Raw genomic sequence first — 57,671 nt, 5'->3', positions numbered from 1 at the left:
AAACATGATGTACAACAATCCTACCGTACCGAACAACACAATACTGCTATCCCGATCCATGACATGCAAACCGTAAGGACCTATCACGGCTCCGGCTATAATCAACCCGACAATATCCGGAATCCGGAAACGATGCAGCAAAAGGGGTGCGAACAGAATGATAAAAAGGATTACAGAGAAAATCAACACGGGATTGGTCAACGGCAGTGTAATACTCAATATATTCTGATAGATCATAAGATTGAATTTTAATTCTTAGCATTACAAATTTATTCTTTTTTAATGAAGAGAGAATTAAAAAAAGATAAATTTGTAGGCAAAATCATCAAAACTTATAAAAATAAAACGATTCATGAGAACTCTCGTTAGCCTATTCCTGTTAATATCACTACTTTACTCGTGCCAAGAGGAAAATAGAAAAAAACAACCCGTGGACTGGGTTGACACTCAAATCGGCTCCGTGCATTGCCGATGGTTTTTCTACACGCCTGCCGCCCTCCCCATGGGAATGGCAAAACTAGCCCCGACAACGAACGCTTACGGGAGTTACGGAAGTTGGTTGCCTTGCGGCTATGACGACCGTCATTCCTCGATTGAGGGGTTCGCTCACTTCCATGAATTTCAAATTGGAGGAGTCGTGACTATCCCGACCACGGGTACGCTGAAGACGCTCCCCGGTTCCCTCGAGAATCCGGACGAGGGGTATCGTTCCCGTATTGACAAAAAAACAGAATACGCAACGCCGGGATATTATTCTGTAAACCTCACGGATTACAATATTAAAGCGGAACTCACGGCAACAACCCGCACGGGGTTCCACCGCTACACATTCCCGGCATCCGCCGAAGCCCGCATTTTGTTCGACATCGGTCACAAACAAGGCGAAAGTGCCACAGTAACAGATGCCGAAATAACCTATCACCCGGAAAACAACGAAGTAACCGGATGGGTCGAGAATTACCCGATTTACGCTACCTTTTGCCAGCCCGACGGGAAAGTTAAAATTTACTTTGCGGCGAAAATAGACAAGAAGCCGGAATCTGTCGGTACATTTATCAACGACAAGATCAGTGAGAACACAAACACGACGCACGGTGTAGGATGCGGATTATTCTTGAACTTCTACACAAAAGAGCGGGAACAAATCCAAATGCAAATGGGGTTATCCTACACGAGTATCGAAAACGCCCGTAATAACCGGGAAACGGAAGCTGCAAACAAAACATTCGACGACGTGAAAAATAGCGCCCGCAACACATGGAACGAAATGCTGGGACGCATACAAGTCGAGGGAGGCACAAATGAAGACAAAACTAAATTTTACACCGGATTGTATCACGCTTTGCTCGGCAGAGGCATTTCCAATGATATCAACGGACAATTTATCCAACACGATAGAACCATCGGACAAATTCCATTGGACGAAAAGGGGCAACCTCTTTACTCGCACCACAACACAGACGGAATGTGGGGAGGTTTCTGGAATCTCACCCAAGTATGGACGCTTGCCTACCCCGAAATCTATTCCGGTTACGTGAAATCCAATCTCGACTTTTATAAAAATTCCGGTTGGTTACACGACGGAGAAGCCGCAGGAGTTTACACGAACGGGGTACAAACCAATTTTCAAGGATTAGTCATTTGCGCGGCGTATCAAGCCGGAATCCGGGATTTCGACATCCCGAACGCTTGGGATGCCGTGCGTAAAAACGAACTGGGATACATCGGCAGGGACATGGGCAAGGGGAAATACGATAACGAGTACTTTATCAAAGGTGGTTACGTGCCTTTAAAAGATTATCACTACCCCAACGGCTGGACATGCAATTTCGGGGCATCCCACACGTTGGAATACGCTTTCAGTTGCTATGCCGCGGCTCAACTAGCAAAAGCCCTGGGCAAAACAGCAGAACACGACACGTTAATGCATTACTCGTACGCATACAAAAAACTTTTTGACCCGGAAACGAAATATATGCGCCCACGAGAAGAAGATGGCACATTCATGCAAGATTTCGACCCGATGAAAGGCTGGAAAGGCTTCCAAGAGGGGAATGCCGCTCAATACACGTGGTATGTTCCCCACGACATAAAGGGGCTGATCGACCTCATGGGTTTGGAACTATTTAATGAAAGACTTGAAAATACTTTTACAGAATCCCGCCATACACTTTTCGGCGGAGGGAAAGAAATTGACAGTTTCTCGGGAGTCGAAAAATTGTATAACCAAGGGAATCAACCTTGCTTGCATGACGCATGGTTATTTAATTACTCCGGGAAACCGTGGTTAACTCAATTATACACACGTTTGCTTTGTGATGAATTTTACGGGGTAACACCTGAACACGGTTACGGATACGGGCAGGATGAAGACCAGGGACAATTGGGAGCCTGGTACGTGCTGGCAGCCATGGGCTTGTTCGACGTGCAAGGCGGAACAAACATCACGCCCTCCTACCAAATCGGTAGCCCGAAATTCAGCAAGATCACGATTAAACTAAACCCTAAATATTATTCCGGCAAAGAATTCGTGATCGAAACGGAAAATAGTGCCCCGGAAAACTATTACGTTCAATCCGCCACACTAAATGGGAAACCGCTAGAAAATTGCTGGTTTTATCGCAAAGAAATCATGAAAGGCGGGCATTTGAAACTGAAAATGGATTCCGTTCCCAACACCCGTTGGGGGATCGCATCCATGCCATATTCCAAGTAATAAATAGAGGCATTCCGATGGAACGCCTCTATTTTTAATATTATCAACTGATACTTTATTTCACTTCCCAAACGTCACCGCTGTTCAATAAATCTTCAACACAATGAATCGGTGATTTTACTTTCACGTCTTCAATTTGTCCTTCCAAAGCATCATTGTAAGTTACACCTTCCACATCGCGGATCACACCTAATGCCACGGGATATTCCGGCGCTTTCATGTGTACCAGCATCCAATGTATAGAGGGATTTACGCTATGTGCATCATGTACCATAATGTCGTCAAGAGTGATTCCGTCTTTGCCGATCTCCACAACTTTCAACTTTCCGGCTTTCATATCGAACATGATACCTTTATCTTTATTCTTTCCGAAAACCATCGGTTCGCCGTGCTTCAAAATCAACTGACGATCCTCTTTCATCTCTTTATCAGTAATAGCAGAGTGAGCCCCGTCGGCAAAAATAACGCAGTTCTGAAGAATCTCCACAACAGCGGTTCCTTTATGACGCACACCCGCCTCGATCACTTCTGCCGTCAAATTGATATTCATATCCAACGAGCGGGCAAAGAATTTCCCTTGTGCACCGATTACCAATTCCCCCGGGTTAAACGGAGTTTCGATCGTTCCATAAGGAGAAGTTTTCGTCTTAGTTCCCAATTTCGTGGTCGGAGAATACTGACCTTTCGTCAAACCGTAGATCTCATTATTGAACACTAAAGTGGTAATATCAATGTTCCGGCGGATAGCGTGAATAAAGTGATTACCCCCGATAGCTAACGCATCACCGTCACCGGAAACTTGAAGAATATTCAATTTCGGGTTAGCACTCTTTGCCCCGGACGCAATAGCGGCAGCACGCCCATGAATCGTATGGAATCCATACGTGTTCATGTAGTAAGGGAAACGGGAAGAACACCCGATTCCGGAAATAACTGCCCACGATTCTTTCGGGTACCCCAATTCAGCCATGGCTTTCTGCACGGAGTTAATGATACCATGGTCACCGCAACCCGGACACCAACGAATCTCTTGGTTGCTCTTAAAATCTTTCGGTGTATATTGTTCTGCCATGATTATTTTCCTAATAATTCGGTTATTTTTTCTTTCAACTCAACTACCGTGAAAGGTAATCCAGCTACTTTGTTATACTGATAATAATTGTAATGCGGGAATTTAGCTCTCAAATATTGAGCAAATTGTCCCAAGTTCAACTCGCAAACGATGATTTTCTTGAATTTGCCAAGCACTTCGTCCGTATTTTTCGGAAGCGGGTTGATAAAGTTGAAGTGAGCCAAACTTACGTCTTGACCTTCTTCTCTCAATTCACGCACAACCGAATACAAGTGACCGTAAGTACCACCCCATCCAACAACAAGCACATCACCACCATCTTGGTTTCCGAAGATTTCTTGTTGCGGAATATAGTCAGCTATTTTAGCCACCTTAGCATCACGCAAATCCGTCATCACCTGATGATTCTCCGGCACATAGCTAATCTCTCCAGTAATATTTACTTTCTCCAAACCGCCGATACGATGTTCCAATCCTTTCGTTCCCGGCAAAGCCCACATTCTGGCTAAAGTTTCCGGATCACGTGCATAAGGTTTGTAATCATCACCTTCTTTGGCTACTCTCGGCGTAATAGCCGGGAAATCTTTCAGAGAAGGAATTTTCCAAGGTTGAGCGCCGTTTCCAAGATAACCATCCGTCAACAAAACAACCGGAGTCATATGTTCAATAGCTATTTTAGAAGCCCAAAAAGCATAATCAAAACAATTTCCCGGGGTACTTGCAGCAACTACCGGCATAGGGCTTTCACCATTACGTCCGTAAAGAGCTTGCAATAAGTCAGATTGTTCTGTTTTCGTGGGAAGACCGGTAGAAGGACCTCCACGTTGAACATCAACGATAACCAAAGGCAATTCAGCCATAACTGCCAAACCGGCAGCCTCGCTCTTCAAGGCAAGACCGGGTCCCGAGGTTGTTGTAATAGCCAAATTCCCAACGTAACTTGCACCGATTGAAGTACAAATTCCGGCAATCTCGTCCTCTGCCTGATAAGTCTTAACCCCCAAGTCGCGTCTTAACGCCAACTCTTGCAAAATATCCGTTGCCGGAGTAATAGGGTAAGAACCGCAGAACAAAGGCAAATTAGCCTTTTCAGCAGCAGCCAAGAATCCCCATGCCGTAGCTTTATTTCCGGTGATCGTACGATAGCGCCCTTTCTCGATTTGAGCGGGAGCCACATTGAAATGCACTGCCAGCGCATGAACATTAGAAGCGTAATTAAATCCGCTTTCCAACACTTTCACGTTAGCTTTAGCGATTTCCGGCTTTTTAGCAAACTTCTGATTGATAAAATCTCTCGTGTGATCTACCGTACGATCGAACATCCAGTAAATCATACCAAGAGCAAACATATTCTTACATTTAACGATAGACTTTTGATCCAGGCCACTGTCTTTCAAAGCTTCTTCCGTCAAAGTTGTGATCTTTACAGGAATCACGTTATAATCTTGCAAGCCAACATCTTCCAGCGGGTTTTCTTTATACCCGGCTTTCTCGATATTCTTGTCATTAAATGCATCTAAATTCACGATAATCGTCGCACCCTTTTTAGCCCAACGCAAGTTGGCTTTCAGCGCGGCAGGATTCATCGCCACAAGCACGTCAGCAAAATCACCCGGCGTCTTTACCGGATTATTTCCAATATGTACCTGGAAACCAGAAACACCACCTACTGTACCTTGCGGGGCACGAATCTCAGCAGGATAATCCGGAAACGTTGATACACCGTTTCCAAATAAGGCTGCAGCATCCGAGAACTGCGAACCCGTTAATTGCATTCCGTCTCCCGAATCTCCCGAAAAACGAATTACAATGTTCTTTTTGTCGATAACTTTTGTCTTTTCACTCATGACTTAGTTACTTGTTCTTTAATATTAGATTATAAATAATATACTATAATATCACACTGATTTTATGTTGTAAAACATGCGTAAAGGTAGCCAATACAAATATCTAAACAAGTTTGTATCAAGATTTTTTTCTTTCCAGATATTGCCTTGACAATCAAGACCAAACATGTTAAAAAACATATTTTTCAACCCATATAAAATAAAACCGTTCTAAAGAAGAACCGGTTTCCCGTCGTTTTTTTGTTACTTTCCCGTTACAGTTGAAAATTTAAATGAAGAATTTTCCTTTCAAAATGGAACAAATGCTAGGCAAAAATTGTATAAATAATAAGTTTTGTATAATTTTATCGAACAAAAGGTACATAATAACCTATTTAAAATAAGACATATTACCATGAAATATTACTTGATTCTTCTTTGCTTGGTAATAGGGATCGCAAGTTGCGGAAAGAAATCAAAACTCTCTGATTTTATTGAAAATCCCGACGATCAGAATCCTTACACGATCAGTTCCACTCACGTGGGCATCATTCAAAGAGGTACGAACATCAACCAATTGTACTCGCTATACCCCAAAAAACAAATCAAACTAATAAAAAACAAAGGCGGATTCTTCAATCAAGAATTTGACGATTACAACGTGTATGACCGGGACGGAATATTGCTATTCACAGCGACTCCGGAAGTTTCAGGGGATACCAGTTCATATATAAACCGGATCATTATCCGGGATACGATTTTCAAAACAGCCGAGGGCATCGGACTGAACTCCACACTGGGAGAACTCCGGGACGCTTACCACAATATTCACTTTCTCCCTTCCTCGGGTGAGATCGTTGTTTCCGTTCCAAAAGTCAGCACCAACTTCTTAATCAATAAAGCAAATCTGGATGATTCATGGTGGGATAATACGACCAATGACATCATAGAAAAAAACATCCCGGACAGTACACAAATAGACGGTGTCGTGGTATTCTGGAATACCAAAGAAGCCGCATCCAAAGTTCCTGCCGTGTTTACCGCAAACTTTTGGAACGAAATGTTAACTAAATTAATTACCTGGTGCGTGATACAACTACCCTCTATCGCTATTTTAATAGTACTCTTTGTTTCCTTGCTGCGAGCTTTGCGCTTCACGGTCAAAAAGATGAAAAAAATAGCCACCACCAAAGCCCACAAAGCAGCAGACATTGATGACGGAGAAGCAGAAAAACGTATCAACACACTCACGGGTATTATATATGGTATCGGAAGAATCTTCTTATGGGTCATCTTCCTACTGATACTCCTCGGTAAATTCAATATCAATATAGCTCCCATCCTCGCCAGTGCCGGTATTGTCGGCTTGGCAGTCGGTTTCGGGGCACAAGAACTTGTCCGGGATTTCATTTCCGGATTCTTTATCTTATTGGAAGACCAGTTACGAACCGGCGATTGGGCTGTTATCAACGGCACGGAAGGACTGGTTGAAAAAATCGAGTTACGAACCGTAACCCTGCGGGATAGCTCGGGAGTCGTACACATTTTCCAAAACGGAAAAATTGACACGCTTTCCAACATGACCAAAGAATGGTCTGCAATCGTGCTAAACATAGGCATTGCCTATAAAGAAGACACGGATAATGCCGTGGCACTCATGCAACAAGTCGGGGATGAAATGCTCAATGATCCTCAATACAAAGACATCATGCTGGAACCTGTATCCATCAGTGGAGTAAATGATTTCGCGGACAGCGCCGTGATGATTCGTCTTGTACTCAAAACCAAACCTATGCAGCAATGGACTGTCGGACGAGAATATCGCCGAAGATTAAAGAAATTATTCGACGAAAAAAATGTCGAGTTCCCATTCCCATACCGTAGTATCACGTGGGGAGATAGTTCCAACCCCATCAGGCTAAAAATAGAAAAATCAGATTCGGATATTTCCGATATTCCAAAATAACTTCTATCTTTTAGTTTTTAACTTTAAACTTATATCGTATTATGGCCAGATTTCTAAAAGATCGGACAAAATCACAAGGAGCAGCACCCGGTTCACTCATTTTTATCGGGAAGCAAAAAATGACCAAAAACTCCATCCATGTCATACAATATACACAGGAAGGGGTCAAGGAATTTTTCCCCGAAACCATGAACGGCATCCACGATATGGTTTCCAATGATCATATGACATGGATCAATATCTCCGGTCTTCAGAATACAAGCCTTATTGCCGAAATGGGGAAGGCTTTCGATATCTCTTCCCTATTTTTGGAAGATATCCTAAACACAGACCAACGTCCCCGTTTCAGCGAGGAATCCGATCACCTGTATATCATTGCCAAAACATTCTACCTCGGAAATGAAGATAACGTGGTTCATATGGAACAACTCTCCTTTATTGCAGGTTCCCACTACCTTATCACCATACAGGAAACGGATGCCGATTATTTCAAAGATGTAAAGAAACGCCTTTATGACGGAAAAACCCGTATCCGCACCTTTGGAATAGACTATCTATGCTATGCCTTGCTGGACACACTCGTGGATAGCTATATTATCAATCTGGAAATACTGGGAGCCGCTATTGAAGAGAGAGGAAGGAATATTCTTGACTCTGACGCAAAAACAATAGAAGATCTTTATCATTTTAAAACAGAGTTATCTTATATACGAAAAAATGTTCGTCCTTTTAAAGAAGTAACAACCCGCTTCACGAATTGCGACTCCCCTTTAATCAACGAACGCACATTCACTTACTTGCATGACTTGGACGATCTGGTTCTACAAGCTCAAGAAGCCATAGAAATTTACTATTCCATGGTATCAGATCAAATAAACCTCTACCAAACTAATACCAGCAACCGCATCAATGATGTCATGAAAGTATTGACCATCTTCTCCGCCATCTTCATCCCCCTCACCTTCATCGCTGGCATTTACGGGATGAACTTTAAATATATGCCGGAACTCGATAACCCTCATGCCTACTTCGTTCTGTGGGGGATCATGATTGTTATCACGATCATCATGCTCCTTTATTTCAAACGAAAGAAATGGCTCTGACAATTACTAAGCCTGTCCTTGTGGTCCCATATCCAGCGGGAACATTGGTGCGCCGGGAGCACCACCTTCCGGCAGATTAATCTTCCCGTTATTCATTTCAAATTTACGGATATTATCCTGTAAAGCCAACATCAAACGTTTTGCGTGTTCCGGGGTCAAAATAATACGACTTTTCACGTCCGCTTTGGGTACTCCGGGCATGATACGAATAAAATCAACAATAAACTCGGACGTAGAATGAGAAATGATAGCCAGATTAGCATAAGTACCTTGCGCGACCTCGTGACTAAGCTCGATATCAAGTTGTTGTTTCTTTTCTTCCATAATATTAGATTATAGTTATAAAACAATAGAGGCACCTTTCGGCGCCTCTATCTTATTTTTATTTTTCAAGTCTCTCGAGGTCAGACTTAGAACCTACGATCATACTTCTAAATTCTTTCATACCCGTACCAACCGGAATCAAGTGACCGCAAATCACGTTCTCCTTCAATCCTTCCAACGGATCGACTTTACCATAAATTGCTGCTTCATTCAATACCTTCGTGGTTTCCTGGAATGATGCTGCAGAAATAAAGCTTGACGTCTGCAATGCCGCACGGGTAATACCTTGTAATACCTGAGCAGAAGTTGCAGGTACCGCATCTCTGGCTTCAATCACCTTCAAGTCACGACGTTTCAATTGTGAATTGATATCCCGCAACATACGTACAGAGATAATCTGTCCCGGTTTCACCCGATCCGAATCTCCGGCTTCAAGTACAACTTTCTTACCGTAGATAGAATCGTTCTCTTCCATAAATTCACTCTTGTCAACAACTTGATTCTCCAAGAATCTCGTGTCGCCGGCATCCTGAATCAATACCTTACGCATCATCTGGTGTACGATAATCTCGAAATGCTTATCATTGATCTTCACACCCTGCATACGATATACATCCTGTACCTCGTTCACGATATATTCTTGTACTTTAATCGGACCTTCGATATTCAAGATATCAATCGGGGTAATCGCACCGTCAGACAGCGGGGTTCCGGCACGCACGTAGTCATTCTCCTGAACCAATATCTGTTTTGACAGAGATACCAAGTACTTCTTCACCTCTCCGGCTTTAGAAGTCACGATAATCTCGCGGTTACCGCGTTTGATCTTACCGTAAGTAACCTCTCCATCAATTTCAGATACGACTGCAGGATTCGACGGGTTACGAGCCTCGAACAACTCGGTAACTCGAGGAAGACCTCCCGTGATATCGCCTGCTTTACCAACAGCCCTCGGAATCTTAGCGATTGTACTACCTGCCGTTACTTCAGCACCTTCTTTTACAACGATATGAGCGCCTACCGGTAAGTTGTAGCTCTTGATCGTGTTGCCTTCCTTATCATTGATACGAAGGGCAGGAGCTTTCATCTTATCACGGAACTCAATGATAATCATTTCTCTAAATCCGGTCGTTTCGTCAGATTCTTCCTTGTAGGTTTCACCTTCAATCAAGTTCTCCAACCCGATCGTTCCGGCAAATTCGGTAATGATCAAAGCATTGAACGGGTCCCATTCGCAAAGCAATTCCCCTTTATCGATTTCCTGTCCATCCTTCACGAACAATTTTGCTCCATAAGGAATAGCATGGGAAATCAATATAATATTTGTATTTTTATCCAGAATACGCAATTCCGTCAAACGTCCTACAACAACATCACACGTAGTGCCGTTATCCAGAACGTGTTCAACAGAACGCAACTCTTCAAATTCAACGTAACCATCGTACTTCGCTTTCAAAGAGTTCTCGCTGGAAATATTTCCAGCGGTACCTCCCACGTGGAAGGTTCTCAATGTCAACTGTGTACCCGGCTCTCCGATAGACTGTGCGGCAATAACCCCGACAGCTTCTCCCTTCTCAACCATACGGCTCGTTGCCAAGTTACGCCCATAACATTTAGCACATACACCTTTCTTCGCCTCACAAGTCAACACGGAACGAACTTCCACCCGCTCGATCGGAGATTTCTCGATAATATCTGCAATAACTTCCGTAATTTCATCACCTGAAGCCACGATCAACTCGCCGGTATTCGGATGATAAATATCATGTACGGAAACACGTCCCAATATTCTTTCAGACAAAGAAGATACAATTTCTTCGTTATTCTTGATAGCCGAAATTGTGATACCCCTCAATGTACCGCAATCTTCCTCGGTAATCGTGATATCATTCGCCACGTCAACCAAACGACGAGTCAAGTATCCCGCGTCTGCTGTCTTCAATGCCGTATCCGCCAAACCTTTACGAGCACCGTGGGTTGAAATAAAGTACTCCAACACCGAAAGTCCCTCTTTAAAGTTTGCCAAAATCGGGTTCTCGATAATCTGAGCACCGGCAGCTCCTGATTTCTGCGGTTTTGCCATCAATCCACGCATACCGCCTAACTGACGAATTTGCTCACGAGATCCACGGGCTCCGGAATCCAACATCATGTAAATGGAATTGAATCCTTGGTCGTCTGCCGCCAACTGCTTCATCAAAGTAGAAGTCAAATTAGCGTTAACGTGCGTCCAGATATCAATAATCTGGTTATATCTTTCATTATTGGTGATGAATCCCATGTTATAGTTAGCCATCACCTCTTCTACTTGGTCATATCCCTCCTGCAACAAGTCTTGCTTGTTCTCGGGAACGATAACGTCACCCAAGTTGAATGACAATCCACCTTCGAACGCTTTACGATACCCCAAGTCTTTGATATCATCCAAGAACTTAGCAGTCACGTCCACACCGCAACGTTTGAACACGTCACCGATAATGTCACGCAAAGCTTTCTTCGTGATTAAAGTATTAATATACGGATAATTCTTCGGGGTAAACTGATTCAAAATCACACGACCGACAGTAGTCTTAATCATGTGTTTTATCGCATTACCATCCTTATCGACATCATCAATTTTTACTTCAATCTCGGCATGTAAATCCACAGCCCGTTCATTGAAAGCAATAATAACTTCCTCCGGGGCATAGAACTTCAAGCCTTCACCCTTCACGCCTTTCCTTGGTTTCGTGATATAGTACAAACCGAGTACCATATCTTGAGAAGGCACCGTAATAGGCGCACCGTTAGCAGGGTTCAAAATATTATGAGAACACAACATCAAAATCTGTGCTTCCAACACAGCCTCATTACCCAACGGCAAATGCACTGCCATCTGGTCACCATCGAAGTCGGCGTTGAATCCGGTACAAGCCAAAGGATGCAAACGAATAGCCTTACCCTCAATCAATTTCGGTTGGAATGCTTGAATACCCAAGCGGTGCAGGGTCGGTGCACGGTTCAATAAAACCGGATGACCTTTCAACACGTTTTCCAAAATATCCCAAACGATCGGGTCACGACGATCCACGATCTTCTTTGCACTCTTCACCGTCTTCACGATACCACGCTCGATCAACTTACGGATGATGAACGGCATATACAACTCGGCAGCCATATCCTTCGGAAGACCACATTCGTGCATCTTCAAATCTGGACCAACGACAATTACCGAACGCGCGGAATAGTCAACACGCTTACCCAACAAGTTCTGACGGAAACGTCCTTGTTTACCTTTCAAACTGTCGGACAAAGATTTCAACGGTCTGTTGTTTTCAATCTTAACTGCATTGGACTTACGAGAGTTATCGAACAATGAATCCACGGCTTCCTGCAACATACGTTTTTCATTACGTAAGATCACATCCGGAGCCTTGATCTCGATCAATCTCTTCAAACGATTGTTACGGATAATTACCCTTCTATACAAATCGTTCAAATCGGAAGTTGCGAAACGACCACCATCCAACGGAACCAACGGACGCAATTCAGGTGGTATCACAGACAACACCTTCACGATCATCCATTCCGGTTTATTAATTTCTTTGCTCTCACGGAAAGCCTCCACTACCTGCAAACGCTTCAATGCTTCATTCTTTCTCTGTTGAGAAGTCTCCGTGTTCGCCTTATTTCTCAAGTCATAGGACAAATCATCCAGGTCCAGACGCTCCAATAGCATAGAGATCGCCTCGGCACCCATCTTAGCGATGAATTTATTTGGATCATCATCATCCAAGTATTGATTATCCGTCGGAAGTTTATCCAAAATATCCAGATACTCTTCCTCCGTCAAGAAGTCCATTGTCTTAATACCAGTATCACCCATGATACCCGGGTTAACCACCACGTATCTCTCGTAGTAGATCACGGTATCCAATTTCTTGGAAGGCAAACCCAACAAGTAACCGATCTTATTCGGCAATGATTTGAAATACCAGATATGAGCTACCGGAACAACCAACTGGATATGCCCCATACGCTCACGTCTTACCTTCTTCTCCGTCACCTCGACACCACAACGGTCGCAAACGATCCCTTTATAACGGATACGCTTGTACTTACCGCAATGACATTCGTAATCCTTCACCGGTCCGAAAATACGCTCGCAGAACAAACCGTCACGTTCAGGTTTGTAAGTACGATAGTTTATCGTTTCCGGTTTTAGTACAGCGCCACTAGACCGTTCCAGAATCTCTTCCGGAGAAGCTAGTCCAATCGCTATTTTAGTAAAAGTCTTTACTTTATTGTCTTTTCTGAAGGCCATATTTATGATTTTAGATTTCAGATTTTAGATTTACGATTGCATAGAATCATAAATCTAAAATCATAAATCAACAATTATATTAAATTTACGCTCAATCCTAACCCGCGAAGTTCATGCAACAACACGTTGAAAGACTCCGGAATTCCGGGATTCGGCAGAGGTTCACCTTTCACGATATGTTCGTAAGTCTTCGTTCTTCCCATTACGTCATCCGACTTCACGGTCAAGATTTCCTGAAGGATATGCGAAGCACCGAAAGCCTCAAGTGCCCAAACCTCCATCTCTCCGAAACGCTGACCTCCGAATTGAGCTTTACCTCCAAGAGGTTGCTGGGTAATCAACGAGTACGGACCGATAGAACGAGCATGCATCTTATCGTCAACCATGTGTCCCAACTTCAACATATAAATCACACCCACGGTTGCCGGCTGGTCGAAACGATCTCCCGTTCCTCCGTCGTACAAGTACGTGGTACCGAATCTAGGCACACCTGCTTCATCCGTATATTTATTGATATCATCAAGTGTAGCACCATCGAAAATCGGGGTGGCGAATTTCACTCCCAAGTTCTTGCCTGCCCAACCTAACACAGTTTCAAACACCTGTCCCAAGTTCATACGAGAAGGCACACCTAGCGGATTCAAACAAATGTCGACCGGAGTTCCGTCAGACAAGAATGGCATATCTTCCACCCTTACCACGCGAGAAACAATACCCTTGTTACCATGACGTCCTGCCATCTTATCACCGATTTGCAATTTACGTTTCTTAGCCACGTAAACTTTTGCCATCTTGATGATACCCGTGGGAAGTTCATCCCCAACAGTAGCGTTATATTTCTTACGTTTAATCTGTCCCTCGATCTCTTTGTACTTGATGATATAGTTATGCAACAAGTCACGGATCATATCATTCTTCTGCTTGTCAGTCGTCCACTTGTTCGGGTTGATCTGCAAGAAATCCATATTCTGAAGCATCTTGTAAGAGAATTTCACTCCCTTCGGAACAATATCCTCGTTCAAGTAATTCTTCACTCCCTGTGAAGTCTTACCATTCACAAGCTCGAATAACTTATCGATCAACAAAGAAGTAAGATCACCGACTTTACGTTGGAACTGCTCGTCTAACTCAGCTAACAGATTCTTTCCGGCAGCCTTCGTCTTACGGTCACTGATCGTGCGTTGGAATAACTTCTTGTCAATAATCACACCCTTCAAAGACGGAGAAGCCTTCAAAGAGGCATCCTTCACGTCACCCGCTTTGTCACCGAAAATAGCTCTTAGCAACTTTTCTTCCGGACTCGGGTCTGACTCTCCTTTCGGGGTAATCTTACCAATCAAAATATCGCCCGGCTGGACACGAGCCCCGACACGAATGATTCCGTTTTCATCCAGATCTTTCGTGGCTTCCTCGCTCACGTTCGGGATATCAGCCGTCAACTCCTCAAGACCACGTTTGGTTTCACGAACCTCCAAAGAGTATTCGTCCACGTGAACAGAAGTGAACACATCATTCCGAACAATATTCTCGGAGATCACGATAGCATCCTCATAGTTATATCCTTTCCAGGGCATGAATGCCACCTTCAAGTTACGACCAAGTGCCAGCTCCCCTTTCTGAGAAGAATAACCTTCCGTTAATATCTGTCCTTCCTCCACCCGCTGACCTTTTCTCACGATCGGTTTCAGCGTGATCGTCGTACTTTGGTTGGTACGCTGATATTTTGGCAAATAATATTCTTTCGTGTCAGGCTCAAAACTTACAAAAGCCTCTTCTTCCGTACGGTCATATTTAATCACGATCTTACGTCCGTCCACGAAAGCAACACTACCGGGACCTTCTGCCACTATCTGTGTTCTGGAATCCTTAATCAGGTTACCTTCCAATCCGGTACCCACAATCGGAGATTCCGGAGAAATGATCGGAACTGCCTGACGCATCATGTTAGATCCCATCAACGCACGGTTTGCGTCATCATGCTCCAAGAACGGAATCAAAGAAGCCGCAATAGAAGCGATCTGGTTCGGCGCAACGTCGATCAAATCAACTTCCTCACCTGATGCCATCGGGAAATCGGCATCCTTTCTGGCCTTTACCCACTTGTTGGAGAATTTCCCATCTTCATCAATCGGCGAACTTGCCTGAGCAATCACCAACTCCTCCTCCTCCTCTGCAGAATAATATTTCACTCCTTCTTCGGACAAATCAACCACCCCATTGTTCACTTTGCGGTAAGGGGTCTCGATAAACCCGAGATCATTGATCTTCGCATACACGCAAAGAGACGAGATCAAACCGATATTAGGTCCTTCCGGAGTCTCTATCGGACACAAACGACCATAGTGAGTGTAGTGTACGTCACGGACCTCGAAACCTGCACGATCTCTAGAAAGACCACCGGGTCCAAGAGCGGACATACGTCTTTTGTGAGTTATCTCGGCTAACGGATTGGTTTGATCCATGAACTGGGATAACGCGTTCGTTCCAAAAAACGAATTGATTACTGAAGACAAAATCTTCGAATTAATCAAGTCAACCGGGGTGAACACCTCGTTATCGCGCACGTTCATTCTTTCACGAATCGTACGAGCCATACGAGCCAATCCAACTCCGAATTGATTATATAATTGTTCGCCAACAGTACGAACACGACGATTACTCAAGTGGTCAATATCGTCCACATCCGTCTTGGCATTTAACAAACGAATTAAATACTTGATGATCTCGATGATATCCTCTTTCGTCAAAATCCGGATATCCGGGTCTGTTGTAAGATTCAATTTCTTGTTCAACTTGTAACGTCCCACGTCACCCAAATCGTAACGTTTGTCCGAGAAGAACAGTTTATCGATTACATCACGTGCGGTTGCCTCATCTGGCGGCTCCGAACTACGCAATTGCCTGTAGATATGCAATACGGCTTCTTTCTCTGAGTTACAGGGATCTTTTTGCAGCGTGTTGTATATAATAGCATAATCTGCCAGGTTTTGCATTTCCTTGTGAAGAAGAATCGTCTTCGCTCCGGATTCGACAATCGCATCAATATGCTCAGGCTCCAGTACCGTTTCACGATCAACGATAATCTCGTTACGCTCGATAGAAACGACTTCACCGGTATCTTCATCAACGAAATCTTCAATCCAAGATTTCAAAACACGAGCAGCCAAACGTCTGCCAACGACTTTCTTCAACCCTGTACGGGAAACATTCACTTCATCTGCAAGACCGAATATTTCAAGAATATCCTTATCCGTTTCAAAACCAATCGCTCTCAAAAGAGTCGTCACGGGTAATTTTTTCTTCCGGTCGATATACGCGTACATCACGTTATTGATGTCCGTGGCGAACTCGATCCAGGAACCCTTGAACGGAATAATTCTCGCGGAATAAAGCTTCGTACCATTCGCGTGGATACTTTGCCCGAAGAAAACGCCGGGAGATCTATGTAACTGAGAAACTACCACTCGCTCTGCCCCATTGATCACGAAAGTACCTTTCGGGGTCATGTAAGGAACATTTCCTAAATATACATCCTCAATAACGGTATCAAAATCTTCATGTTCCGGATCCGTACAATACAACTTCAACTTTGCTTTCAAGGGAGCCCCGAAGGTCAAACCTTGACCCAAGCACTCCTCAATCGTGTAACGAGGGGGATCTATAAAATAGTCCAAAAATTCTAAAACAAAGTTGTTTCGTGTATCAGTTATAGGAAAATTTTCCTTGAAAACCGTGTAAAGGCCTTCATTCTTTCTGTTCTCAGGCGTGGTACCTAATTGAAAAAAGTCCTTGAAAGACTTCAACTGCACCTCAAGAAAATCAGGGTATTCCAACTGATTTTTTATCGATGCAAAGCTTATTCTATTGTTTGAATTATATGAAGACATCTATTATTTTTTTTGAACCTAAACAATCATAACAACAAAATGGTTTAGAGTCCACATGAGACTCTAAACCTGAAAACCATCCGGTTTTATACTTTATTTAAGTTCAACTTCAGCTCCTGCTTCTTCTAATTGAGTTTTCAATGAGTTAGCTTCTTCTTTAGAAACTTTTTCTTTCAATGGAGCCGGAGCCTTGTCAACTACTTCTTTAGCTTCTTTCAAACCAAGACCGGTCAATTCTTTAACCAACTTAACAACGGCTAATTTAGCTGCACCTGCTGATTTCAAAATAACATCGAATTCAGTTTGTTCAGCCTCAGCGGCAGCAGCACCACCAGCTGCAGGAGCAGCTACAGCTACAGCAGCAGCTGCAGGTTCAATTCCGTACTCTTCTTTTAAAATGTCAGCTAATTCTTTTACGTCTTTTACGGTAAGGTTTACTAGCTCTTCTGCAAGTTTTTTCAAATCTGCCATTTCTATTCTATTTAAAATTGTTTGTTTACTAAACTATAAAAATTATTCTTTTTCAGAAAGTGTTTTAACAACACCAGCGATCGTATTTTGTCCGGATTGCAATGCGGAAATAACATTCTGCATCGGTGATTGCAACATAGCAATGATGTCTGCAATCAACTCCTCCTTAGACTTGATACTGATCAACGACTCGAGTTGGTCTTCGCCAACGTAAGCGCATTCCTCAACGAAAGCAGCCTTGAAGACAGGTTTATCTTTCTTTTGACGAAATTCTTTAATCAGTTTCGCAGGAATATTTCCGGTATCACATAACATGATCGCGCTATCGCCTTTCAACACGGAGAAAATCTCCTCATAATTGTTGTCAGCGTTTTCCAAAGCCTTTCTCAACAAAGTGTTCTTTACCTGCACTAATTTGATGTTGGCATCAAAACAAGCCCGACGCAAAGCTTGTGTGTCCACAGCGTCAAGACCAGCGATGTCACTAACATACAAGTGCTTGTAAGAATTCACTTGCTTTGTCAAGTTTTCTATTACGACTTTTTTATCTTCTTTTTTCATACTACTGAGGTCCTTTTTAGATTACTACATTAATCAAGTAAAGTCTTTGTTTCTACTTGAATACCGGGACTCATCGTACTTGACAGGTACACGCTCTTGATGTAAGTACCTTTTGCAGCCGTCGGTTTCAGTTTATTGATCACGTTCAAGAATTCTCTTGCGTTCTCCATAATCTTCTCCGGCTCAAATGTTACTTTACCAATAGAAGCGTGAATAATACCGAATTTGTCAACCTTAAAGTCGATTTTACCAGCTTTAACCTCAGTTACAGCTTTCCCGATTTCCGGGGTTACCGTACCACTCTTCGGGTTAGGCATCAATCCACGAGGACCCAAAATTCTACCAAGAGCTCCTACTTTACCCATTACAGAAGGCATCGTGATGATAATATCGATGTCGGTCCAACCGCCTTTCAATTTCTCGATATAATCGTCCAAACCCACGTAATCGGCTCCGGCTGCTTTAGCTTCTTCTTCCTTGTCAGGAGTACACAAAACCAAAACTCTTACTTGTTTTCCGGTACCGTGAGGTAAAGTACATACACCACGCACCATTTGATTGGCTTTACGCGGGTCTACCCCTAGTCGAACGTCCATGTCAACTGACGCATCAAACTTCGTGAAAGTAATTTCTTTCACAAGCTGTGCAGCCTCGTCGATAGAATATACTTTTCCACCTTCGATCTTCGCTAAAGCTAACTTCTTATTTTTTGTCAGTTTACTCATTACGTTTGAAGTGTTACAAGTTCATTAAAAAGGTCTGTCACCGGTTACGGTAATACCCATACTTCTGGCGGTACCAGCTACCATACTCATTGCTTTTTCAATCTCGAAAGCGTTCAAATCTTTCATCTTGTCCGTAGCAATTGCTTTCACTTGATCCCAAGTGAGGGAAGCCACTTTCTTACGATTAGGCTCCGCGGATCCGGATTTGATTTTAGCGACTTCCAAAAGTTGAATAGCAACAGGAGGTTGTTTTGTAATAAAATCAAACGACTTATCACCATACACCTGTATAATTACCGGGATGATTTTTCCAGCCTGTTCCTGAGTTCTAGCGTTAAATTGCTTGCAGAAGTCCATGATGTTGACTCCCTTAGAACCTAACGCCGGTCCTACTGGAGGAGACGGGTTTGCAGCTCCGGCTTTGATTTGTAGCTTGATAATAGCTTCAACTTGTTTTGCCATGATTGTTTTTAAATCAAATAATTGTTATTCTTTTTCTACCTGCATGAAACTCAATTCAAGTGGCGTTTTCCGTCCGAAGATCTTGACAATTACTTTCAAGCGCTTCTTGTCAGAATTCACCTCCTCTATCACACCGGTAAAACCATTAAACGGTCCGTCAGTCACTTTAACCGACTCGCCCACGAAATAAGGTATACTTATTTCTTCTGGTTGTTCCGCAAGTTCATCCACCGTACCGAGTATTCGGTTCACCTCTGCTTGACGCATCGGAACAGGATCTCCTCCTTTGGTTTCTCCCAGGAAGCCTATCACATTCGTGATGTCACGAAGAATGTGTGGGATTTCACCAACGAGTGCAACCTCTATCAGTACATATCCCGGGTAAAGATTTCGCTCACTGCTATACTTTTTCCCGTTGCGTACTTGATACACCTTCTCGGCAGGCACCAAAACTTGTGAAACGTATTCCTGAAGCCCTAAACTGGCGATTTCATTCTCGATGTACTCCTTTACCTTCTTCTCTTTACCTCCAATGGTTCGAAGTACATACCATCTTTTTTGTAGTTCAGCCATGTTAGACCTCCAAGATTATTAGTAAAACAAATTATATATACCGGTCACGATATGTCTGAACGAGAAATCCATCGCAAATATGCAAAGCGCTATGATGACGGAAGCTATCATCACGATCGTCGCACTACTTTGGAGCTCAGACCACGTAGGCCAAGTTACTTTATTCACCAGCTCATTATAAACATCTGATATATAAGTCTTAACTTTCATTTGTTATTCAATTTAGTTGCACGGGAGGAGAGGTTCGAACTCCCGACCCTCGGTTTTGGAGACCGATGCTCTACCAACTGAGCCACTCCCGTGTATGGGTCGACCGAAGTCGACCCTATTCTATACTATTCTTTGAATCATTCAAGAATTTCGGTAATCTGACCAGCACCTACGGTTCTACCACCTTCACGGATAGCAAAACGCAAACCTACGTTACAAGCTACCGGAGTAATCAAATTAACCTCGATAGTCAAGTTATCACCGGGCATTACCATCTCACGTCCTTCCGGAAGTGTGATTTCACCGGTAACGTCCAAAGTACGGATATAGAACTGAGGTCTGTATCTGTTATGGAACGGAGTATGACGACCACCTTCTTCTTTCTTCAAGATATAAACCTCTGCTTTGAAGTGAGCATGCGGTTTAACTGAACCCGGTTTTGCCAATACCATACCACGTTTGATCTCGTCTTTGTCAATACCGCGGAGCAACAAACCTACGTTATCACCGGCTTGACCTTCGTCAAGAATCTTACGGAACATCTCAACTCCGGTACATACGGTTTTCTTACCATCAGCACCCAAACCGATAATTTCCAATTCATCACCCGTGTGAACGATACCAGTTTCAATACGACCGGTAGCAACAGTTCCACGACCAGTGATAGAGAACACGTCTTCAACAGGCATCAAGAATGGTTTATCAACTGCACGTTGCGGCAACTCGATCCAAGTGTCAACAGCGTCCATCAATTCCATTACTTTCTCTTCCCATTTAGCCTCTCCGTTCAATGCTCCAAGAGCTGAACCTAAGATCACCGGAGTATTGTCGCCATCATATTGATAGAAAGACAACAATTCGCGAACTTCCATCTCAACCAACTCCAACATTTCAGGGTCGTCCACCATATCCACTTTGTTCAAGAATACCACGATTCTCGGAACGTTTACCTGACGAGCCAAAAGAATGTGCTCACGAGTCTGAGGCATCGGACCATCGGTAGCGGCACAAACTAAGATTGCACCATCCATCTGGGCGGCACCAGTTACCATGTTCTTTACATAGTCGGCGTGCCCCGGACAGTCAACGTGTGCATAGTGACGATTTGCAGTCTGATATTCTACGTGAGAAGTATTAATGGTGATACCTCTTTCTTTTTCTTCCGGAGCGTTATCGATAGAATCGAATGAACGTAATTCAGAAAGACCTTTTTTTGCCAATACCGTAGTGATAGCAGCCGTCAAAGTAGTTTTACCGTGGTCAACGTGACCGATAGTACCAATATTTACGTGTGGTTTGGACCTGTCAAAATGTTCTTTAGCCATAACTCTAAAACAATTTTATTATTAAACAATTTATCACAATAACTCTATATTCATGCAAGTAACTCGCTGTTTATCTAACATTTAGTCAAACAAGTGCGAGAAAACCCATTTAATTTGGCTTGCAAATGTACAAATTAAAAATCATATCTCACAATAAATGAGATCATTTTTCTTAATCTTCTCTTTTTTCTTTCGCTTTAACCAACTGCCTTTTGAGCACATCATATAACTCATCAACGGTTTCCTCGAAAGTTTTCGCATTCTTCTTGGCAAAAACATCTTGCCCTTTTATATCTACATGTACCTCGGTCAGTTTATTTTCCAAGTGGTCGTCCTTTTCCAATTTTAAGGTAACATCCACCCCCATAATACCGTCGTGATACTTTTCCAGTTTAGAAAACTTCTTGTTTATAAAATCCTCCAATACCGGATTTACTGAAAAACCTACAGGATTAATTCTAATTTCCATATCGTTTCCTCCTATAATTTATGCTCGCGGATGAGCTTGTTTAAAAATCTTCAACATTTTCTCCACGGAATTATGAGTGTAAACCTGTGTGGCAGCCAAACTCGAGTGCCCCAGTAATTCTTTAATTCCCTGGATGGACGCCCCGCTATCCAACAGATGTGTGGCAAACGAATGCCTTAACACGTGCGGACTTCGTTTCGACAAAGAAGTATGTTTACTCAATGCATTTACCACCAAACGGTAAACGAATTGCGGGTAAACCGGCCTCCCTTTGTCCGTCACGAAAAAATACCCGTGCTCCCGTTCTACCACGTCCTCCCGTCCCTTGAGATAATAAACAATATCTTGTTCCAACTCTTTTAGGATCGGGATCTCCCGTTGTTTTCCGCCTTTACCGCGGACACGTATACAGCGCCGCAACATATCGACATCCTCCAGCCGTAATCCAACAATTTCAGAACGCCTCATGCCCGTGTCGTAAGCCATCAACAAGATCAAGAAATCTCTCAATCCATGAAATCCTTCCTCCTTCTCGGCATCATATAACGTGTTTTCCATGTCCTGCTCATTCACGAAAACAGGCAATTTTTTCGGCAACTTCGGACCTGAAATATCTTCCGCCGGATTTACCTCTATCACGCCTTCTTTTACCAAGAATCGGAAAAATGCCTTAACGCTGCTTAACTTACGCTTGCCCGAAGCGGGATGTAACTTTTGTTTTCCACCCCGGTTCCTCAAAGCACCTCTCATTTCCGCCACGACCCACTCCCTCACGAGCTTGGTCGTCATTTGGGAAAAATCTTCGTCATCTTCCTCCATTCCACAAAACGCATAGAACTGACGTAAATCCGTCTTGTAAGCGGTTATCGTGTGAGCGGAATAACGCTTCACATCTTCCAAGTACTTCAAGAATAATCCAATTCGTGTCATCTCTATAAATAATAAGGCGTAAGCAAGTTACGTCTTTTGTTTTGAAAAACAAAGGAAGAACCCGTTTTTTATTCTTCTGCCTGTTGCAAAGATTGACGATAAGCAGCTTTCATTCGAGCTACTCTGTTTCTAACAGATGGCTTCGTGAAAGCCTGACGATCTCTCAGTTCTTTAATAACACCGGTTTTCTCGAATTTTCTCTTGAATTTTTTCAACGCTCTCTCAATGTTTTCGCCTTCTTTTAATGGTACAATTATCATGATTTCTATTTTTTTAAAATGAATATTTTATATAATACAAAAAATGGCAACACGCTATCGTGCTGTACTAGAACTAAATATATGTATTCTTTTTAATCTCTCAAAAATAATTGACCACCCCCTTTCAAGCGGATTGAAGTTTATATTTAAAATTCAAAAAACTGGCTGCAAAGATATATCAATTAATTGAGATATAAAATCTTTACCTTCTATTTTTTTCAGAACAAAGCAACCAACGACACGCCATCCCTGCCAAATTCCGGGGAAAAGAAACGGTATTCCCGGGGATATACTCCCCCTTTACCAAAGCCTCTCCAATCCTCAACCATAGCACAGATATACGATAATATCGTTGCTATAGCGAAACAATGAAGAGGCTCCGAAAGAGAGAGTATATTACCCCGGAAATAGGGTAGCAATACGGTTATTCAACCCATCATTCATCCTCCCGCAATTCCAAAGTAATCCCAGAGCAATACTACCTCTACCTACTTACAACACTAATATAGCACAATTACACCACCGTTGGCGACTGGCGATGAAAGAGCACTACAACTATGTTGTAACCGAGTAGAGGTAGTATTACTTTGGGATTACCACGGGATCACGAGGGAAATCCCCTCGGATAATATAATTTCCTCAAGGATTCAACAAATCCTTACAATAATAATTCAATATTCCATTAATTATATCCAGGTAGTTTTTTGCCTTCGTATTCCCCGGATTTATTCGCATCACCTCGTTAAGATGATTCAAAGCTTGCGTCGTGTCCCCCTTCGCGTAATACACGGCACCCAATTCCAACAATACTTCCTCCCTCTCGCCCTCGTTACGCTCCAACATTTGCTGCAACATCTCAATTGCCTCATCCCGACGTCCTTCTTTCGCTATTTTTTTTATATCTTCTATTTCCATATTATTCCTTTTTCTGTTATTTAATATAGTATATACTACTTTTTATATACGTCCGTTTCAAAGGTAGCTAAATTTTTCACACCATCCTCCACTTTTACCACCAGGTGATTCTTTCCCTTCACGAAAACCGGTTCGTTCAAACTTCCCTCGAGCCGTCGATTTTTTGCGTCATAACTAAACAAACACCACTTACCATTCACCTCCACCCGGTAAGAAGCGATCCCTGACAAATCATCAAAAATACGGAACTGCACTTTCCTCCCGCTCACTCCCGTGTACAATATTATTGGGGCGACAGTATCCTGCCGAATCGTGTATTCACCCAACACCCGGGGCAATGCTTCCAGCCCCCCAGCACTCCAAGTCGTGCTCAAGGGAGAAAAACGTCCTTTTACTTCCAACAAGCAAAGCACCGATTTATCCGGAAAATTTCCTTGCACGGACAATTTCCCATTCTTCAACAAAGGCTGAATCCGCTCCGTCAAGGAAAAGACCTCGATCGTCTCCGTACTATCCTTTTCTTTCCGGTAAACACGAGGCTTACAAACGACAGGATAAGGCAAAGCCCCGGCTTCCAGCGCCAAAGAATACTTTCCTTCTTGCAAAACACCCCCTCGCTCGCTCGTCAGCACCTTAGCACCTTCAGGCATCTTTAGTCCTGCTCCTGTTTGCTTTCCAACAAGCTGGAGCGATACACGGGAACGATTTCCATTTGCATCCCGCAACTCGACGGAAACATCCACCACACTATCCTTATGCACCTCAACAAAGCCCCCCTGGCGATTATTCACGCCAAGCAATTGCGTTTGGCAATCCCCGAAAGCCAAGTAAACATACCTTCCCTCCCTGTACTGGTGAAAATCTTTTATGGTATTTACCCAGGACGCTTGACCAAAAGACAAGCGATCCATCTTCATTTCAAAAACATTCTCCCCGCTAGCAACCACCTTCATTTCATACACACCAAGCTTATTCCACGAGTCTTTCATGTAATCATCCGCTTGTATGCCAATACCAACTATTCCCGCGGGCACACTTATTTTTCCACCTTGATACATCCGTTTCCCGAGATTCTTCACTTCAACCCGACGGGGAGCATTCCCCACGCCTTCCGGCGAAAACGTGTAGATATAGACTCCTCGCACGTTAGGTCCCGTTTCATCCGTCACGGAAAGAAAATTTAAAGGATTCAACGCTTGCTCGCTCTCGGTTCCGCGTACCTCGAAATGCAAATGTGGTCCTCCCGAGGAACCGGTATTACCGCTATACGCGATAGTATCTCCCGCCCGGAAGAATATTTGCCGCCCCAACAGATTCTCATCGATCTCGAACGATTCCTTGCCATATTGTATTTCTCGCACCACCTTAGCGATCCGAGGCACGAATCGATTCAGGTGCCCATACACAGTAGTGAGTCCGCCCTCGTGTTCGATATACAAAGCGTTCCCGTATCCCACGGGAGAAACTTTTACTCGGGCTACGACCCCATCTTTCGCACAAATGACAGGCATTCCTTCCCTACCCCCGGTTTTAAAATCAAGCCCGGTATGCAGGTGCGTCGCCCTCAATTCGCCGAAATTCCCACTCAGCAGTAAAGTTCCATGCAATGGATGCAACAATCGCTCGGATTGCGCGCAAATATTTGATGATAAAACAGGTAGCATGATCCCCGCTAACCATATCGCTCTCCACAATTTTTTCCTTGTCATAAAAAAACAATTAATTTCACCGCAAAATTAATAACACTCTTGATATTTAAAAGAAATTATTCTATCTTTGTCGTGTAAAGAAGATGTTATGACAGCAAAAGAAGATGCCGTTATTAACGAGCTAAACGAAAAAATTGAACGACTGATAAAACTATATATATCCTCGCTGGACAAGAGCAGAGAGATGGAAGCGGAGATGAAAGAACTCCAAAGCCGGATCGAACGAATGAAAAGCGAGAACATAAAATTACATGAAGAAATCAAAACATTGAAGGTGGCAACCGCTATTTCAACTGGAGAAGGAAGTTCCGAGGCAAAAAATAGAATAAGCCAACTTGTGCGGGAGATTGATAAATGTATTGCTCTTTTGAATAATTAAATATGAATGATAAACTTACTATCACGTTAAATATAGCCGGTAGGCCTTGCGTTCTGACCATTGAGAGAGAGGAAGAAGAGGCGATCAGAAAAGCCGCCCAGCTAATAAATAGTAAGATTGCAAAATATAGGGAAAAGTATGCAAATGCCGATCCCGTCGACTTTCTGGCAGTTACCGCACTACAATTTACGGTAAAAATGTTGGAAGCCGAGAAACAAAATAATATCGAGCCCGTATTAGATAGAGTGAGAGAGATTAGTAGTAGGCTGGATGGATTTGTGAAAGAGTAGAATAAGATAGAGTTCTTTGAAAAGGAAATAGATATACCCGCATTATTTCGTATTTAACTGGAAAACTCAACACTTAACCAATTAGAGTGAAGCTTTGTTAGCCAAAGACAGGCCTCGACCCTTCGGGGTTCCGTCAGGACAGTGGAAGTCTGAATCTAACGGCAGCTCTACCCGTGTCTAACAGGGGTTTTTTAAAGAGAAATAGTGCGGGTTTTTTGTTTGAACAAAAAACACCAAAATATAATATAACAACTATAAATTCAAGTTACGAATATGATAACAACTATAATTACCGGTGTTATTGCTTTAGTTGTAGGATTGCTTATAGGCTATATGCTGATAAACATGACCTTAAAATATAGAAGCAAAAACATCATCAAAGAAGCGGAAGCCGAGGCGGAAGTGATCAAGAAGGACAAGATTCTGCAAGCAAAGGAGAAGTTCTTGCAAATCAAGGCAGAACACGAGAAGCAGGTAAATGCCCGAAATAGCAAAATTCTTCTCGCTGAAAATAAGCTGAAACAAAAAGACGCCGAGTTGGCTCGCAAAATGGAAGAATGCCAACGCAAGATAAAAGAGGCGGAAGTACAACAAGAAACGCTGGAAGCGCAAAAGGAATTGTGGGAGAAGAAACACGCGGAACTGGATAAATACAAAAAGCAACAAATCGAACAACTGGAGGCCATCTCCGGGATGTCGGCGGAACAGGCGAAAGAGAAATTGATCAGTTCGCTGAAAGACGAGGCGGAAACCGAGGCCATGTCTTACGTGAACGAGATCATGGAAGAAGCAAAGATGACGGCTAACATGGAAGCAAAAAAGATCGTGGTTAAAACCATTCAACGGGTTGCCACGGAAACTGCCACGGAGAACGCCGTATCTATATTCCACATCGACTCGGACGAGATCAAGGGACGCATCATCGGGCGCGAAGGACGTAACATTCGGGCACTTGAAGCCGCCACCGGAGTAGAGATTATCGTGGACGATACCCCGGAAGCCATTGTACTTTCCGGATTTGACCCGGTAAGACGTGAAATCGCCCGTTTGTCTTTACATCAACTGGTAACAGACGGACGTATCCACCCGGCACGTATCGAGGAAGTCGTGAATAAAGTGAAAAAACAAATAGAGGAAGAAATCGTGGAGACAGGTAAACGTACCACAATCGACCTCGGCATCCACGGCTTGCATCCGGAATTGATCCGTCTCGTAGGTAAAATGAAATACCGTTCTTCCTATGGACAGAACCTATTGCAACACGCCCGTGAAACCGCGAATCTTTGCGCCATCATGGCTGCCGAACTAGGACTGAACGTGAAGAAAGCAAAACGTGCCGGATTATTGCATGACATCGGCAAGGTGCCCGACGACGAGCCGGAATTGCCGCACGCAATCCTCGGTATGCGCTTAGCTGAAAAATACAAAGAGAAACCGGATATTTGCAATGCTATTGGGGCTCACCACGAGGAGGTTGAAATGACTACGATGATCGCTCCTATCGTGCAAGCTTGTGATGCTATTTCGGGGGCACGCCCGGGAGCAAGACGGGAAGTCGTGGAATCTTATATCAAACGCCTGAAAGAAATGGAAGACATGGCTCTGTCATACAATGGAGTGGTTAAAACATACGCCATTCAGGCAGGTCGCGAGCTTCGTGTCGTGGTAGGAAGTGAAAAAGTTTCCGATGCCGAAGCAGAAAAGATTTCATACGAGATAGCCAAGAAAATACAGGATGAAATGACTTACCCCGGACAGGTAAAAGTTACGGTAATCCGCGAAACCAGAGCGATTAATTACGCAAAATAATTCATTTAGCCCATTCATTCGGGTTAATTTCATGAAACCAAATAATACCGGGCAAACATTTGTCCGGTATTATTTGTTTTACTAAATTTGGTTGCTCAAAAAGTAAACAGATTATGGAGCCGATAAAATCATCCGAATTAATCACGAATGAAGACGGTAGCGTCTTTCATCTTCATCTGCATCCCGAGGATTTGGCAGACCAGATTATCCTCGTGGGCGATCCGTCGAGAGTAGAAATGATCGCCTCTTATTTCGACACGATCGAGATCAGAAAAAGCGACCGGGAATTTCACACCGTCACCGGACACTACCGGGGGAAACGGATATCCGTCATCTCCACGGGTATCGGTCCCGACAACATTGACATCGTGATGAACGAACTTGATGCCCTCGTGAATATCGACTTGCAAACCAAAGAAATCAAGACCGAGAAAAAACACTTGAATATAGTGCGCATTGGCACATCCGGTTCCGTGCAGGCTGATGTTCCGGTACACTCGTTCGTGATATCCGAGATGAGCCTGGGAATCGACGGCGTATTGCGTTTCTACCGGGACAACGAAAGGGTATGTGACACGGCTTTTGAAGATACGTTTATCAAAGAATGCCATTGGACCTCGCTTGCTGCCCGACCATATGCCGTAAAGGCTTCTCCGGAATTGGTGAACAAACTGCACACGGAGGGCGTAACGGTAAAAGGCGTGACGCTCACGGCAAACGGATTTTACGGTCCCCAGGGACGGGTGCTTCGGTTACCCATAGAAATGCCTGCCGTGAATGACGAAATAGCCCGTTTCCACTTTAACGGTCACAAAATCGTGAACTATGAAATGGAAAGTGCAGCCATCGCGGGACTATCGGCACTCATGGGACACCATGCTACCACGATCTGCCTGATTATCGCCAACCGGACAACCGGGGATGCTTCCTCCAATTATAAACCTTACATGAAAAAGCTTGTTGAATATACCTTAGATTCACTCGTACGTTAATTTTTTTATTTTTAATATGATACAAAGAATACAAACCCTCTACCTGCTCATCGTTGCCCTTATCATGACAATGCCTTTATTTGTCCCCATTGCCCAAGTAGTTGTTCCCAACGATGCAAGTTACAATTTTTTCACTTACGGAGTCGTGCTGATCGGCGAGCGATCTGCCCTTCAAGCACATTATTGGGCTTTACTTATCCTGAATATTTTCACGATCGGTCTGCCCCTAGTGACAATTTTCCTTTACAAGAAACGCTTTTTACAGCTTCGCCTGTGCATTGTTGAAATTATCCTTCTGGTGGGCTCCACGATATTGATGTGGTATCATATTAACCAATTCCAGAATAAAATAGATGCCGATATCCTGTATAAGCTTAGTTTTATATTCCCCTTAATTTGCGTGGTATTCACGTACCTGGGGATGAGAGGGATTTTCAAGGACATCAAGTTACTGAAATCGCTCGACCGGATTCGATAATAATTAAATCAATTATATAAACCAATAACTGAAGATGAGAAAAGTAAACACCTTAATTACATTGGCATTGGTTTGTTGCACTTCCTACACGATGGCGTGCACGAACTTTTTGTTCACGAAAGGATCCACGAAAGACGGATCTACTATGGTTACCTACTCCGCAGACTCTCACGTGTTGTACGGAGAATTATATCACTGGCCTGCAAAAGATTGGCCTGCCGGGAGTATGCTCGACGTTTACGAGTGGGATACCGGCAAATACATGGGTAAGATTCCCCAGGTTGCACATACATATAATGTAGTCGGTAACATGAACGAACACCAGCTGGCTATCTCTGAAACGACATACGGCGGAAGAAAAGAGCTGGAAACCCAAGCCGGGGCTATCATCGATTACGGTAGCGCAATCTACATCACGCTGCAACGCGCAAAGACCGCCCGCGAGGCAATTGTTGTCATGACTGACCTCGTGGAGAAATTCGGTTGGGCAAGTAGTGGCGAGTCTATCTCGATCATCGACCCGAATGAAGTATGGATTCTTGAAATCATCGGCAAGGGTGAAGGAGAAAAAGGAGCCGTTTGGGTAGCCCGTATGGTACCGGACGGATACGTGTCCGCTCATGCGAATCAAGCTCGTATCACCACTTTCCCGTTAGCAGGCAAAACTTCTATCTCTTCTGACAAGATGAACAAAATTTACGACCCGAACATCACGACCGTGTATGCTAAAGACGTGATTTCTTTCGCGAAGGAAAAAGGATTCTATCCACAAGACGCTAAAAATAAAGATTTTAGTTTCTCTGACACCTACGCTCCAGTTGATTTTAGCGGGGCTCGGGCTTGCGAGATTCGCGTATGGGCATTCTTCAATGCCGTGAACCCGGACATGGGACAATACTTTGATTACGCAAACGGAAGAAATATCCAACGGGATGCCAAAGGATACGCCACGAACCGTATGCCTTTGTGGATTAAGCCGAGTGAAAAAATTGACGTACTTCAAGTGATGGACTTCATGCGCGATCACTTGGAAGGGACAGAATTGGATATGAGCAAAGATATGGGAGCCGGACCTTACGAATGTCCTTACAGATGGCGTCCGATGAGCTTTAAAGTAGACGGTAAAGAATATGTTCACGAGAGAGCAACTGCCACACAACAAACCGGGTTTACCTTTGTCGCTCAATGTAGAGGCTGGTTACCCAACGAAATCGGAGGTATCCTTTGGTTCGGCGTAGACGACGCAGCCAGCACGGTATATTTCCCGATGTACACCGTTTCAACGGAAGTACCGTTCGCATTCGCCGAGGGCAATGGCAGTATGATGGAATTCACGAACAAGGCTGCTTTCTGGGTATTCAACCAAGTGACGAACTTTGCTTACACCCGTTATAACCTGATTCACCCGGAAATTCGGGAGAAACAAGTAGCCCTGGAAAAACAATACGTGAATTTCGTGCAAATGATTGATGCCGGAGCAAAAGAAATGTTGGCAAAAGACAAGAATGCCGCAATAGAATTCTTAACAGACTTCTCTTGTAACACGGGTAATCAATTAGTTGACACGTGGAGAGATTTCTATGGCTATTTGTTCTGCAAATACATGGACGGAAACGTGAAAACAGCTATTCCCGGACAAAAGAACCCGAAAGTAGAGCAACCGGCACTACCGGAGTGGTATTTGCGCATGATTATCGAGCAAACCGGTAAAAAATTAGAAGTAGTAGAATAGCTACTACTTCTAATTTCGGTTGCAGGTTACAAGTTGAGCCTACGGTTCTGCAAGTCACAAGTTCGAGAACCTGCAACCTGTAACTTGTGAACTTGTAACAAAATAAATATTCCGATGCTTGCACCGGAATATTTATTTTTATACCTTTGCCACTCAATTTTGAAACGTACGCAGTCTCTTACATTGAAGACTGAAAGTCGTAATACTGCGTTCGATAAATGAACCTTTTAAAATAAAGACAATGGATTTAATTAAAATTGCGGAACAAGCTTTTGCAAGAGAAAATGCTACAGAACTTCCCGTATTTTCTACAGGTGATACCATCAGTGTACATTACAAGATTATCGAGGGGAGCAAAGAACGTGTTCAGATTTTCAAAGGTGTAGTTATCCAAATCAAGGGTACAGGTACCACCAAAACCTTTACGGTTAGAAAAATGTCTGGTAACGTTGGAGTAGAACGTATCATTCCTTTCAATTCTCCTTATATTCAATCAATTGAGGTGAACAAAAAAGGTGTTGTTCGTAGAGCTAGAATTTATTATTTCCGTGATCTTACCGGAAAGAAAGCAAAAATTAAAGAGAAGAAATTTTAATTTAAGCTTTAGCTATATAAAAAAGCCTCGTTTGACACGAGGCTTTTTTATTTTTCTTCTCTAAAACGTAACAATTTAACCTAAAAATCCATATCATTCATTCAGGAAAATCCTAACTTTGCAAGAAGGTAAATAAAATGACCGCTTATGGAAAACAATGACATTATTAAAATAGCCAGAGCAAAAGCCGAAAAATGGTTAGACAAGGCTTATGACGAAAAAACACGTGCAGAGGCACAACGTATGTTGAATGACCCGGACTCGACAGAATTAGTAGAGTCATTCTACAATGACCTCGAATTTGGCACGGGAGGGTTACGAGGAATCATGGGAGTCGGTACCAACCGGATGAACATTTACACGGTAGGGGCAGCCACGCAAGGTTTCTCCAATTACATCAACCAAATGTTTCCTAACGAGAAAAAAGCCGTGTGCATCGGACACGATTGCCGGCATAATTCCCGCTTATTCTCGGAAACTGCCGCCAATATTTTCTCGGCTAACGGGATTCACGTTTACCTGTTTGAAGACCTGCGTCCCACACCGGAAATGTCATTCGCCATCCGGGAATTAGGCTGTAAAGGCGGAGTTATTCTCACGGCATCCCACAACCCGAAAGAATACAACGGATACAAAGCATACTGGGACGACGGTTCACAACTCGTGCCCCCGCATGATAAAAACGTGATAAACGAGGTCAAGAAAGTACAAATCAATGATATAAAATTCCAAGGAGATCCCCAGATGATCACCATTCTGGGAGAAGATTTTGACAAAAAATACCTTGATAAGGTGAAGACACTAAGTCTTTCTCCCGAAGCTATCCGGAAAGAACACGATTTGAAGATCGTCTTTACCCCGCTACACGGAACGACTTATGAACTCGTCCCTGCATCCTTGCGAAACTGGGGATTCACAAACATCCATACCGTACCCGAGCAAAGCATTCCGGACGGGGACTTCCCTACCGTGGCTTCCGCTAACCCGGAAGAACCTGCCGCATTCAAAATGGCTTTGGATCTGGCTCGCGAAATAGATGCAGACCTCGCTATGGCATGTGACCCCGACGGCGACCGTATCGGTATCGCGGTCAAGGATGACAAAGAAGAATGGACTTTATTGAACGGCAATCAAACCAATATTATTTTCACGGAATACATCATCCGCAAAAAAAAGGAATTAGGTTTGCTGAAAGGTAGCGAATATACCGTAAAAACCATTGTCACCACAGAATTGATCAAGGATATCGCAGAAAAGAACAACATTATTTGTTATGACGTGTACACCGGCTTCAAATGGATTGCCGACGTGATCCGAAAAGAGGGCGGCGAGAAATTCATCGGTGGCGGCGAAGAGTCATTCGGCTTCATGCCGGGAGCCTTCACCCGTGACAAAGACGGAATTTCAGCCACTTCACTCATGGCAGAAATCGCCGCATGGGTGAAAACGCAAAACAAGACGCTATACACGTTCCTGAAAGAGATTTACGCTAAATACGGATTCTCGCAGGAGAGAATGATTTACATCGTGCGCAAAGGCATCACCGGGGCACAGGAGATCAAATCCATGATGGAGGACTTCCGTCACAACACGCCCAAGAGCATCAACCATAGCGATGTGGTGCTCAAAAAAGATTACCTGACACGGGAAGCGACCGACCTTCGCACGGGCGAAAAGAAGCATCTCGATTTTGAAACGACCAGCGACGTGTTGCAGTTCTTCCTCGCAGACGGAAGTAAAATATCTGTACGTCCTTCCGGAACCGAGCCCAAGATCAAATTCTATTTCGAGGCACGTACACTGATGAAAGACGTGAATGATTACGAACGAGCGCAAAAAGAAGCAAACGATCGTATCGATGCAATCATCAAAGATTTAAAGATTGAATGATTCTGTGATTGGGTGATTTCCGATTAAGAGTATAAGTATTAGCCGATTAATTTATCATGAATTAATCGGCTTTTGTATTGTAGATTTTTTCTCGCAAAAGAAAACAATAGAATCTTCAATTCGATAGTTCCATTTCTAATCAAATATTTAAACTCACTTGAAATATCAAAAAAAGTTATTCTATAAAATACAATTCTTCTTAAAATATCACGACAAATATTTGCAAAGGCATGAGTATTTACGTATATTTATAACGATATACTAAAATTCAAAATCTTAAAAACCAAAATTATGAAAAAAAACTTTTTGAAGCCATTTGCACTTATCTGTCTAAGTTTAGTCATTATGACAATTGTCGTTGCTAATGTAGTTCTTGAGCGTCCTAGTCCTCCGAGAGAGCCTAATGTAAATTACATAACGGCTACTTCATGCGAAATATCATATAAAGCACCCTTGAATGACGGCGGATCACCAATACTAGCTTACATTATAGAATGCCAATACAAAAATTCTCCAGGATGGATTCAAAAAGGAGTATCTAAAGAACTTAAATATACTGTTATTAATATGAAAGAAAATAGTACGACTAGATTTCGTATTAAAGCCATTAATCGTGTAGGAGAAAGTGATCCTGTAGAAACCGGAATTATTGAATTTAAGTATTAAAGGATAAACAATTTCCACATGATCTAACAATCACACCGAATTTTTAAAGAGAGGATCATATACATCTCTTTATTCTAATCTTCAAAAAATCTTCTTGTTTCACAATATATTATACGATATTTTATATATTTAACCTGTACTAAAAATAAACCTGCAAACATGAAAACTACAAATCTAAAAACAGCTATAACTTACGAAAGTAAGTTGATAAGAAGGAATTGGTTATTCTACCTTTTCATTTTTGGGGTAGCGTGTATATTAGGTACTCTTATCCCAGGTGTGTTTTTTATCCCAGGTATTGGGAGAATTTCGTGGGATGATGTTGTATTTGCATCTTCTATGCCTTTGCGTGGAATCTATTTTCTAAACCTATTTCAATCTCTCATTGTTGCATTCCTTGTTTGTGACATTCAAAGAAAACGGAAAAAAGCTGAAACCGGGGAAGTTCTCTCAGCACGACCAATCAGCAATGGTCAAACCCTTCTCGGAGAGGCTATAGGCATTCTTATCCCATTCCTCACGATAGATATTATTTTCATGACCATATCCATGATTATCAACATATTCATCCCGAATTCTCCAGTCAGTTTATGGATAAACCTTTTCTATTTTTTCACCTATACGATTCCCTCGCTAGTTTTCATCACCAGCCTATCTATGTTTGTCAACAAACTGGTTAAACACCCCATGTTTAGTTGGTTGATTCTAATGGCTTTTCTCTATCTCGAATACAATTACGCTGCAACAGCTTTTTACGGCATACTGGACTTCCAAGGACGCTTGCTTCCCAACTCTTTTTCCTCTATGGTGGGATTCGTAGACCTATCTAGTTTCCTACTCCACCGGGGTGTTTTCTTGCTACTAGGGATTAGTTTTCTCTACTTTAGCATTTTACTCGTGAAGAGGCTCCCCGGGATCGCCGGTCGGCAACGTTATTTAGCTGTTCCTGCCATGTTATTTTTAGCATTTTCCTTGTGCCTCAGTTTCATCTACATTGAAAAGTTCCAATCCCGCTTGGAAAATAGAATTACCTGCCGCAAAGCCTTTCTTAAATACACCAAAACTCCCAAAGCCCGCGTGATCGCACACGACATCACATATTGCCCCGAGGGGAATACATTCTCGGCAACAAGCCGAATGAAAGTACAAAACCAGAAAAAAAAGCAAATAGACCAGCTCTTGTTATTCCTTAACCCAGGGCTGAAAATTAACAAGATTGAATCCAACGGACAAAGCCTTCCCTTTCATAGAAACTACCTAGCCGTTGTCATCGAACGTTCCCTAGAACCAAATGAATATATCAAATTAGATATCGATTACGGGGGATACATTGATGAAGATATTTACCAGATAAATCTACCTGACGAGGATTTCTTTTCTCCAACCCCTGATTTATACCGCAAAGAGAATTATGGCAAGCACTCCGCTTTTGTATCAAGTAAATTCACCTTCCTTAGACCGGAAGTGATGTGGTACCCGACAACAGTTCCCTCGATAGCATGGCAAGCATCTGCAGAAATGAATTTCACGAGTTACACGCTCCATGTCAAAAAAACGGGCGAACTGACTATTTTATCCCAAGGAGTACCCACGACAGAAGGAGATTACATCACGTTTAACAATTTACAAAACTTGACGGGGCTAACCCTCTGTATCGGGGAATACGAGAAAAGAGCTCTCACAATCGACTCGCTTACCGTGGAACTTTATACTTACTCGGGAAATGATTGCTACATGAAATATTTCGACGAATGGGATCTCCTCAAAGAAGACAACCCAAACCGGGAGAAAGATTTAAAAAAAATGTTTTACCTGTGCAAAGATGAGATAGAGCAAGATAAACCCAATCCTTATCCTTTCAAATATTTCAAACTGATTGAGGTGCCTTCATCTTCTTATTTTTTACGTTCGACTTTATTTAACGACTGCATGCAACCGGAAATCGCACTTTTCCATGAACGATTATGCCGCATAGAAACCCGCAATCCTGCTGATTATGCAAATAATAACCATTACGACAAAAGTGTACAAGAATATCTTTTAACTGTCAATTTTCCCGGTTTATGGAATAACTATATGAGAATAAAACATATTTTCACCGATTACAATAGTTGCATCACGTCCGACACGTACCAAGGCATAGAACTAATATTCAAACGGATGATAAATCCGGATGTACATATAAGTTCCGATAATATCATGAGCCCCCAATTATTAAATCACATCGCAGAACGAGGATTAAAAGGAATCATCACGGAAGAATATAGCCGTGAACAAAACATCGCTATCCGTTCGAAAGTTTCCCATTTACTCGGGTATCTTACCACAATCACGCCCTGGGATGCCTTGAGCCAGTTTATGCAAGAATTTAATACACGTACTTATTTCCAAGAAGTTAACTTCGATTCATTTATCGAGAAATTCGAACAACGTTTCGGACAAGACATCAAGGCATACATGGACGAATGGTACACGACTCACGAAGTTCCCTTGTTATCAATAAAAGACGCATCCCGTAAAACCACGGAAGATACACAAATCATCGAGTTCAAAGTTGGTAATTTCAGCAAGACAGACGGTATCGTTTCAATCGTAGCAAGGAACTACCCCGGGAAAAGTGTAATCAGAAATCTCCAAAGTTACTTGATTAAAGCCGGGGAATGCAAACGAATCGTCGTTCATGAAGACATAAAACATCAGGTACAATTAACCACAAACTTTTCAGGACATTTCCCTGAAAACATTTTTTTCGAAGTCCAGCAATCTCCATTATCCGGTCCTATACCGAAGGAAGGCATCACGTTACTTGATAGAAATCAATTCTATTCCCCGGGGGAGATCATTGTAGACAACGAGGATGATAATTTCTCTTTAATCGATTCGGCAAACAATCGAAAACGATTGACCGATATCATCAAAAAAGAAGACGGACAGAAATATACTAACCGCTTGCAGGTCCTAAAAACTAACGCCTGGAGCTTGCCTATATTACAGGAACTCCATGGCAAGTATATTCGTAGTGCTTTCGTAAAAAAAGCCGGCACGGGACAATTCAAGGCTGAATGGAGAGCAAATCTCCCGGAAGCAGGGAAATACGAAATATTTGTCTATAGACCTCATCTTGTCGGATACGAAGGAGGAAAAACAGCAACCGATCACCCTGGAATGAAAAATTACTATACAGTTTATACCCCCAAGGGAAAAGAGGGAATCATCTTAGAAATCCCTGATAAAGAAGAGATTTGGATAGGATGCACCTCCACCTTACCGGAAGAAGAAGCCTGGGTATCATTAGGCACGTTTACCCTGCCGGCAGGAGAATCCCGAGTCGTGTTGGATGACCGGGGAGTGTCTACTATTACAGATAGACTATATGGAGAGTTAAATCAAATGGTGGTCGCCGACGCCGTTAAGTGGGTAAAGAAAAAATATTAATGGAAATTTATACAATAAAGAGTACCCTAAAAGTGTCTGACTTTTAGGGTACCTTTATTATGAACATTCTACAAATTCATTCCACCACGGAATCACCAAACAACTCATCTTTGAAATTAATCAAATACAATTTCTTACGGGCACGTGTGAATGCCGTGTATAGCCAACGCCAATATTCGTCGTCCGGCTTTTCTTCTCCCATCCATCCCGGATCGATGAAAACAGCATCCCATTGCCCGCCTTGTGCTTTATGGCAAGTTACAGCATAAGCGAATTTGATTTGCAAGGCATTGAAATACTCGTCTTCCTGAATCTTTTTGTACCGCTTTTGTTTGGAAGGAATATCCATATAATCCTCTTCCACTGCCGCAAACAATTTGCGATATTCGTCATAACTCAATGCCGGTTGTTCCGAGGTCAATGTATCGAGCATTACCCATGCTGAAATCTCCTCCTCGTACCCGTAAATACTCAGGCGGGCATTGACAAAATGGAATCCGTACAGGTCTTTATACTTACCTACTTTTTCAACGGTAGCGATGTCCCCGTTGGCAATAAAATCAATTTTGTCATACTCCGCTCCCCAAAAATAATTGTTTTTAACCACCATAATCTTGTCCCCGCTACCGAACGCCTCTTCCCGATAAAGTACCCGAGCCCGGATTCCCTCGTTAAAACGATTCGCCCGCTTGTTAGAACGACAGATCACCATCGTTTCGTCCATGCCGAACGTACTGTAACAATGGTCTATTTCTTCCAACAACTCGCCTCCCCCGACACGCACGATGTCCGGGAAGGGGGCAACTTTCAAAAGCAATTGGGCATAAGGAGCCGCCCCGATCATCTCCCGCACGAGCGTGGCATTGTATAGTATCCCGGATTGTTCGGATTGACGCATAATATCCGTGAGGCTCGCCTCGTAAACCTCCATCCCATAACTTGCTTGCAGGAAATCAGCTTCCAAAGCAGGACTGACATCTACTCCCACCGGGGGCAACTGTGCCGTGTCCCCGATCAACACCAAACGGTTGTTGCGCCCGTTATAAACAAACTCGAACAAATCGTCCAACAAAGAACCTGTCCCGAAATTAGAATCCTGGGAATTCATCGAGATCATAGATGCCTCGTCCACGAAAAACAGCACGTTGGCACCCGCGTTAAATCCCAAGTTAAAGACGCCAATTCCTTCCTGTGCATTCTTCTGACGATAAATCTTCTTGTGTATCGTGTATGCAGACTGCCCCGAATACCCGGAAAACACTTTTGCCGCACGCCCGGTCGGAGCCAATAGCACAACATGATATTCAAATTGTGCCAAAGTATTCACGATTGCCGCAACCAATGACGTCTTACCCGTCCCCGCATATCCCTTCAACAAGAACAAACTTTCGGGATTACGATCAAAAAAGAAAGCCGCAAAAAGTCTCATCGCTTCTTGTTGTGAAGGCGAAAACTCAAAACCAAACTTCTCTTTTACAACACGTTCAAAATGTTCATTTATCATGATTAAAATAAATAGCCAAAACTGTGGTATGATCTTTTTTTTTCTTATATTTGCCAACACTACAATCCACCGTGGATTGGTGCGGGGTGTCGTAAGAAACACCGTGTAAAGATATGAAAAAACAGCTTGAAAGTAATAGAACTAACTTGTTTAATATATAATAAATATACAGACAGAAAAGATGAAACCAGTTAAGATCATTATCCAAATCGTTTTAGCAATTGCGGCTATCTACCTGGGGTATTTGTGCTACGAGAGCGTGCAGAATCCCATTCAATTCCAAAAATTGAAGAAACAAAGATATGATAGGATTATCCAGAGATTAAAGGATATCAGAACTGCACAAGTGGCTTACAAAGACATTCACGGAGTATACACGAGTAGTTTTGATACTTTAATTAGTTTCGTGAAATACGATTCTTTAAAAACCGTTCGTTCTATCGGAGAACTTACCGACGACCAACTGGATCAAGGAATGACGGAACAAGAAGCTTTGAAAAAGGGATTAATCATCCGTGATACGATTCGCGTGTCTGCTTTGGAGCAACTTTTCGGAAAAGATTATCCGATCGATGAAATCCGGTATGTCCCGTTCACCAAAAGGAAACACGAATTCTTGATGGGAACAAATATGATTTGGACCGAATCGAATATTGAGGTACCCGTTTTTGAAGCTCGTGTTAATAACATGATTATTTTCGAAGATATGTTCGATGAATACGGTGATGCTATTCTCGAAGAAAACGGTGAAAGAAAACGGTTACAAAAATACCCAGGTCTGAAAGTGGGTAGCGTACAAGAGGCAAACAATAACGTGGGTAACTGGGAGTAAACTTCTGGTTTGTAAACGAGAAATACATGCAGAGTATTTATTTTGTTGACTCGAATTTCACTTACGAATTATCTACACAGTCGATATTATCCATCCGTTATGCAACGGATGGATTTTCATTTTGCGTGTACGATGCTCACGATAAATTAATGGTATTTGTGCATGAACCTTATGCCGCCGATTCCCGGGAAGCAGTTCTCGCCCGATTGAAAAATTATCTCGTGAACGATGTAATTTTAAATCTACGTTTCAAAAAAGTATATCTTATGCCTTGCTTTAGCGCGAAAACTCTCATCCCCGAGGCTCTTTTCGATAAAGCAAACGTAACGACCTTATACTCGTTAAATCAAGAGATTGCTCCCGACGATACACTCTTGTTCCATCCGATCGAAAGTATGGATGCCTACCTGGTTGAAACCATCAACTCTCCTTTCAACGATTTTATTCGGGAACATTTCCCGACCATCCGGATCGTGAATGAGGCATATCCTTTTATACAAGGGGCTTTATCCAAAGCATTGCATGACTCGGAACAGATATTCCTGAACATTCAGGACAGCTTTTTCGATGTACTGTTTATAAAAGACACAAGAGTACAATTATTCAACACGTTCAATTATAGGACAGCAACCGACACCGTGTATTTCTTGTTGAACTGTATAAAAGAATGCCAGATTCAAAAAGAGAAATTACACGTTTCTGTTTTTGGTCCGGCAACAAACGACGGTAAACTAAAAGAATTACTTTCAACATATTTGCCACATCCTTATTTCGCGAAAGAGCCGTTATTAAACGAAATATTGAATGACAAAGAGATGAATTCCTCTCATTTTATTCACTTGTTAAACCTTCATCGATGCGGATTATAAGCGGAACACATAAAGGCAAAGTGATTTGCCCGGACAAAAATTTTAAAGCACGCCCGACAACGGACTTTGCCAAAGAAAATTTGTTTAACGTGCTCAACAACTACATCGATATAGAGGGAGCTTCTGTCCTAGACTTATTCTCCGGCACCGGTAGTATAAGTTATGAATTTGCCTCACGAGGAGCGGAACGAATCGTATCTATCGAACAGAATTACAATCACTATTCTTTCATAAAAAAGACCGTGGCACAACTCGGTTTCAAAAGCATCACCGTGTTTAAAACCGATGTGTTCATCGCTTGCAAAAAACTGAAAGGCAAGTCGTTCAATATCATCTTTGCCGACCCGCCGTATGACTTGGATAAAATCATGGATATTCCGGCAGCTATTTTTGACAACGAGTTGTTAGCACCGGAGGGATTGGCTATCATCGAGCATCCCGGCACCGTGGATTTTTCTTCCGCACCTTTCTTCTCCGAACATCGCCAATATGGCAGTGTTAACTTTTCTATTTTCAGACAATAGAAAATGTAACATTGTTGTAATTAAAATGTATCTTTTTAGAAATCTTTTCAATCTACTTTAGTCACCGAAAACAAGAGGTTTTCAATTATTTATTAATGACTAAAATTTAGACAAATGAAAAAGATTTTAATGAGTGTGGTTTTGATCATTGCTTGCTTGAGCAGTTTCGGACAAGAAGAAAAAAAAAAATTTCAAATTACAGGAAAGCCTATCGTTACTGTTTTCGCGAATTATCATGCAGGATTAGGAAACGCAAACAAAGAATCCGGTTTCGCACTAGACCGTGCTTATCTTGGGTATCAATTCTCCCTCACCGAGAAATTAAGCGGTAAAGTAGTATTCGATATGGGTTCCACCAAAGTAGACGGTGCTGACCTTGAAAGAGTAGCTTACCTCAAGAATGCCATGTTAAGCTGGAAAACAGGAGATTTCACGCTGGACTTCGGGTTGATCGGATTGGAACAATTCAACGTGCAGGAAAAATTCTGGGGATACCGTTATATCATGAAATCATTCCAAGACGAATACAAATTCGGTTCCAGCGCAGACATGGGTATCTTGGGAAAATACAAATTTGCCAAATGGCTGTCTGCTGACATCACGATCAGTAACGGTGAGGGTTACAAAAAACTGAATGGCGACAACAAATACAGATACGCTCTCGGGACTACATTATTCCCGGTAGAAGGTCTGACCGTTCGTGCTTACTATGACATTGCCGGTAAAAATGGCGACGGCGATGGGATCGAGAGTCAACAGAGCTTAGCTTTCTTTGCTGGTTACAAACACAAATTATTCTCTCTTGGAGCCGAATACAACCAAATGTTCAACTCGAAATCCAAAAAAGACAAAGACCAAAACGGTTTCTCCATTTATTCCACGGTAAAATTAGCTGACAAGTTTGACATCTTCGGGAGATACGACAATCTAGCTTCTAAAGACGATTGGAGCAGCACAGACGGTCAAAGAATCTTGGCAGGTATCCAATATTCACCAATCAAACAATTGAAAATCGCCCCGAACTTCTCAACATGGAATCCCCGTGACGGTAAATCAAGCGCTTTCGTCTATTTAAACATCGAATTCAAGTTGTAACATGAATGTAACATTCGTGCAACATTCATGTAACAAGATTCATCTAAACTTGCATTGTAAAAATGAATCAATAGATGTTGAAATTAATACGATTAGAAAATGAAAAACTTATTTATTATTCTTCTTGCTATCGCGATTGCATCTTGCGGAAACTCCAAGAAAAACAAGGGTTCCGAGGATAAGAAAATGAACATCGCAGCTGCCGGGGCAACTTTCCCATTGCCATTCTACAACCTGGCATTCAAAACCTACCAGGAGAAAACCGGAAACACCGTGACCTACGGGGGTATCGGTAGCGGCGGCGGAATCAGAAGCTTGAAAGATAAAATTGTTGACTTCGGGGGATCGGATGCTTATCTTTCTGACGCCGAAATACAAGAAATGCCTTACGCCACGATACACATCCCGACTTGCATGGGAGCCGTGGTGCTGGCATATAACCTGCCGGAAGTGAAAGATTTGAAACTCTCGGGAGAGGTGATTGCCGATATTTATTTAGGCAAAATCACCAAATGGAATGATGCCAAGATCAAAGAATTGAATCCCGGCATAATCCTTCCGGACAAAGAGCTGACCCCAGTGTATCGTTCGGATGGTAGTGGTACGACATTCGTTTTCAGCGATTATCTAACCAAGGTCAGCAACGATTGGAAAGACAACATGGGTACCGGGAAATCACTGAAATGGCCCGTGGGACTTGCAGCAAAAGGCAACCCAGGTGTAACCGGAACCATTAGCCAAACTCCCGGCAGCATCGGTTACATCGGGTCGGAATACGCTTTCTCCCTGAATATCCCGATGGCACAAATGAAAAATAGCTCCGGCAACTTTATCACGCCAAACACGGAAAGCATTTCCGCGGCAGCCAAAGGTGACATCCCGGCAGACACACGTACCATGATTACTAATTCGTCCGCCCCGGATGCCTATCCGATTAGTTGCTTCACCTGGATTATCCTTTACAAAGAACAAGCGTATTCTAACAGAACTTTGGCTCAAGCACAAGCTACTGCCCAATTACTGGACTGGATGCTAAGTCCCGAAGCACAAGCGTTGACGACAAAAGTACATTACTCTCCACTTCCGAAATCCGCGGTGGACAACGCCAAAGCACTATTAAACTCTATAAGTTTCGAGGGCAAACAAGTCCTCAAGTAAATTAGGTGATTTACGATTTCATGATTAAGTGATTCTTGAATTTTCATTCTTGAAAATCACTTAATCGTAAATCATCAAATCACTCAATAAGTTATTTTATGCGTGATATTATTTTCAAACGGCTACTTTCCATTTGTTGCATCCTGATTTTATTGATCAGCGCCGGGATGATCTACTCCCTCGTGAGTGGCTCCCTGTCTGCTTTCGGTCATTACGGATTCTTCCAATTCATCGGTTCAACGGAATGGAACCCACATCCGGATAGAGAAACCTACGGAGCCCTTTCGTTCATTGTAGGGACATTATTAACCTCTTTTCTGGCGTTAATCTTCTGCATCCCGTTCTCCCTACCCGTTGCTCTTTTCACCGGGGAATTCTTCAGGGGTAAAAAGATAGCCTCCTTTATTAGTTCCATCATTGACTTGCTGGCAGGAATACCCTCCATCGTTTACGGCTTATGGGGCTTCTACACGTTCCGCCCGCTGATCATAGAAATGGGGGTAAACGCACAAGGATTCGGGATACTAACATCTTCCATCATCCTGGCAATCATGATTATACCTTATGCTTCTTCCCTCAGTGGCGAATTTATCTCAATGGTTCCCAACGAACTGAAAGAAGCAGCATACAGCTTAGGCGCAACCCGCTACGAAGTAATCAGAAGCGTTACTTTCCCCGCTGCAGGTTCCGGTGTATTTGCCAGTTATATTCTCGCCTTGGGACGAGCCTTGGGTGAAACGATGGCGGTAACCATGTTGATCGGAAACACGAACAACCTCCCCACGTCCCTTGCCGACACGGGCAACACGATGGCAAGTATTATCGCAAATCAATTCGGCGAGGCTGACGGCTTAAAATTAAGTTCGCTCATTGCCATCGGGTTACTTTTGTTCTTGATCACTGCAATCATAAACTTAGTCGCAAAACTCGTTATAAAGAAACTTAACTAATAAAAAAAATGAGCAGTTTAAAATATAGAACGATAAAAGACAAGACATTCTTCTACGTAACCTGTTTTCTCGCCTCATTGACCGTAGTACCGTTATTCGCAATTATATGGGAATTAATCAAAAAAGGCTACAAACAGATCAACTGGAACTTCTTCACGGAGAGTGCCCCGAGCACACTGGATGCCATGTTAGCACGCAACACGGGGGACATTATTCCCGGGGGTATAGCCAACGGGATCACAGGGACCTTACTTATGGTCGTGCTGGCAGCTATTATCGCAATACCGATCGGCATTTTGGTAGGCATCCATCTATCGGAACATCCGAAAACGAAGTTTTCCTACATCACCCGGTTTCTAACCGACTTGATACAAGGCAGCCCTTCTATCGTGATTGGTATTATCGCCTATGCCTGGATTGTCAAACCGATCGGAAGTTACTCCGCCCTGGCAGGAAGCGTAGCACTAAGTATTATGATGCTTCCCCTCATCGTTCGCTCGACAGAAGAAACATTAAAAATGTTACCAGGCAGCCTGAAAGAAGCCGGGCTTGCTCTCGGGGCTTCATATACCAGTGTCATACTCAAAGTATTGCTACCGGCAGCTTTCGGGGGATTGTTCACGGGCATACTACTCGCCATATCCCGCGTGATGGGAGAAACCGCCCCACTTATGCTTACCGCCCTGGGAAGTACCACAATCAACTGGGATATCGTAAAACCGACTAGCGCAGTTCCTCTATTAATCTGGGAATTCTACAACGACCCCAATTTGATAGATATGATTTGGAGTTCATCTCTCTTCCTACTGATTTTGATATTATCACTTAATATTATTGCAAAACAAATCGCGAAAAAATGGAGAATTCAATAAATTCAGTGATTCAATGATTGGCGATTCTGAGATTCAGTCAAAAAATCACATAATCATAAATCACATAATCACGTAATTAATATGGTTATCACAAATCCAATACTACAACTAAAAGACGTTTCCATATCATACACTCCCGGGAAGAATGCCGTGGAATCGGTTAGTGCTGACATAGCGGAGAAACAGATCACGGCAATCATGGGACCCTCCGGATGCGGGAAAAGCACTTTATTACGAGCTATCAACCGAATGCACGAGCTATACCCGGACATAAAAACGACCGGGGAGATCCTGCTGAACGGGAAGAATATATTAAAAACAAATCCCATGGAAGTACGCCGTATGGCGGGAATGGTATTCCAACGACCGAACCCCTTTCCTACCATGAGTATCTATGACAACGTGATTGCCGGGTATAAGCTGAACGGCATATCTCTACCCAAGCGGGAAAAAGACGAACTCGTGGAGCAAAGCTTGAAAAATGTGGGTTTATGGGATGAAGTAAAAGACTCTTTATTCAAAAAGGGAACTTTTCTTTCCGGGGGACAACAACAACGCTTGTGTATTGCTCGAGCTCTCTCGTTAAAACCTCAGGTACTCCTGATGGACGAACCGACTTCTGCACTTGACCCGATTGCCACGAATCGCATCGAAGAACTACTGCTTGACCTGAAGAAAGAATTCACAATCATGATCGTCACACACAATATGTCGCAAGCCGCACGTATTTCGGACTACTCCATGTTCATGTATCTCGGGAATCTCATCGAATATGACGAAACGCAGAAGATGTTCACCAACCCGAGCGACAAACGCACGGAAGAATATTTGACAGGACAGTTCGGATAATTTCGTGATTTATGATTTCAGATTAAGTGATTCCAACCGCACAAGGCTAATACTTTTAGTAATCATTGAATCACCAATCTCTGAATCTATAGTTTTTAACTTTTAGCTTATATCTTATATATCATGACTACAATCAGAGAAAAATACCTCGAAAAAATAAAAGAAGATTTTGAAGTGCTGTCCACGGTGGTTATCCAGCAGATGGAACTCGTGTACACCCTCACGGAAAGCAATAAAGACACGGAATTACATTCCTCGATAGAACAAAACGAAGTCATCATCGACAGTCTTGAAGTAAAAATTCGGGATGAAATCATCAATTCCATCGTACTTTACTGTCCACGTGCAAGCGATTGCCGAAAAATCATGTCCTATCATGATATGACAGCTTACCTGGAAAGAATCGGCGACTTGCTTCTTAACATTGCAGATTTCTTGCGGGAAGTAGATCCCAAAGGCAGTTTATACACGCTATTCCTGAAAATCATTCACGAACAACTGGAAATCGTGAAAAAAATGACACAAAATGCTATCTTTGCTTTCACGTGTGAAGACGAGAACCTGGCGAAAGAGATTATCCGAACAGATGATATCGTGGACAAGAATCACAAGGAAATCATTCACGGGATTCCTCTTCATTTCGTGGGTAAAACCGTCAAAGACCAAGATTTGTTGGACGCCCTGTCACTAAGCAGCATATCGTACAACATCGAACGGATCGGCGACAACGCCACAAATATAGCGGAGGCAGCAATCTATCTCATGGAAGGGAAGAACGCAAAACATATTCATAACAATTAAATTTGGAATTATGGACAAACAACGCATTTTAGTCGTCGACGACGAAGCAGATTTAAGAGAAATCCTGCAATTCAACCTCGAAAGCGAAGGCTATACAGTCGACACTGCCCCTTCCGCGGAGCAAGCCTTGAAAATGCTCTCCGAAGAATATGACCTCATATTACTGGACGTCATGATGGACGGGATGTCCGGTTTCAAGATGGCGGAGAAATTACGTAGAGATATGCAAAACTCCACCCCTATCATCTTCCTCACCGCCAAAGACACAGAAAACGATATGCTCACCGGTTTCAACATCGGCGGGGATGATTACATATCCAAACCCTTCTCGATAAAAGAAGTATCCGCACGGGTAAAAGCCGTGCTGAAAAGGACAGGCACCCCGGAAAGTAAGAAGATCATCATCGACGTGGGGGAAATGCACATAGACCAAAGTACCAAGTGCGTGTCCATCCGCAATAGTATTGTCCCTATCACTAAAAAAGAGTTCGAGATATTAAATATGCTGGCACAATCGCCCGGTAGAATCTATTCCCGCGAAGATATTCTCAACAAAGTATGGAATGACGACAGTTACGTGCTGGAACGTACTGTCGATGTCCACATTACCCGACTGAGAAAAAAACTCGGGGACCAGGGGAAACATATTGTCAATCGTTCCGGATATGGCTATTGCATAGAACTTTAAAAGTTAATACATAAATTATTTCCAATGAAATTATCCTATAAACAGAAGTTGTTTATCTACTTCTTCATTGTATTTGCAGCATTCACAATCGTGATTATCTTTTTCCAACAGAATCGGGAAAAAGAATACAAGACAGAAACTCTGCGCACCACGCTGGATGATTATTCCGACATTATAGCCCGCTATATTCATCAACACCACCTACTTGAAAAACACGAAACAGACTCGTTGAGCAGCGTGTTGACACTCATGCCCTCCAACTTGCGCCTGACTATTATTTACCACGACGGGAAAGTCCTATACGACAACAACCTCGACACGGGAAAAAAAATTGAAAATCATCTGCAACGCCCAGAAATACAAACCGCCTCTATCCAAAAAACAGGAACCGCCATACGTCTCTCGCAAAGCACGGGAATTGAATATTATTACTATGCCAAAGACTACGTCAATTATTATATCCGGGTCGCACTTCCCTACGATATTGAAGTACAAAACTTTCTGAAAACAGACAATATGTTCTTGTATTTCATCACACTATTATTCTTTATCACATTGCTCTCGTTGATTTATATTTCCGATCGGTTCGGGAAAGCCATCTCCGGCTTGAAAGACTTTATCATTGCCGCGGAGAACCATAATATCAACTACAAGAATATCCGTTTCCCCCACTCGGAACTAGGCGAAATCGGAGAAAAAATCATCCATAGCTATCGCTTGCTGGAAGAAAGTAACAAACAAATCAACGTGGAACAAGAAAAATTGCTCCGCCACTTCCATTACTCCGACGAAGGTATCGCAATTTTTTCAGCCAACGGGGAAAAGATCTACGCGAACACGCATTTTATTCAATATCTAAATACGATTTTGGATGAACCTACTTTCAAGGTGGAAGGTTTTCTCGGTCAACCTGATTTCAAGGAGGTAAACACCTTTCTACAAAAGAATACGCCGGTCAACCCCAACACAACAAATATTCCGGTTTACCAGAACAAGATCAGTAAAGCCGGCAAACATTTTGCCATTAAAGTATTGATATTTACGGATAATAGTTTCGAGATCACGTTGAACAATATCTCTGACAACGAGAAAAACCGTTTATTGAAACAAGAGATGACCAACAATATCGCTCACGAGTTGAAAACTCCCGTGAGCAGTATCCGCGGTTATATCGAAACCTTACTGGAACAGCAAAATATAGCCCCCGATAAACAACGTTTCTTCTTGGAACGGACCTATTCACAAGTCGTGAGGTTATCCGACCTGATCCGTGACATTGCTTTAATCACCAAAACGGAAGAAGCATCGGAAATGTTTGAAAAAGAACAAATTAACATTCACAGCACACTACAAGAGGTAATCACAGATTTGCACGAACCAATCGTATCCCACGAGATCACGGTAAAAAACGGAGTCGACCCAAAAATCTCCATCGAGGGAAACAAAACCTTGATATACGCCATATTCCGTAATCTGATAGAAAACTCGATCAACTACGCCGGGGAAAATATCATGATCGGGATCAGTAATTACACGGAGGATAACGAGTTCTATTATTTCTCTTATTACGATACCGGACGAGGCATCGACGAAAACCACCTAAACCGTATCTTCGAACGCTTCTACCGGGTATGCGAGGGACGTAGCCGCCAATCTGGAGGCTCCGGGCTAGGTCTTTCCATCGTGAAAAATGCTGTACTTTTCCATAAAGGCGATATTTCTGCCAAAAACAGGAAAGACGGGGGATTGGAATTTCTATTCTCGTTGAAGAAAACTCTTTTCTAAAACACGGAACTCCCACTTCCTTTTAAAATAAACATAGAGGTTGCCCTTCAGGTGATCTCTACGTTTATTATCGGCAATAGGCTTTTTTGAAATATTTTAATACTATTCGACGCAACCATTTCAATAATTATTCATCTATCACATAGATGCTTAAAACAACTAGTAATAAGAAAGGGAAAAAATGAAAAGCAAGAACACATTCACGCTAATTATTTTTTTGATCATAACTACACTTGCGTTTTCCTCTTGCAACGACGACGGGTATAGCCTTGACAAATTTTGGTTAGAGTTCGGAACCATCGAAAAAACAGGCGATAATGAATATCAAATCGTACTGGATAAAGGACCGGTTCTATTCCCATCCGTGTCAAACGTTCCCGCACGCACGCTAGAAAACAACACACGTGTATTTGCTGACTTCACGATTCTACAAGATGCCACCCCGGGATCTGCCGTAGATCATTACGTGAAGGTAAACGGTTTGCAAGAATTACTGACAAAACCAATCGTTCCGTACAAGGAATCCATCAGCGACAGCCTGGGTATGGATCCAATCGAATTACCCGAATACTGGATCGCTAACGACTTTATCACATTCCGTTTTTTCTATGGCGGGGGAAGTACAATTACCCATATGGTAAACCTCACCAAACATGAAGGAGAAACCGCAGACGGAAAAGTATTATTGGAATTCCGCCATAACGCTTACAACGATCCGGAAAACACCAGTAGAAACGGTTACGTGAGTTTCCCACTAAAAGAAACCTTTGGCGAAGTAAAAGACTCCGTAGAATTGCAAATACGTTACAAAGCATTCGATCAAACAGACAAAACAATTGACATTACTTATCGTCCTCGTAAATAGGTCTCTTCGTGACGGTAAGATGTAACGGGAGAAGTTCGTTCTGAACTCTCCCGTACTTTTTTTTCTCGTAAAAGCACATTTTTTTAAAGATTTTTCCTCGAAATGTTTGGAAGTTCAGCAAAACTACCTATCTTTGTACCCGCTTAAGACAAGCAAATGTTCTTTGAACAAAGGGGAGATACCAAAGTGGCCAACTGGGGCTGACTGTAACTCAGCTGACATCGTCTTCGTAGGTTCGAATCCTGCTCTCCCCACATACTGCGGAAATAGCTCAGTCGATAGAGCACTAGCCTTCCAAGCTGGGGGTCGCGGGTTTGAGTCCCGTTTTCCGCTCTCTGAATAAAGCACTTACGAAAGTAGGTGCTTTATTGTTTTAGGCGGTTTTCATGAGATTTGGAGCATTTATTTAAACCAACACTTAATAATCTGTTATTTCTAGCGTTTTTGTTTTGTCTTCAACAATCACTATATTTGCAGAAAGAGAATGACTACATGAACCTGATTGAATTAAATATGGATAAAATCATTGCCTTGTGCAAGAAGTACAAGGTTAGTAAATTATTCGTGTTTGGTTCTATCCTCACGAATCGTTTTAATAAAGAAAGCGATGTCGATTTTATAGTTAATTTCGACAAAGCACAAGTAACAGATTATTTTAGTAATTTCTTTGACTTGAAATACGCTTTAGAAGATATTTTGGGCAGAGAAGTTGATTTACTGGAAGAACACGCTATTCGTAATCATTACTTGAAAGAAACTATCGAGCAAACCAAAGCATTAATATATGGATAACTTTACCAAGAAACACTTGCAAGATATACTTAATGCGATTGATGACATTGAAACATTTTTCGAGGGACAACCAAAATTGTTTGAAGAATTTTGTCGAGATATACGTTTACAAAGAGCGATTGAGAGGTGCATTGAAATTATCGGTGAGGCGATGAACAGGATATTAAAAGAGAACAAGGATATAGCCATCACTAACGCTCGTAAGATCGTGGACGCTCGTAATTATATCATACACGGTTATGATAGTCTTTCGTTTGATATTCTTTGGAGTATTGTTGTCAATCACCTCCCCCGTTTGAAAAATGAAGTGGAAAAATTACTACAAGAATAATATTAAGCGGTAAATCCATTTGGTGGAAAAATATAAAATTTTGATCTCTATATACTATTTATAAATTTTCCACCAACAAATAAAAAAGCCAGCACCCTAAGGACATATGAGGTTCTGGCTTTAATCATTTAGTTGTGCTGTCTTTTCTTGAGAAGCTTAGGTTTGGACTTTCCAAAAATATCTGGATATAACATTTTTAATCTCTCCATGTTTACATACCTGAATAAATCCATTTCATGGAAAATTCGATAATGTTCTACACCAAACCATTCTGAATTGGAGGTTTTCCTTTCTCACGTAACTTCATAGGAATAAATTTTTCTAACAAACAAAAGAGTATCTAGTTCAGGAAAGAACATCAGACCAATCATTTACATGTACAAAGATACTTATTGAATAGGATAGTACCAAGTAAATATATCAGAATATCAAACATTTATATCTATGATAACATGTTGATTTGACACTCTATTTCCAACTTTACCACACAAGGAAATTACACGCACGAATATCTCTAGTTACAGAAACATTCTAACTCGTGATTATTTTTCATTCTAAAATAGAGATATACCTCTCTAAAGATGCTTTTTCAGCTTCAGCAACCAACAAGTAGAAATCATCATGTTGTTGTTCCGTGTGAGAAGATTCCAAAGCTTTATAATAACGTAACTTCATATCATTATCACTTTTCAGGGTAACAATGGTATAACCTTTTTGCAACAGGTAGAGGTTCATCAGAAGTCGAGAAGTACGCCCGTTGCCATCTATAAACGGATGTATCCTCACCAGTTCATCATGCAAATAGGCGGCGATAATAACTGGATGAACATTTTCTTTTTCCATACTTTGAAATGTCAGCATGAAATCTTCCATTAGCTTCTCCAACAAATAAGGCTGAGGCGGTACATGAGTGCTACCCGAGATCATTACAGGTACGGTTCTATAACTTCCAGCATTCTCCCTATCTATACCGTGTAACACAAGTGCATGAATCTCCTTGATAGTTCTTTGACTTATTTCAATATCCTGTTTAGCAACCTCCTTTATATAGTCAATAGCTTCTGCATGATTGATTGCCTCCAAGTGTTCACGCATGGATTTACCAGAAATAGTGATTCCCTCGTTGACAACAAGTGCCGTTTCCTGCAGGGTAAGCGTGTTCCCTTCTATACGGTTACTCTCGTAAGTGTACTCGATATCCAAAGCATCCTGAATTTTCTTTAATGCCTCCACTGGCAAAGGACGCAAAGAAGATAACCGCATTTTCAATGAATCCACTTCTCTTAATAAATCAACCAACTTACTATTCATGTTGCCATATTTTAGTTGATTACAAAGGTAAGAAATTATCATTGTTTATATCTAGTGGAAAAATACAAAATTCTAATCGGTATATACATTTTACAAATTTTCCACTAACCCTTACTTCATTGATAAACACCAAAGCCTACAAGAATTGGCTTAAAGCTAGAGAATGAATAAAACAAGTAAAAGTGATAATGAACATTATAAATCAAGGTTGGTGGAGAATTTGTGAATTGTATATATAAACTGAAAATTTAAATATTTCCACCACTATTAGAATGATTGTATCGTGCCAGTGTTCAGCAAGGATAACGAAATGACTATATCCCATCCAGCATTTATTGAAACAGTTCATAAGGTGGCGAGTGAATTGTTTAGAGGGGAAAGCATAGATGAACCTGATATAATGGTTAGCCATGTTATAAAAGGTAGGATTCCAGAAGCCATACATAAACCAGTGGCAGAATTACTGGAAACAGATAAAACTATCTATTATGAAAGAATGGATTTGCGTTTGAGATTCCAACTATTTATGAATCTATAAACGGCAACAGGGTCAATCTATGCATTACGGGAGTGAGAGCGTATAACAGGGAAAACCTCTATTCAAAGAAAACTTCTGAAAGGTTCAGTGTTGCCATTGGATTCCAGAATAAAGTATGTTGTAATCTGTGTACTTTCACGGATAGTTTCCAGACTGATTTAAGAGCGATGAGTTACCATGATCTATTTAGAGGTGTGATGAAGTTATTTAACCAGTATGATGCAGACAAGCATTTAAGGTTGATGAAGAGTTTTACAGGTTCTTACCTCACGGAACATCAATTCACACAATTCTTGGGTAAAAGTAGGTCGTATCAATGTTTACCAGCAAGAGATAAGAAGCATTTTCCTTACATGGAGTTGACGGATAACCAGATTAACATGGTGGCAAAAGCTTATGACAACGATGACAATTTCAAGAGGGAGCATGAAGAGAATGGAATTAATCTATGAAAATTCTATAATATGCTTACAGGAGCCAATAAAAGTAGTTACATTGATAATTTCCTTGATAGATCATTAACCGCCACGCAATTAACGGAAGGGATAGATAAGGCGTTACATGGTGATAACACCTATAAATGGTTTATAAATGAAAACCGTTGGAAATAAATTCTTTTTATTCCATTGATTAACCTAATTTTGCCATTACAATCAGTCCTAACGTTTGTTGGATGCTGAAATTTATTTACATTTGTAGCGTCATGTGAAAAATCATTTTCTCATGGCAGACATATTGAATTAATGGAAGCGTTTTTGTTTCATCCTGCGTAAGAAAATCGCCAATTTTTTAACAGAAAGGATAAACAAGTACAAACTTCATGCTGACCATATATATACTACAATATACATGGTTAAGCGTGGGCTGATTGTTTATTTTCTGTTGGGTGTTTGGCGATACCTCTTACGTGATAAACAATTTAGATCCCACGCTTTTTTATACTTATAAAATCAACCTTTCTGGGAATCTTCAAGGTCACATTAGATTGCAATATTATGCACTTGTTGAAGAATGTTTTAATCATTATTGTTTGTGTTACAAATTCACAATTTCTTCACGCGCAAACAGAAATGTCAGCTCTATCTGATTACGTGAATATTTACAAGAAGTATCTACATAGGGATGAAGGGAGCGGTACTTGTGTTATGTACCCTTCTTGTTCCCAATATGGATTAATTGTTTTTGAAGATTGTTATTTTCCCAAAGCGATGATGTATATGGCAGATCGCCTCATTAGATGTGGGCATGATTTCAATTGTTATGATTTGACTTTAAATAAAGGACAATTACTTCTACTTGATTTTCCCCCGTATGCAGAAATTCCTAGAACTTACATTCACAATAACAAACAATATTACTCTTATACAGACTGGGATGCGAAACCTGATAGCACATTATTATTCATTAATCATCTGATAAATAAACAAATGTACCGAGAAGCTTTAATTGAAATCGAAAAAACACAATTTCAAAAGCGATTATTAACGACACAATTATTCACAAACAAATTAATTTGCTATAAAGGTTTGGGGCAAATAGAAAATGCCATATTCGATTACGAGGTCCATTTCCCCGAATCCATAAAAAACTCTCCAAGAATAAAATTTGAAATGTTAGATATTCTCTTGACGGTAGAGAATTACGATATGGCACACAAACTTCTTTCTGAAATCTCTGATAACAATATTCATCCGATAATATCCCAAAAATATGCTTGGCAAGGAATTTTTAGTGCATATCAAGAAAATTGGGATGAAGCGAATAAATATTTCAATTTATTGGCTAGTTCTGATACAAAACTCAAGAGAGATAAAGAGAATTTTCAACTTATTCAAGAAGCGGCTACTTTAAAAAAGAAAAAGCCTTGGGTCGCTTCGTCATTATCATTAATTCCTGGTCTTGGATATATTTACACCCAACGCCCCAAAAGTGCACTAACCTCTTTCGTTATGAATTCATTACTTGGATATGCCGTGTTTACAAGTATCAAACAAAAAAATTATGGAACAGCAACTTTACTGGGTGTTTTCAACCTAAGTTTCTATATCGGTAATATATTTGGCTCCGGCAGAAGTGCCTCAAGCTACAATCAACATAAACTACAAAAAATACAATCAACCCTGTATCAGAATAATAAATCCATCAACTAAATTTTTGAACCATGAGAACATTATTGAGTAAATCATTCGTTGTCAAGCCAATTATCGCAATCATGATATTGGCTTTCACAAATCTTTCTTTTACCCTCGCGGATAACGAAGTTATCTTGAAAGCAGGGACATTGATCCCTTTAGAAGTTCTAAGTGAAATTAACACAAAAAATATCACGACAGGACAAATCATAGATTTCAAAGTAACAAAAGAGATCTGTGTTGATAAAAATGTTGTTATTCCTTTTGGCGCCATCGCTAAAGGGCAGGTTTCAAGATTCGAGAAACGTAAAGGCGTAGGTAAAGGCGCTTCCATACAAATCCAACTTAAAAGTGTAACAGCCAAGGATGGAACGGATGTTATGTTAACGGGTGGCAATATGTCTGAAGAAGGTGAAAACAACCTAGTCCTTTCAATTGTACTTGCCGTATTTGTTTGTCCTCTATTTTTATTATTAAAAGGCAAACAGGCAGTAATTCCCGCTGGAACATCTATTTCTGCAACCGTGGCAACAGATACTTATATTAAATTGTAATGCAAAAGGGTTGATTATTATTTTAAAATGTCTGTTCATGATCATGTTTTATTAATATGATTTTACGTTGATTCATCGTGCGTATGTCAACTTGGGTGCGAGGGGATGATAGACTTCGGTTTGTCATCCCTTTTTATGTATAAATAAAAAAGCCAGCACTTGTGAGGTACTGGCTTATTTGTGCTGTCTTTTCTTGACAAGCTTCGGTTTGGGACTTCCCAAAATATCAGGATATAACATTTTTAACCTCTCTATGTTTACATACCTGAATAAATCCATTCATGAAAAACACGGTAATGTTCCACACCAAACCATTCTGAATCGGTGGTTTTTCCTTTCTCACGTAAATTCATAAGAATAAATTTTTCTAACAAACAAAAGAATATCTAGTTCAGGAAAGAACACCAGAGCAATCATTTACACGTACAAAGGTTCTTGTTGAACAGGATAGTACAAAGTAAATATATCAGAATATCAAATATTTATATATGTAATAATGTATTGATTCATTGTCATGTTGACAACTTGGAAGATTAGGTATTATATGCCAACTCAGAAGAAAAGTCACCATGTTTAGATTTCAAGATTCAGAAAAACATATTGCTTAAAAAAACTATCACAAATAAGGGGATTTATATATATTTATATCATCAAACAGACTTCATAAACATATAGAACATGAATAACTTAAACAAAGATATATTATTAGGAACTGCCATAGGTGATGCTTTGGGATTGCCAATTCAATTTTTAGCTAGAGAAGTTGTAGCAAAAAATCCAATCACGACAATGGAAGGACTCGATCAGTTTAATGTACCAGCAGGTACATGGTCTGACAATACTTCTTTATCCTTTTGTCTGGCAGAATCCCTCTGTAATGGTTATGACCTAAATGATATTATCAACAAGTTCACGAAATGGATGTATGAAGACTATTGGACACCAGCTAACGAAACATTTGATATAAACTATATAAATTATTTTACCATTGTAAATTTAAGGAATAACGGATCTCCACATATAGCAGGGATAAATAATAAACGAGGTAACAGTGACGGATCACTCATGAGGATTCTTCCACTAGTACCTTATATCCTTAACATGGAGGAAGAAAAGAAATTTAGGATAATAAAAGAAATTTCCTCGTT

General features: G+C 41.8%; 50 protein-coding genes, 3 tRNA genes and 1 pseudogene (1 of these 54 running past the window's edge). 33 read left to right on the top strand and 21 right to left on the bottom strand.

What is annotated here, in order from left to right:
* Positions 1-237, bottom strand: partial view of a cation:proton antiporter gene (locus tag A3CY_RS0119560; protein WP_018339645.1) — the start only. The gene continues 1,917 nt to the left of window position 1, outside the view; 237 of the gene's 2,154 nt are visible here — the first part of the coding sequence; the start codon lies at positions 235-237; the stop codon falls past the left edge of the window.
* A 115-nt stretch (positions 238-352) separates the two neighbouring features.
* Here A3CY_RS0119560 and A3CY_RS0119555 point away from each other — a divergent pair, with 115 nt between their 5' ends.
* The gene (locus A3CY_RS0119555) at positions 353-2,716 is read left to right on the top strand and encodes a GH92 family glycosyl hydrolase (RefSeq protein WP_026207900.1); all 2,364 of its coding nucleotides are present in this window, start codon (positions 353-355) and stop codon (positions 2,714-2,716) included.
* A gap of 55 nt (positions 2,717-2,771) precedes the next feature.
* On the opposite strand, the gene A3CY_RS0119550 is transcribed toward A3CY_RS0119555, so the two are convergent.
* The gene (locus tag A3CY_RS0119550) at positions 2,772-3,788 is read right to left on the bottom strand and encodes a 2-oxoacid:ferredoxin oxidoreductase subunit beta (protein ID WP_018339643.1); all 1,017 of its coding nucleotides are present in this window, start codon (positions 3,786-3,788) and stop codon (positions 2,772-2,774) included.
* A gap of 2 nt (positions 3,789-3,790) precedes the next feature.
* Positions 3,791-5,635: a 2-oxoacid:acceptor oxidoreductase subunit alpha gene (locus A3CY_RS0119545; RefSeq protein WP_018339642.1), complete on the bottom strand. Its 1,845-nt coding sequence runs from the start codon at positions 5,633-5,635 to the stop codon at positions 3,791-3,793.
* Positions 5,636-6,029: 394 nt separating this feature from the next.
* Here A3CY_RS0119545 and A3CY_RS22780 point away from each other — a divergent pair, with 394 nt between their 5' ends.
* Positions 6,030-7,580: a mechanosensitive ion channel family protein gene (locus tag A3CY_RS22780; RefSeq protein WP_018339641.1), complete on the top strand. Its 1,551-nt coding sequence runs from the start codon at positions 6,030-6,032 to the stop codon at positions 7,578-7,580.
* Between the two features lie 41 nt (positions 7,581-7,621).
* A complete protein-coding gene (corA, locus tag A3CY_RS0119535) occupies positions 7,622-8,683 on the top strand; it encodes a magnesium/cobalt transporter CorA (RefSeq protein WP_018339640.1) in 1,062 nt (353 codons plus the stop codon).
* A 6-nt stretch (positions 8,684-8,689) separates the two neighbouring features.
* On the opposite strand, the gene A3CY_RS21725 is transcribed toward corA, so the two are convergent.
* The 16 genes from A3CY_RS21725 to A3CY_RS0119455 all read right to left on the bottom strand — a co-directional run bounded on the left by A3CY_RS21725 (position 8,690) and on the right by A3CY_RS0119455 (position 25,807).
* On the bottom strand, positions 8,690-9,007 hold the full coding sequence (locus A3CY_RS21725) for a DUF3467 domain-containing protein (protein WP_018339639.1): 318 nt from the start codon (positions 9,005-9,007) through the stop codon (positions 8,690-8,692).
* A 58-nt stretch (positions 9,008-9,065) separates the two neighbouring features.
* On the bottom strand, positions 9,066-13,310 hold the full coding sequence (gene rpoC / locus A3CY_RS0119525; protein ID WP_018339638.1) for a DNA-directed RNA polymerase subunit beta': 4,245 nt from the start codon (positions 13,308-13,310) through the stop codon (positions 9,066-9,068).
* A gap of 74 nt (positions 13,311-13,384) precedes the next feature.
* Complete coding sequence (rpoB, locus tag A3CY_RS0119520) at positions 13,385-17,197, bottom strand: DNA-directed RNA polymerase subunit beta (RefSeq protein ID WP_026207898.1); 3,813 nt, start codon at positions 17,195-17,197, stop codon at positions 13,385-13,387.
* Between the two features lie 93 nt (positions 17,198-17,290).
* Entirely contained in the window at positions 17,291-17,668 is a 378-nt protein-coding gene (gene rplL / locus A3CY_RS0119515) for a 50S ribosomal protein L7/L12 (RefSeq protein WP_018339636.1), read from the bottom strand.
* 42 nt (positions 17,669-17,710) lie between these two features.
* Entirely contained in the window at positions 17,711-18,229 is a 519-nt protein-coding gene (gene rplJ, locus A3CY_RS0119510) for a 50S ribosomal protein L10 (protein WP_018339635.1), read from the bottom strand.
* Positions 18,230-18,258: 29 nt separating this feature from the next.
* The gene (gene rplA / locus A3CY_RS0119505; RefSeq protein ID WP_018339634.1) at positions 18,259-18,954 is read right to left on the bottom strand and encodes a 50S ribosomal protein L1; all 696 of its coding nucleotides are present in this window, start codon (positions 18,952-18,954) and stop codon (positions 18,259-18,261) included.
* Between the two features lie 24 nt (positions 18,955-18,978).
* On the bottom strand, positions 18,979-19,416 hold the full coding sequence (rplK, locus tag A3CY_RS0119500) for a 50S ribosomal protein L11 (protein ID WP_018339633.1): 438 nt from the start codon (positions 19,414-19,416) through the stop codon (positions 18,979-18,981).
* A 24-nt stretch (positions 19,417-19,440) separates the two neighbouring features.
* Positions 19,441-19,989 carry a transcription termination/antitermination protein NusG gene (gene nusG, locus A3CY_RS0119495; RefSeq protein WP_018339632.1) on the bottom strand — a complete coding sequence of 183 codons (549 nt, stop codon included), beginning with the start codon at positions 19,987-19,989 and terminating at the stop codon, positions 19,441-19,443.
* Between the two features lie 18 nt (positions 19,990-20,007).
* Complete coding sequence (gene secE / locus A3CY_RS21720; protein WP_040372076.1) at positions 20,008-20,199, bottom strand: preprotein translocase subunit SecE; 192 nt, start codon at positions 20,197-20,199, stop codon at positions 20,008-20,010.
* A 19-nt stretch (positions 20,200-20,218) separates the two neighbouring features.
* Positions 20,219-20,291: transfer RNA gene (locus A3CY_RS0119490), tRNA-Trp, on the bottom strand.
* Positions 20,292-20,336: 45 nt separating this feature from the next.
* Positions 20,337-21,524, bottom strand: a complete 1,188-nt coding sequence (gene tuf, locus A3CY_RS0119485; RefSeq protein ID WP_018339631.1) for an elongation factor Tu — start codon at positions 21,522-21,524, stop codon at positions 20,337-20,339.
* A gap of 172 nt (positions 21,525-21,696) precedes the next feature.
* Complete coding sequence (gene hpf / locus A3CY_RS0119480; protein WP_018339630.1) at positions 21,697-21,993, bottom strand: ribosome hibernation-promoting factor, HPF/YfiA family; 297 nt, start codon at positions 21,991-21,993, stop codon at positions 21,697-21,699.
* A gap of 18 nt (positions 21,994-22,011) precedes the next feature.
* Positions 22,012-22,923, bottom strand: coding sequence for a tyrosine-type recombinase/integrase (locus A3CY_RS0119475; protein ID WP_018339629.1), 912 nt, complete (start codon positions 22,921-22,923; stop codon positions 22,012-22,014).
* Between the two features lie 68 nt (positions 22,924-22,991).
* The gene (gene rpsU, locus A3CY_RS0119470) at positions 22,992-23,183 is read right to left on the bottom strand and encodes a 30S ribosomal protein S21 (RefSeq protein ID WP_018339628.1); all 192 of its coding nucleotides are present in this window, start codon (positions 23,181-23,183) and stop codon (positions 22,992-22,994) included.
* Positions 23,184-23,822: 639 nt separating this feature from the next.
* Positions 23,823-24,098 carry a tetratricopeptide repeat protein gene (locus tag A3CY_RS21715; protein WP_018339627.1) on the bottom strand — a complete coding sequence of 92 codons (276 nt, stop codon included), beginning with the start codon at positions 24,096-24,098 and terminating at the stop codon, positions 23,823-23,825.
* A gap of 35 nt (positions 24,099-24,133) precedes the next feature.
* The gene (locus A3CY_RS0119455) at positions 24,134-25,807 is read right to left on the bottom strand and encodes a M23 family metallopeptidase (RefSeq protein WP_081619507.1); all 1,674 of its coding nucleotides are present in this window, start codon (positions 25,805-25,807) and stop codon (positions 24,134-24,136) included.
* A gap of 88 nt (positions 25,808-25,895) precedes the next feature.
* Here A3CY_RS0119455 and A3CY_RS0119445 point away from each other — a divergent pair, with 88 nt between their 5' ends.
* From A3CY_RS0119445 to A3CY_RS0119400, 10 genes are all read left to right on the top strand, one after another.
* Entirely contained in the window at positions 25,896-26,186 is a 291-nt protein-coding gene (locus tag A3CY_RS0119445; RefSeq protein ID WP_018339625.1) for a hypothetical protein, read from the top strand.
* A 2-nt stretch (positions 26,187-26,188) separates the two neighbouring features.
* The gene (locus A3CY_RS0119440; protein WP_018339624.1) at positions 26,189-26,476 is read left to right on the top strand and encodes a cell division protein ZapA; all 288 of its coding nucleotides are present in this window, start codon (positions 26,189-26,191) and stop codon (positions 26,474-26,476) included.
* 273 nt (positions 26,477-26,749) lie between these two features.
* Entirely contained in the window at positions 26,750-28,285 is a 1,536-nt protein-coding gene (rny, locus tag A3CY_RS0119435; RefSeq protein ID WP_018339623.1) for a ribonuclease Y, read from the top strand.
* A 113-nt stretch (positions 28,286-28,398) separates the two neighbouring features.
* Positions 28,399-29,277 (top strand): nucleoside phosphorylase, encoded by an 879-nt coding sequence (locus A3CY_RS0119430; protein ID WP_026207895.1) that lies wholly within the window; start codon positions 28,399-28,401, stop codon positions 29,275-29,277.
* Positions 29,278-29,293: 16 nt separating this feature from the next.
* Positions 29,294-29,755, top strand: coding sequence for a DUF4293 domain-containing protein (locus A3CY_RS0119425; protein ID WP_018339621.1), 462 nt, complete (start codon positions 29,294-29,296; stop codon positions 29,753-29,755).
* A 34-nt stretch (positions 29,756-29,789) separates the two neighbouring features.
* Entirely contained in the window at positions 29,790-31,487 is a 1,698-nt protein-coding gene (locus tag A3CY_RS0119420) for a dipeptidase (protein ID WP_018339620.1), read from the top strand.
* Between the two features lie 241 nt (positions 31,488-31,728).
* Positions 31,729-32,082 (top strand): 50S ribosomal protein L19, encoded by a 354-nt coding sequence (gene rplS / locus A3CY_RS0119415; protein WP_018339619.1) that lies wholly within the window; start codon positions 31,729-31,731, stop codon positions 32,080-32,082.
* A 147-nt stretch (positions 32,083-32,229) separates the two neighbouring features.
* Positions 32,230-33,972 (top strand): phospho-sugar mutase, encoded by a 1,743-nt coding sequence (locus A3CY_RS0119410; RefSeq protein WP_018339618.1) that lies wholly within the window; start codon positions 32,230-32,232, stop codon positions 33,970-33,972.
* 291 nt (positions 33,973-34,263) lie between these two features.
* A complete protein-coding gene (locus tag A3CY_RS0119405) occupies positions 34,264-34,638 on the top strand; it encodes a fibronectin type III domain-containing protein (RefSeq protein WP_018339617.1) in 375 nt (124 codons plus the stop codon).
* Positions 34,639-35,325: 687 nt separating this feature from the next.
* Positions 35,326-38,073 carry a carbohydrate-binding protein gene (locus tag A3CY_RS0119400; protein WP_240388194.1) on the top strand — a complete coding sequence of 916 codons (2,748 nt, stop codon included), beginning with the start codon at positions 35,326-35,328 and terminating at the stop codon, positions 38,071-38,073.
* 76 nt (positions 38,074-38,149) lie between these two features.
* Here A3CY_RS0119400 and A3CY_RS0119395 read toward each other — a convergent pair whose 3' ends face one another.
* Complete coding sequence (locus tag A3CY_RS0119395; protein WP_018339615.1) at positions 38,150-39,577, bottom strand: ATP-dependent DNA helicase; 1,428 nt, start codon at positions 39,575-39,577, stop codon at positions 38,150-38,152.
* Positions 39,578-39,758: 181 nt separating this feature from the next.
* Here A3CY_RS0119395 and A3CY_RS0119390 point away from each other — a divergent pair, with 181 nt between their 5' ends.
* The 16 genes from A3CY_RS0119390 to A3CY_RS0119315 all read left to right on the top strand — a co-directional run bounded on the left by A3CY_RS0119390 (position 39,759) and on the right by A3CY_RS0119315 (position 51,988).
* Positions 39,759-40,409 (top strand): hypothetical protein, encoded by a 651-nt coding sequence (locus tag A3CY_RS0119390; protein WP_018339614.1) that lies wholly within the window; start codon positions 39,759-39,761, stop codon positions 40,407-40,409.
* 26 nt (positions 40,410-40,435) lie between these two features.
* Complete coding sequence (locus A3CY_RS0119385) at positions 40,436-41,278, top strand: DUF3822 family protein (RefSeq protein ID WP_018339613.1); 843 nt, start codon at positions 40,436-40,438, stop codon at positions 41,276-41,278.
* Positions 41,266-41,802 (top strand): RsmD family RNA methyltransferase, encoded by a 537-nt coding sequence (locus A3CY_RS0119380; RefSeq protein ID WP_018339612.1) that lies wholly within the window; start codon positions 41,266-41,268, stop codon positions 41,800-41,802. Before A3CY_RS0119385 ends, A3CY_RS0119380 begins: the two co-directional genes overlap by 13 nt.
* 114 nt (positions 41,803-41,916) lie before the next feature.
* Complete coding sequence (locus tag A3CY_RS0119375) at positions 41,917-42,897, top strand: hypothetical protein (RefSeq protein WP_026207894.1); 981 nt, start codon at positions 41,917-41,919, stop codon at positions 42,895-42,897.
* 99 nt (positions 42,898-42,996) lie between these two features.
* Complete coding sequence (gene pstS, locus A3CY_RS0119370) at positions 42,997-44,055, top strand: phosphate ABC transporter substrate-binding protein PstS (RefSeq protein ID WP_018339610.1); 1,059 nt, start codon at positions 42,997-42,999, stop codon at positions 44,053-44,055.
* Positions 44,056-44,153: 98 nt separating this feature from the next.
* Entirely contained in the window at positions 44,154-45,005 is an 852-nt protein-coding gene (gene pstC, locus A3CY_RS0119365; protein WP_018339609.1) for a phosphate ABC transporter permease subunit PstC, read from the top strand.
* A gap of 8 nt (positions 45,006-45,013) precedes the next feature.
* Positions 45,014-45,877: a phosphate ABC transporter permease PstA gene (pstA, locus tag A3CY_RS0119360; RefSeq protein ID WP_018339608.1), complete on the top strand. Its 864-nt coding sequence runs from the start codon at positions 45,014-45,016 to the stop codon at positions 45,875-45,877.
* A gap of 81 nt (positions 45,878-45,958) precedes the next feature.
* The gene (gene pstB / locus A3CY_RS0119355; protein ID WP_018339607.1) at positions 45,959-46,726 is read left to right on the top strand and encodes a phosphate ABC transporter ATP-binding protein PstB; all 768 of its coding nucleotides are present in this window, start codon (positions 45,959-45,961) and stop codon (positions 46,724-46,726) included.
* A gap of 123 nt (positions 46,727-46,849) precedes the next feature.
* The gene (locus tag A3CY_RS0119350; protein ID WP_018339606.1) at positions 46,850-47,527 is read left to right on the top strand and encodes a phosphate signaling complex PhoU family protein; all 678 of its coding nucleotides are present in this window, start codon (positions 46,850-46,852) and stop codon (positions 47,525-47,527) included.
* A gap of 10 nt (positions 47,528-47,537) precedes the next feature.
* Complete coding sequence (locus tag A3CY_RS0119345; RefSeq protein ID WP_018339605.1) at positions 47,538-48,215, top strand: response regulator transcription factor; 678 nt, start codon at positions 47,538-47,540, stop codon at positions 48,213-48,215.
* A gap of 24 nt (positions 48,216-48,239) precedes the next feature.
* Entirely contained in the window at positions 48,240-50,000 is a 1,761-nt protein-coding gene (locus A3CY_RS0119340; protein WP_018339604.1) for a sensor histidine kinase, read from the top strand.
* Between the two features lie 181 nt (positions 50,001-50,181).
* Entirely contained in the window at positions 50,182-50,865 is a 684-nt protein-coding gene (locus tag A3CY_RS0119335) for a NigD1/NigD2 family lipoprotein (RefSeq protein ID WP_018339603.1), read from the top strand.
* 172 nt (positions 50,866-51,037) lie between these two features.
* Positions 51,038-51,119, top strand: a tRNA-Tyr gene (locus tag A3CY_RS0119330).
* Positions 51,120-51,125: 6 nt separating this feature from the next.
* Positions 51,126-51,198 (top strand) — tRNA-Gly (locus A3CY_RS0119325).
* A 159-nt stretch (positions 51,199-51,357) separates the two neighbouring features.
* Positions 51,358-51,657: a nucleotidyltransferase family protein gene (locus A3CY_RS0119320; protein WP_013613501.1), complete on the top strand. Its 300-nt coding sequence runs from the start codon at positions 51,358-51,360 to the stop codon at positions 51,655-51,657.
* Positions 51,650-51,988, top strand: coding sequence for a HepT-like ribonuclease domain-containing protein (locus A3CY_RS0119315; RefSeq protein WP_018339602.1), 339 nt, complete (start codon positions 51,650-51,652; stop codon positions 51,986-51,988). Before A3CY_RS0119320 ends, A3CY_RS0119315 begins: the two co-directional genes overlap by 8 nt.
* Before the next feature lie 549 nt (positions 51,989-52,537).
* On the opposite strand, the gene A3CY_RS0119310 is transcribed toward A3CY_RS0119315, so the two are convergent.
* A complete protein-coding gene (locus A3CY_RS0119310) occupies positions 52,538-53,299 on the bottom strand; it encodes a Fic family protein (protein WP_018339601.1) in 762 nt (253 codons plus the stop codon).
* Positions 53,300-53,573: 274 nt separating this feature from the next.
* On the opposite strand from A3CY_RS0119310, the pseudogene A3CY_RS21710 reads away from it, so the two are divergent.
* The 4 genes and pseudogenes from A3CY_RS21710 to A3CY_RS0119285 form a co-directional block, all read left to right on the top strand.
* Positions 53,574-54,448: pseudogene (locus A3CY_RS21710) on the top strand (DUF3871 family protein); the annotation flags it as partial.
* Positions 54,449-54,832: 384 nt separating this feature from the next.
* A complete protein-coding gene (gene yidD / locus A3CY_RS0119300; RefSeq protein WP_018339600.1) occupies positions 54,833-55,987 on the top strand; it encodes a membrane protein insertion efficiency factor YidD in 1,155 nt (384 codons plus the stop codon).
* An 11-nt stretch (positions 55,988-55,998) separates the two neighbouring features.
* Positions 55,999-56,523: a hypothetical protein gene (locus A3CY_RS0119295; protein WP_018339599.1), complete on the top strand. Its 525-nt coding sequence runs from the start codon at positions 55,999-56,001 to the stop codon at positions 56,521-56,523.
* Positions 56,524-57,201: 678 nt separating this feature from the next.
* A partial coding sequence (locus A3CY_RS0119285; protein WP_018339597.1) for an ADP-ribosylglycohydrolase family protein occupies positions 57,202-57,671 on the top strand: 470 nt, incomplete at its 3' end.

It is taken from the genome of Butyricimonas synergistica DSM 23225, assembly GCF_000379665.1.
In the GTDB taxonomy this organism is placed as follows: Bacteria; Bacteroidota; Bacteroidia; order Bacteroidales; family Marinifilaceae; genus Butyricimonas; species Butyricimonas synergistica.
Note: the sequence above shows the minus strand (reverse complement) of the source record. Positions and strands in the feature narration are given on the sequence as shown.

Coding starts and splice junctions, on each gene's coding strand:
- A3CY_RS0119555 (WP_026207900.1), top strand. CDS start 353: ATGAGAACTCTCGTTAGCCTATTCCTGTTAATATCACTACTTTACTCG.
- A3CY_RS0119550 (WP_018339643.1), bottom strand. CDS start 3,788: ATGGCAGAACAATATACACCGAAAGATTTTAAGAGCAACCAAGAGATT.
- A3CY_RS0119545 (WP_018339642.1), bottom strand. CDS start 5,635: ATGAGTGAAAAGACAAAAGTTATCGACAAAAAGAACATTGTAATTCGT.
- A3CY_RS22780 (WP_018339641.1), top strand. CDS start 6,030: ATGAAATATTACTTGATTCTTCTTTGCTTGGTAATAGGGATCGCAAGT.
- corA (WP_018339640.1), top strand. CDS start 7,622: ATGGCCAGATTTCTAAAAGATCGGACAAAATCACAAGGAGCAGCACCC.
- A3CY_RS21725 (WP_018339639.1), bottom strand. CDS start 9,007: ATGGAAGAAAAGAAACAACAACTTGATATCGAGCTTAGTCACGAGGTC.
- rpoC (WP_018339638.1), bottom strand. CDS start 13,310: ATGGCCTTCAGAAAAGACAATAAAGTAAAGACTTTTACTAAAATAGCG.
- rpoB (WP_026207898.1), bottom strand. CDS start 17,197: ATGTCTTCATATAATTCAAACAATAGAATAAGCTTTGCATCGATAAAA.
- rplL (WP_018339636.1), bottom strand. CDS start 17,668: ATGGCAGATTTGAAAAAACTTGCAGAAGAGCTAGTAAACCTTACCGTA.
- rplJ (WP_018339635.1), bottom strand. CDS start 18,229: ATGAAAAAAGAAGATAAAAAAGTCGTAATAGAAAACTTGACAAAGCAA.
- rplA (WP_018339634.1), bottom strand. CDS start 18,954: ATGAGTAAACTGACAAAAAATAAGAAGTTAGCTTTAGCGAAGATCGAA.
- rplK (WP_018339633.1), bottom strand. CDS start 19,416: ATGGCAAAACAAGTTGAAGCTATTATCAAGCTACAAATCAAAGCCGGA.
- nusG (WP_018339632.1), bottom strand. CDS start 19,989: ATGGCTGAACTACAAAAAAGATGGTATGTACTTCGAACCATTGGAGGT.
- secE (WP_040372076.1), bottom strand. CDS start 20,199: ATGAAAGTTAAGACTTATATATCAGATGTTTATAATGAGCTGGTGAAT.
- tuf (WP_018339631.1), bottom strand. CDS start 21,524: ATGGCTAAAGAACATTTTGACAGGTCCAAACCACACGTAAATATTGGT.
- hpf (WP_018339630.1), bottom strand. CDS start 21,993: ATGGAAATTAGAATTAATCCTGTAGGTTTTTCAGTAAATCCGGTATTG.
- A3CY_RS0119475 (WP_018339629.1), bottom strand. CDS start 22,923: ATGACACGAATTGGATTATTCTTGAAGTACTTGGAAGATGTGAAGCGT.
- rpsU (WP_018339628.1), bottom strand. CDS start 23,183: ATGATAATTGTACCATTAAAAGAAGGCGAAAACATTGAGAGAGCGTTG.
- A3CY_RS21715 (WP_018339627.1), bottom strand. CDS start 24,098: ATGGAAATAGAAGATATAAAAAAAATAGCGAAAGAAGGACGTCGGGAT.
- A3CY_RS0119455 (WP_081619507.1), bottom strand. CDS start 25,807: ATGACAAGGAAAAAATTGTGGAGAGCGATATGGTTAGCGGGGATCATG.
- A3CY_RS0119445 (WP_018339625.1), top strand. CDS start 25,896: ATGACAGCAAAAGAAGATGCCGTTATTAACGAGCTAAACGAAAAAATT.
- A3CY_RS0119440 (WP_018339624.1), top strand. CDS start 26,189: ATGAATGATAAACTTACTATCACGTTAAATATAGCCGGTAGGCCTTGC.
- rny (WP_018339623.1), top strand. CDS start 26,750: ATGATAACAACTATAATTACCGGTGTTATTGCTTTAGTTGTAGGATTG.
- A3CY_RS0119430 (WP_026207895.1), top strand. CDS start 28,399: ATGGAGCCGATAAAATCATCCGAATTAATCACGAATGAAGACGGTAGC.
- A3CY_RS0119425 (WP_018339621.1), top strand. CDS start 29,294: ATGATACAAAGAATACAAACCCTCTACCTGCTCATCGTTGCCCTTATC.
- A3CY_RS0119420 (WP_018339620.1), top strand. CDS start 29,790: ATGAGAAAAGTAAACACCTTAATTACATTGGCATTGGTTTGTTGCACT.
- rplS (WP_018339619.1), top strand. CDS start 31,729: ATGGATTTAATTAAAATTGCGGAACAAGCTTTTGCAAGAGAAAATGCT.
- A3CY_RS0119410 (WP_018339618.1), top strand. CDS start 32,230: ATGGAAAACAATGACATTATTAAAATAGCCAGAGCAAAAGCCGAAAAA.
- A3CY_RS0119405 (WP_018339617.1), top strand. CDS start 34,264: ATGAAAAAAAACTTTTTGAAGCCATTTGCACTTATCTGTCTAAGTTTA.
- A3CY_RS0119400 (WP_240388194.1), top strand. CDS start 35,326: ATGTTTAGTTGGTTGATTCTAATGGCTTTTCTCTATCTCGAATACAAT.
- A3CY_RS0119395 (WP_018339615.1), bottom strand. CDS start 39,577: ATGATAAATGAACATTTTGAACGTGTTGTAAAAGAGAAGTTTGGTTTT.
- A3CY_RS0119390 (WP_018339614.1), top strand. CDS start 39,759: ATGAAACCAGTTAAGATCATTATCCAAATCGTTTTAGCAATTGCGGCT.
- A3CY_RS0119385 (WP_018339613.1), top strand. CDS start 40,436: ATGCAGAGTATTTATTTTGTTGACTCGAATTTCACTTACGAATTATCT.
- A3CY_RS0119380 (WP_018339612.1), top strand. CDS start 41,266: ATGCGGATTATAAGCGGAACACATAAAGGCAAAGTGATTTGCCCGGAC.
- A3CY_RS0119375 (WP_026207894.1), top strand. CDS start 41,917: ATGAAAAAGATTTTAATGAGTGTGGTTTTGATCATTGCTTGCTTGAGC.
- pstS (WP_018339610.1), top strand. CDS start 42,997: ATGAAAAACTTATTTATTATTCTTCTTGCTATCGCGATTGCATCTTGC.
- pstC (WP_018339609.1), top strand. CDS start 44,154: ATGCGTGATATTATTTTCAAACGGCTACTTTCCATTTGTTGCATCCTG.
- pstA (WP_018339608.1), top strand. CDS start 45,014: ATGAGCAGTTTAAAATATAGAACGATAAAAGACAAGACATTCTTCTAC.
- pstB (WP_018339607.1), top strand. CDS start 45,959: ATGGTTATCACAAATCCAATACTACAACTAAAAGACGTTTCCATATCA.
- A3CY_RS0119350 (WP_018339606.1), top strand. CDS start 46,850: ATGACTACAATCAGAGAAAAATACCTCGAAAAAATAAAAGAAGATTTT.
- A3CY_RS0119345 (WP_018339605.1), top strand. CDS start 47,538: ATGGACAAACAACGCATTTTAGTCGTCGACGACGAAGCAGATTTAAGA.
- A3CY_RS0119340 (WP_018339604.1), top strand. CDS start 48,240: ATGAAATTATCCTATAAACAGAAGTTGTTTATCTACTTCTTCATTGTA.
- A3CY_RS0119335 (WP_018339603.1), top strand. CDS start 50,182: ATGAAAAGCAAGAACACATTCACGCTAATTATTTTTTTGATCATAACT.
- A3CY_RS0119320 (WP_013613501.1), top strand. CDS start 51,358: ATGAACCTGATTGAATTAAATATGGATAAAATCATTGCCTTGTGCAAG.
- A3CY_RS0119315 (WP_018339602.1), top strand. CDS start 51,650: ATGGATAACTTTACCAAGAAACACTTGCAAGATATACTTAATGCGATT.
- A3CY_RS0119310 (WP_018339601.1), bottom strand. CDS start 53,299: ATGAATAGTAAGTTGGTTGATTTATTAAGAGAAGTGGATTCATTGAAA.
- yidD (WP_018339600.1), top strand. CDS start 54,833: ATGCACTTGTTGAAGAATGTTTTAATCATTATTGTTTGTGTTACAAAT.
- A3CY_RS0119295 (WP_018339599.1), top strand. CDS start 55,999: ATGAGAACATTATTGAGTAAATCATTCGTTGTCAAGCCAATTATCGCA.